This is a genomic window from Thioalkalivibrio sp. ALE11, assembly GCF_000381205.1.
GTDB lineage: Bacteria > Pseudomonadota > Gammaproteobacteria > Ectothiorhodospirales > Ectothiorhodospiraceae > Thioalkalivibrio.
This window is the reverse complement of the sequence record NZ_KB906170.1, coordinates 55,681-111,983: the sequence shown is the minus strand read 5'-3', so window position 1 is coordinate 111,983 and position 56,303 is coordinate 55,681. Positions and strand designations below refer to the sequence as shown.

Here is a 56,303-nt window from a genome sequence, read left to right as displayed (position 1 = left end):
TTCGCTGACCGGCTTTCCGCCGGGTGCGGAAGAAGCGGACGGGTCGGCCGGCGATTCGGCGGTGTCGGCGTCGCTTTTCCCGGCGGATTCCGTCGACCCATCGGGGGTCCCGTTGCCCTGGCCGTTGCCATTGCCATTGCCATCAAAGGCGTGTCCGGGGTGGCGGCGCCGGCGCAGGCGGTCTCGCAGGCGCTGCAGGCGAGTGCGCGGGCCTTCCACCGCGCGGCGCACGGTCTTTTCCATGCGTGCATAGCGGTCGTTCAGGCGTTTGACGTTGAGCTGGTCGGGCCGGCGCTCGCGGCTGCGGGCAATCAGCCCGACAAAGGCGCTCATCAGGATCAGCACCGCCATGACGGCGGTGACGACCTTGGCGAAGAACAGTCCGTAATCCTGCAGCAGTTCCATGCGATTCCTCGGGGTCGGCGGGTGGTCGACGCATCGTCTGTGCGTGCCATAATGCCACCATGATTGCTTCTGACGCTTGGGACCCGCGCGCTCCGGGTCGTTTTCATGGTTGCGAGGATGCCGGCGGGCCGGAACCCGAGCCGGTGGTCTACCGCGATGTGCCGGTGCTGACGCTGCGTCAGGTCGACGAATGGAACGGCCAGCCCAAGGGCACGGCGTTCCGCATGTTCCGGGCCCGCGAGAGTGAGCTGGAAGAGGGGCGTGACTTCTTCCTGATCCGGCGGGGCGAGGAGCCCGAGCTTGCCGAGCAATGGCGTGCGGCCGGCACCATCTATCCGTCGACCGTGCACGTGGTCCTGCTGGGGACGCGGGCGGTGGAGCGCATGCGTGCGGAATGGCATGCGCGCACGCACAGCCCGGACTGCGGATGTCCCGGGTAACCCTCGAGCAGTGGCGCATGCTCAAGGCGGTGGTGGATGCGGGCGGTTTCGCCCGCGCCGCCGAGCGGGTGCACAAGAGCGCCTCCAGCGTGAATCACGCGGTGCAGAAGCTGGAGGAACAGCTGGGGGTCGAGGTCTTCGAGCTGCAGGGCCGCAAGGCGGAACTGACGCCGGCGGGCCATGCGCTGCTGCGGCGAGCCGAACACCTGCTCGAGGAGGCCGCGGATATCGAGGCCCTGGCCGGCGCGCTGGCCACCGGTGTGGAATCGGAACTGCACCTGGCGGTGGAGCAGATCATCCCCGCCGCGCGGGTCATCCACGCCCTGGAGGCGTTTTCGCGCGAACAGCCGGCGACCCGCATCCAGCTGCACGAGGTGGTGCTGGAGGACGGTCCGCAGCGCCTGGAGCAGGGGCGCGTGGACATGCTGCTGGCGCCCCAGGTGCCCTCGGATTTCCTGGCGCAGGAAATCGGGGAACAGACCATGGTTTGTGTCGCTCATCCGGGGCACCCGCTGGCGACCTCCGGCGCTCCCCTGACGCGTCGCAATCTGCGCCCGCACCGGCAGGTGGTGCTGCGCGATTCGGGCGCCCGTGGCAACGGTGAAGGCGGCTGGCTGGACGCCGATCAGCGCTGGACCGTGGGGCATGTGTCCACGGTGGTGGAGGTGCTGCGTTCCGGGGTCGGGTTTGCCTGGGTCCCGCTGGACCGGGTCGCCGCGGATCTGGACGCCGGGCGCCTGACGGAGCTGCCGCTGGAGGCGGGCGGGCGTGTGCGCGTCCCGTTCTATCTGACGCTAGCCGATGGTGACGCGGCCGGCATCGCCGGGCGGGCGCTGGCTGACGCGCTGCGCACGGCCTTTCAAACTTCGCCAACCTCGACCGGGATGGATCCATAACCCATGTGCGGAATCGCCGGAGAATTCGTCTGGGGGGAACGGCGCGCGAACGCGGATGCGGTCGCGCGCATGCTGCCCTGTCTGGAACGCCGCGGCCCGGATGCCGATGGCCTGTGGGCCTCGGGCCGGGTGGCGCTGGGACACCGGCGGCTGTCCATCCTGGACCTGTCGCAGCGGGCGCATCAGCCGATGTTCGACCCCGAGACCGGACTTTCGCTGGTGTTCAACGGGGCGATCTACAACTTCCGCGCGCTGCGCAGCGAGCTCGAGGGGCGCGGTCACCGCTTCTTCTCCAGCGGTGATACGGAGGTGATCCTGCGCGGGTATGCCGAATGGGGCGAGGGCGTGGTGGCGCGGCTGCACGGCATGTTTGCCTTCGCGCTGTTCGATGGGGAACACCAGCGCCTGTTGCTGGCACGTGATCGCATGGGCATCAAGCCGCTGTATCTCGCGCGCACCGGTGACGGGGTCCGGTTCGCCTCCAATACCGCGGCCCTGCTGGCCGGCGGCGGCGTGGATACCGAGCTGGATCCCGAGGGCCTGCACATGCTGTTCTCGCTGCATGCGGTGGTGCCGGCGCCGCGCACCGTGTTGCGGGGCGTGCGCAAGCTGGAGCCCGGTCATTACATCACCATCGATGCGCGCGGCCAGGAGCGCCGCGAATGCTACTGGACACTGTCGGCGAGGCGCCCGGCGGAAGCGGTCAGCGATGCGGAATGGCAGGAGCGCATCGAACACGGCCTGCGCCGCGCGGTGCGCCGCCGACTGGAAGTCGCGGACGTCCCGGTGGGGGTGCTGCTGTCGGGCGGCCTGGATTCCTCGCTGCTGGTGGCGCTGGCCATGGAAGAGGGGGCGCGCGACCTGCGGACATTTACCGTCGGGTTCGAGGATCAGCCCGAGGAAAAGGGCTCCGAGTTCGAGTATTCCGATCCGGTGGCGGAGCGTTACGCCGCTGATCACCAGGCCACGCTGATCCCCAACGACCAGGTGCTGGCACGGCTGCCGGAGGCCGTGGAGGCCATGGCCGAACCGATGTTCGGGCAGGACGCGGTCGCGTTCTACCTGCTCTCCGAACAGGTCTCGCAGCACGTGAAGGTGGTGCAGTCGGGCCAGGGGGCGGACGAGGTGTTCGGCGGCTATTTCTGGTATCCGCAGATGGCGGAGGACCGTCACGGTGACTGGGTGGAACGCTTCCGCCGGCATTACTTCGACCGCGATCACCCGGAGATGGCCGAGATGCTGCGCCATCCGCCGGCGGACGACATCACCGGGGACTGGCTGCGCGAGCAGTTCCGCCAGCTCGAGACCGACCGTGCGGATTCGTTCATCGACGCGGTACTGGCGCTGGACGTGACCACGCTGATCGTGGACGACCCGGTCAAGCGCGTGGACAACATGACCATGGCCTTCGGTCTGGAGGCGCGGGTGCCGTTCCTGGACCACGAACTGGTGGAGACCGCCGCGGCGATGCCGCCGCACCTGAAGCTGGGCGACGGCGGCAAGGACGTGCTGCGGCGCATCGCCCGCGGTCGTCTGCCGGACGCGGTGCTGGACCGGCCCAAGGGCTATTTCCCGGTGCCGGCGCTGAAATACGTGCGCGGCGAGTTCCTCGAGTTCATGCGCGACATCCTCAACTCGCGTGCGGCGCGCGAGCGCGGGCTGTATCAGCCGGCCTACATCGACAAACTGCTGGACGCCCCGGACCAGTATTTCACCCGCATCCAGGGCTCCAAGCTGTGGCACGCGGCACTGCTGGAGTACTGGCTGCAGGTCCACGTGGATGGCTGAATGCCGTGCCGGAGCGGTCAGGGGATCGGTCAGGGGGCTGACCTCCTGCGGGTCTCAGCTCTCCTTCAGGCGCGGCATCAGCATGGTCAGGTTGCAGGGCATGGTGCGGTCGTCGAGCTGGGCGCGGATCAGCTGGTCCCAGGCCGTCCGGCAGGCCCCGGTGGAGCCCGGCAGCACGAACACGTAAGTGCCGTTGGCCACGCCTGACAGGGCCCGCGACTGCAGGCTGGAGGTGCCGATCTCTTCGTACGACAGCGCGCGGAACAGTTCGCCGAAGCCCTCAATGGTCTTGTCCAGCAGCACCGACACCGCCTCCGGGGTGCCGTCGCGGCCGGTGATACCCGTTCCACCGGTGGTGAGGATGGCGTCGATCCGCGGATCGGCGATCCAGCGCGAGACCACCGCGCGCAGGGCGTAGATGTCGTCCGGCTGCAGGTCGCGCTCGGCCAGTTGATGGCCGGCGGCTTCCAGGCGTTGGACCAGGGCATCGCCGGAGCGATCCTCGGCCGCCGAACGGCTGTCGGAGACCGTGAGGACGGCGATATTCAGCGGTGTGGTGACGGCGTCACCGGTTTCGGGCGCATTGGGGCTCATGGCGGGTTCCCGTTGGTGTATCGTGGGCGCCCATCATAAACAGTGGCAGGAGCCGATGCAGGAACGGGTACAGAAGGTCCTCGCGGCGCGCGGTCTGGGATCGCGGCGCGAGATCGAGGGCTGGATCGAACGCGGCGAGGTGCAGATCAACCAGAGCACCGCCGGACTGGGCGATCGCGTGGGGCCGGATGACGTGATCCGGGTGCGCGGCCGCGTGGTCACGCGACCGGAATATCCGCACCGCTGGATCGCCTATCACAAGCCGGTCGGCGAGATCTGTTCGCGCTCCGATCCCGAGGGACGGCGTCCGGTGTTTGCCAGCCTGCCGAAGCTCAAGGGCCAGCGCTGGGTGGCGGTGGGCCGCCTGGACCTCAACACCTCCGGGTTGCTGCTGTTCACCACCGACGGCGAACTGGCCAACGCCCTGATGCATCCGGCCGGTGCGATGGAACGTGAATATGCCGTGCGTGTGCTGGGGGAAGTCCCGGAAGAGACCCGGCGCATGTTGCTGGAGGGCGTTGAACTGGAGGACGGTCCGGCGCGCTTCGATGCGCTGGAGGCCGGTGGTGGCGACGGGGCGAACCAGTGGTATCACGTGATCGTGACCGAGGGCCGCAATCGGCTGGTGCGGCGGCTGTGGGATGCGGTCGGGGTGACGGTCAGCCGCCTGATCCGGGTGCGCTACGGGCCGGTGGTGCTGGGGCGCGGGCTGAAATCGGGCGCTGCGCGTGACCTCGAGGTGGGCGAAGTGGCCGCGCTGTATCGCGAGGCGGGGCTGAATGTGCCGGAGAACCTGCAGCCGCCGGAGAAACGTCGCGGCACACGGCCGAAAAAGAAAAAGGGCGGGGCAGCCGGTGGTCGCGACAAGGGCGAGGGCTGGAGTTCGTCACGTCCGGGTGCCGGGGCGAAGACCGCAAAATCCGCCAAATCCGGCAAGCCCGGCGCGCGCCGGGGCAGGGGGGCGCGCAGCGGACGCGGCCGGCCGGGGCGCTGAGCCATGACCGACGGGTCTGACACCGCGGTGCCGGACTGCCGCACGGTGCTGGAGCGGCTGCACGCGCATTACGGTCCGCTGCACTGGTGGCCGGCCGAGACCGCGTTCGAGGTCATGGTCGGGGCGGTGCTGACGCAGAACACGGCCTGGAGCAACGTGGAGCGCGCACTTGCGGCCCTGCGCGAGGCGGATGCGCTGACGCCGGCGGGGATGGCGGCCCTGGAGCCGGAGGAACTGATCGAGCGGATCCGCCCGTCGGGGTATTACAACGTCAAGGCCGGGCGCCTGCGGCACCTGCTGGCGTTCCTCGAGCGGATGGGCGGGATCGAGTCGCTGTCTGCACTGGACACCGGGTCCCTGCGCGAGGCCCTGCTGGGGGTGAAGGGCATCGGTCCGGAAACGGCCGATGACATCGTGCTGTACGCCTTCCACCGCCCGGTGTTCGTCGTGGATGCCTACACCCGGCGACTGTTCGAACGCCTCGGGCGACCGCATGCGCGGGACGGCTACGAGACGCTGCGGGCTTCCGTGGAGGCCGAGCTCGGTGCGGATACAGTGGCGTTCAACGAACTCCATGCGCTGATCGTGGAGCACGGCAAACAGCGCTGTCGGCCACGGCCGCTGTGCGACGGCTGTCCGCTGGGGGATCGCTGCTACGGGGTTGTCACGGGCTGATGCGCCACGCGGAGCGGCACCGGCGGGTATGGCTCAGAGGTCGTCATCCAGCCGCTGCAGGTGCCGGTACAGGCTGCGTTCGCTGAGCCCCAGACGCGCCGCCAGCGAGCGCCGGTCGCCCCGATGAACGGTGGCCGCGTAACGCAGGTATTCGCGTTCCACTTCCTCCAGCGGGCGGATCTCGCCACCGGCCAGCGCGCGCGGCGGCGGCAGATCGCGGTCATCGACGCCTTCGGTCACCTCGGTGCCCAGGTGTTCCGCACGGATCTCCTCGCCGTCGCTGAGCAGCGCGGCGCGTTCCAGGATATTGCGCAGCTCGCGGATGTTGCCGGGGAATGGATAGCGTTCCAGCACCTCGCGCGCGCCCTGACTGAGATACGGGCGGGCCGGCAGTTCGAGGCGCTCGAACAGGGCCTGGGACAGGATCGGGATGTCGGCCCTGCGTTCGCGCAGCGGCGGTACGCGGATGGGAAAGGTGCTCAGCCGGTAATAGAGGTCCTCGCGAAACTCCCCTTCGCGGACCAGCTGCCGGAGATCACGGTGCGAGGCACAGACCAGGCGGAAATCGGCGCGCCGCGGTTCGGTGCTGCCCACCCGCCGGAAGGTCCGGGTCTCCAGCAGGCGCAGCAGCTTGACCTGCAGCCCGTGGGGCACGTCGCCGATCTCGTCGAGGAACAGCGTGCCACCGGCGGCAGACTCCACCAGGCCGGCCTTGGCATGGGTGGCCCCGGTAAAGGCCCCGCGTTCATGGCCGAACAGCTCGCTTTCGAACAGCGTCTCGGTCAGGCCGGAGCATTCCACGGGCACGAACGGGCCTTCCGCGCGGCGGCTCTGGTCGTGCACGGCACGGGCCACCAGCTCCTTGCCGGTGCCCGACTCGCCCTGCAGCAGCACCGATGCCTCACTGGGTGCGACCCGGCTGACCAGCCCCAGCATCTCGTTGAAGGCGGCGGACTGTCCGACCAGCCCCTGTTCCCCGGCATGCGGCGACGAGACCGGAAGGTGGTGCAGGACCTCGATCAGGTAGCGCAGCTTGCCGTCGGAACCGTAGATCGGGAACATCTCCACGTCCACGTGTTCCTTGCCGCGGGCCGTATGGTGGACGTGCAGCGTGCGGTTGGGCTTGCCGGTGGCGAGGGTATCCCGCAGAGGGCAGGTCTCGCCCGCTTCATCACAGGGCCGGCGGAAGTCGTGCGAGGCTTCGTAGCAGCGTTGCCCGTTGCCCCCGGCATCCACATCGTACAGATGCCGATAGGCCTGATTGGCACCCAGGATGTCGTAATCCGGCGACAGCAGGATGGCGGGCTCCTGAAACACGTCGAGGATGCTGACCACCTCGTCGCGGTCCAGGCCGCGTGTCCATTGAGGCACGGCTTCTGTGGGCAACTTTTCGTTCACGATGCTGACGGCTCCGGTGTCCGGGAATGGGTCCCTGCGCGATGCAGTATCTCCCGTGTCTCTGGTTGGAGTCATGTTCCCGCATCGTGTTCCGGTGCTCCGCAAACAAAAAACGCCGCGAACCCGAAGGTTCGCGGCGCCTCGTGTCCGCCCCGCAGCGGGCGGTTGCCTGCGAGCCGGGTCCGGAGAGAGAGAGAAAGACCCGGTCGCAAACCCTGAACGGTCAGGCGACGGCGCTAGTGGTAACCCGCGTCCGCCGTGACCTTGCCGCGGAAGACCCAGTAGGTCCACGCGGTGTAGCCGAGGATGATCGGGATGATGAACAGCGCCCCGATCAGGATGAACAGCTGCGCATCCGGGGAAGATGCGGCGTCCCAGAAGGTGTAGTCCGGCGGGACCACGTACGGCCACTTGCTCACGATCAGCCCCAGGAAGGTGAAGATGAACAGGGCGATCGTGGACACGAAGGGCAGCCCCTCGTGGCGCCGGCGCACCGAGCGCAGGATCTGCCAGGCCGCCAGCAGCGCCAGGGCCGGAAGGACCCACAGGATCTCGAAGGTGCCCATCCAGCGTTCCATGACCTTGGCGTCGATGAACGGCGTGATCGCACTGACCAGCCCGAACACCACCAGCACGGCACCCAGCAGCCACGGGGTCACGCGGTAGGCGAATGCCTGGGTTTCACCCTCGGTCTTGAGGATCATCCAGGTCGCGCCCAGCAGGGCGTAGCCGGCCATCAGTCCCAGACCGGTGAGCACCGTGAACGGGGTCAGCCAGTCCAGCGCGGTGCCGGCGTAGTTCAGCCCGTCCATCTGGAAGCCCTGGATATAGGCCCCGACGACCGCCCCCTGGGCGAAGGCCGCGACCATCGAGCCGATCGCGAAGGAGGCGTTCCAGCCGCGCCGGGATTTCGCCGAACTCGCCTTGAAGCGGAACTCGAAGGCCACGCCGCGGAAGATCAGCCCGGCCAGCATCAGGAACACCCCGATGTACAGCGCCGGCAGGAACACCGAGTAGACCAGCGGGAAGGCCGCCAGCAGGCCGGCGCCCCCGAGGATCAGCCAGGTCTCGTTCCCGTCCCAGACCGGGGCGACCGTGTTCATCATGATGTCGCGCGACTGCTCGCCGGGGGCGAAGGGGAAGAGGATCCCCACGCCCAGGTCAAACCCGTCCATCAGGACGTAGCCGACCAGTCCGACGGCGATGATCACGACCCATACCAGTGTGATATCGACCATGGTTTCAGCTCCTTGCGTCAGCGGCAGGGTTGTCGTTGAACGGCGTATCGGCCGCCGACAGCGGGCGCTTGGCGTGCTGCGGCTCCTGTACCGGTTGGTCCGGCTCCGGACCCTTGCGCACGATGCGCACGATGTAATAGACCCCGGCGGTGAACACCACGGCATACACCGCGATGTAACCCAGCAGACTGAACAGCGCCATGCCACCGGTCAGCGACGGCGTGAGGCCGGTCGCGTGGTCCATGATTTCGTAGACCAGCCAGGGCGCACGGCCCGTTTCGGTTACGAACCAGCCCGCCAGCACCGCGACGAACGGCGTCGGGATCATCCAGGTCAGGCCCTTGAGGAAACGCTCGGACTGGTACAGGTCGCCACGGAAGCGCAGCCAGGCGCTCCACAGGGCGAAGCCGATCATCACGAAGCCGATGGCCAGCATGATGCGGAACGACCAGAAGGTGATTCCGACCGGAGGACGCTCTTCGGCGGGCACTTCGTTCAGTCCTGGCACCTCGCCGTCCAGCTCGTGGGTCAGCACCAGCGAGGCCATGTTGGGCAGGCCGATCTCGAAGTGGTTGGTCTCGTTGGCCGAGTCGGGGATGGCGAACAGCAGGAACGGGGCCCCGCGTTCGGTCTCCCAGACGCCTTCCATCGCCGCCACCTTGGTCGGCTGATGCTCGAAGGTGTTGAGGCCGTGGATGTCGCCCACCACCAGCTGCGCCGGGGCGGCGAACAGCAGGATCCACATGGTCACGCCCAGCGCCTTGCGGTTCATCTCGACGTGCTTGTTGCGCAGCAGGTAGTAGGCGGAGACACCCGCCACCACGAAGCCGGCGGTCAGCAGCGAGGCCAGACCCATGTGGAAGAACCGCGGCCAGAAGCTGTCGTTGAAGATGGCCTGACCCCAGGAGGTCACCTGGAATACGCCGTCAACCATTTCCACGCCGCCCGGGGTCTGCATCCAGCTGTTGGCCACCAGGATCCAGAACGAGGAGATGAAGGTGCCCAGTGCCACCATCATCGCCGCGAAAACGTGCACGCCCTGCGGCACACGGTCGCGACCGAACAGCAGTACGCCGAGGAAGGCCGCCTCCAGGAAGAACGCGGTGATGACCTCGTAGGACAGCACCGGCCCGAGGAAATTGGCCGTGGCATACGAGAACACGCTCCAGTTCGTGCCGAACTGGAAGGACATCACGATCCCGGAGACCACCCCCATGCCGAACACGACCGCGAAGATCTTGATCCAGAACTTCGAGATCCGGGTGTACAGGGCATCACCGGTCTGCCAGGCCCGGAACTCCAGGAAGGCGATGAACGAGGCGAGCCCGATGGTGAATACCGGGAACAGTGCGTGAAATGACACGACGAATGCGAACTGCAGTCGTGACAGGAGTAAGGGGTCAAGCTCCATGGCATTGCCTCCGTGAACGATTGAGAGAGGACGCGTGGTGCGTTCCGCCCGGATGACAATCAAGTTGCGTGCCAGTTCTCGCTCTGGCGTGCGTGTTCGCGCTGCGACGCGGTTTGCGGCATCGGTCCGGGACGAGCCTCGTGGTCCCGGGGTGTTGTACATGCCGCACATGACAGTCTGGAACATGGAAATGACAGTCACGGCAGACAAAGCGTCCGGAGTCGGGCGGCCGAGGCGCGCGGAAAGCGGTTTTTGCGGGTTTTGTGGCACTGGCACGAAAACTGTATGTCAGAAGGGTTGAAGCGCGGCGCCACCGGCGACCGCTCCGGAAAAAGACGCCCCGCGGGATGACGGGGTCGCGAGGAGGCATACACATGACAGATCGCAATAAGGCAGGTTCGTCGAAGGCACCGCTGGTATTGCGGGACGGACTTTCGCGGCGGGATTTCCTGAAACTGACCGGCGGGCTGACCGCGGCGGCGGCCGTGGGGTCCGCGCCCGCGGCGGCGCAGGCCGGAGTGCAGACCCGCGCGCGTGTCGTTGTGCTGGGCGGCGGCGCCGCCGGGCTGACCGTGGCGGCGCGGTTGCGCGACCTGCTGGACGGGGCGCGTATCACCGTGGTGGAGCCGAGCGAGACCCATCACTACCAGCCGGGCTGGACCCTGGTCGCGGCCGGGACCTATTCGGTCAGCGACGTGACCGCGCGCAACGAGCATTACATCCCGCGTGGCGTCGACTGGAAGAAGGATTCCGTGGCCGCGGTGGATCCGGAGAGCCAGGTGGTCGAGACCGCCGGCGGGGATCGTCTGGATTACGATTTCCTGGTCGTGGCCACCGGGATCCATCTGGATTACGAAGCGATCGAAGGCCTGGAGCGCGCGGACATCGGGCAGAACGGTCTGACCAGTATCTATGCCGGCCCCGACCAGGCGCGGCATGCCTACGAGCAGACGCAGCGCCTGGGCGAGCAGGGCGGGGTGGCCCGCTTCACCATTCCGAATACGCCGATCAAGTGCGCCGGGGCGCCGATCAAGGCGACCCTGATCGCCGAGGACCTGCTGCGCAAGGCGGGGCAGCGGGATCGCATGGAATTCCACTATCACGCTCCGGAAGGCGCGCTGTTCAGCGTCGAACGTTTTGACGGGATGGTGCGCGACATCTATCGCGAGCGCGGAGTCGGGATCGAATCCGGGTCCGTGCTGCAGGGCGTGGAGCCCGAGCTGCACCGTGCGACCTTCGTGGACGGCGACGGCAATCGCGAGACGGTGGACTACGACTACCTGCACGTGGTGCCGCCCATGCGCGCCCACGACTGGGTGCGCGAGGCCGGTCTGGCGGTGGAAGACGGCAGTCTGGCGGAGGGCGGCTGGCTGGCCGTGGACGACCAGACCCTGCAGCATGCCCGCTACCCGAACGTGTTCGGCGCCGGCGACGTGGTGGACACGGCGATTGGCAAGACGGCCTCCACGGTCCGGGCCCACGGGTCGGTGACCCCGGACAACCTGGTGTCGGTGCTGCAGGATCGCGAACCGCAACAGCGTTTCGACGGCTACACCTCCTGCCCGCTGATCACCGAGGTCGGCAAGGCGGCCCTGGTCGAGTTTGACTACACCCTGGAAGAGGTCCCGACCTTCGGCTTCATCGATCAGGGACAGCCAAGCTGGATGTGGTGGCGACTGAAGGTGCACATGATCAAGCCGCTGTACTACAACATGCTGCGGGGGCGTTACCTCCGCTGATCGCGGGCAGCGCGCGCCCGGGGGCGGGGATGCGTTAGGGTAGGCGCATTCGCGAACCCCCGGGAGCGGCGTGGCACCCGATATTCTGTTCTATGGCGATCCCCATGGCCTCTTCGATCCCCTGATCGAGGCGGTGGCCCGCCACCGTCCACGGGCGGTGGTTCTGCTGGGGGACATGGAGCTGCGCGAACAGTCGCTGGATGCCGTACTGGCGCCGTTGCGGGAAGCCGTGGCGGCGGGTGCCACAATGCCGGCGATCTACTGGATCCCCGGCAATCACGAGAGTGATACCGATGCGGCCTGGGCGCATGTGTTCGGCAGTTCCTATGTGGCGGGCAATCTGCACGCGCGCGTGGCGGAAGTGGCCGGCCGACCGGTAGCGGGTCTCGGCGGGGTGTTCCGTGGCCGCGTCTGGTACCCGCGGGGCCCGCGCTGCAAGGCGCCGGTCTTCTTCACCCGAAGCGAACATGTGGCGCAGCTCCCCGAACGGGATCGCTGGCAGGGCGCCGGGGATCGCGAGCCGGGTCTGCCCCGGCGCCATCGCACCTCCGTCTATCCCGAAGACATCGAACGCCTGCGCGGGCTGCGGGCCGACATCCTGATCACCCACGAGGCGCCGTCGCCGCATGCCAGCGGCTTCGACACCATCGACGGCCTGGCCGAGCTGCTGGGGGCCGGACTGATCGTTCACGGGCACCATCACCAGGACTACGAGACGCATACCCCGGACGGGGTGCGGGTGCGCGGTGTCGGGCGGGCCGGGGTGGTCGGCCTGTATCCGGACGGCCGGCTGGAGACCCTGACGCCGGGGATCGAGGATCCTTAGCGGGCAGGCCCCCGGGAATGGTCCGTTTCCGGCGAATCCTCCGTTTCGTCCGCCTCGCCGGGGACGATGAGCATGCTCCGGGCCTTGCCGAAGAGTTCGCGCGCGACATCGGGTTGTTCGCGCAAATGCCGGCTCCAGTGGGGAAACAGGTTCTGTTCCTCGCGTCCTTCGTGTTTGGCCAGACCGCCCGAGATCAGGGCGAAGAATGGCGCGATGGCCCAGGGTTCGTCCACGCCCTCGGTGAATTCGTGTTCCAGCATCGCGGTCTGGTCCAGCAGCTCCTCGTGTTCGCGCAGCATGATCGAGGTCGGGTCATCGCCGCGGGGATGGCGCGGCAGATCGAGCAGCGGGACGATCAGTTCGTTCTCCACGTGTACGTGGCGTCGCAGCCCGGCGACGTAGGCATGAAACGCCGGTGCTGCGCCCTCGGCGTCGCCGGCATTGACCCGGTGCAGGGCGCTGGCGAACAGGCGGTCGATACGCAGGTGGTCGCGGGTGAGGAGATCGACCAGGTCGACGGGTTCGGTGTCGTCGCGCCGGCGGACCCGCAGGGTCCACAGCGGCGGGCCGGCCTCGACGGTTTCCCAGTGGATGGCATGACGCAGTTGCTGTGCGAGCGCGGCCATCAGCAGTTCGGGCTCTTCCTCCACAAGCACGTCGAAGGTCTGACCGGCACCGAGTTCGCGCAGGGTGTAATAGGCGCGGGTATGGGCATGGTCGCCCAGCCCGCGCAGGTCGAGAGTGAAATCAGCCATGGGGTTCCGGTTCCAGGTCGCGCCGGCGGGCCATGGATTCGCCGATGGCGCGGCATTGATCGGCGTCCAGCAGGTGTTCGGCCAGCGGCAGCACGGCTTCTTCCTCGAGGGCCAGATGGCGGCGGTACTGGTCGATCCATTCCGCCGCGCCGTCCAGCGAGGCATCGCGTCCTTCGGCGATGTCGAGCAGGGCCGGCTCCAGCCGGGACCAGCCGTTTTCCAGGGTTTCGTGCTCCGCGGTAAGACGGTCCAGCCAGTCGGGCAGCTGGGGATGGCAGTCGGGATGATTGCCAAGGCCCTTGAGCCGCGGGAACAGATCTTCGTCCTCGTCGGCATGGTGGTGCGGTGCGGAGGCATGGAAATATTTCAGCAGCCGCTGGGCGGCGGCCTGGGCCTCGGCATCCGCGCCATGATCGGGGACATGGGCCTGCAGGCGGTCGAGCGTCTCCAGACAGCCCTTCAGGCGACGATGACAGGCACGCAGGACTTCGAGGGGGCGATCGAAGCCGGGCAACGGTTCGTTCATCTGGAGATTCATGCGGGCCTCGGGATGCACATCTGCCCCCTGTGTAGCAGTTCGGTGACCGTGTGGCCTTGATGCGGGTCACATCTTGAGGAGGGTTTGTCTTTTGTGTCATTCGCCCCCAGAATCGATGGGACAGAGGCACCGGCGTCCGCGTGCCCGGCTTTGTAGTGTCCGTCGTTGCCGCGGCGGCCTTTCCCTGCATGTTCGTCCGGTCACCCCGGAATCGGTGACCGGCCCTGAGAGGTGGAGTTGTGGACAAGCCCGAGATCGTTGTTTCGGCAACCGACATGGAACGGCTGGACAAGCTGCTGGAATCCGCTTCGGCGGAAGACTGGCCCGGCAAGTCCGGGCTGGAGGCCGAACTGGATCGTGCGCGGGTAGTGGACTCGCACGAGATGCCGGCGTCGGTGGTAACCATGAACTCCAGCGTGCGCTTCCGGGTGGTGGAATCCGGGGAGGAATTCACCATGACCCTGGTCTACCCGCGTGACATGGATGACAGCGGGCAGACGCTGTCGATCATGGCGCCGGTGGGCAGTGCCCTGCTCGGACTCTCGGAGGGCGAGGAGATCGAGTGGCCTCGTCCGGGCGGGGGCGTGATGCACGTGCGCATCGACAAGGTGCTGTTTCAGCCGGAGCGGGCGGGCGAACACCACCGGTAACCGCGGGGTCCTATCCCCAGTAGCCCTGGCGATACCATTGCCCGCTGCGCAGGCAGCGGAACACCCAGACCCCGCGACCGCGGGGGTCGCGCGCCAGAGCATAGTCGCGGCGCTGATCGTTTCCCCGGTCCCACCAGCCGTTTTCCATGCGTCCCAGGGGCTGCAGCCCCTGCAGATCCGTGGCCGCTGCCGGCACCGGCGCGTGCACCCACAGGGCTGTGCCGCAGGCCTGCTGCGCGGGACCGGGCGTGGATCGGCCCCGTTGCAGGGCGGAGCCGACGGGCTCCTGCGCGTCTTCCGGGGCCGGGGTTCCCCGGTTACTCAGGCCGCCGACCTTCTGTGCCCCCAGGCGTGCCCGCAGGCGGGCAAGCACGGCCGGCAGGTGCATGCCCGGGTTGTTCTCGCCGGCGGGATCTCCGGTCAGCAGGCCGTCATCGGTGGCGGGCGGGTCCAGCAGGTCGGCCGCGTGCAGGCGCAGGCCGATGACCGGGGCCTGCAGGGTTTCGCGCTCCAGTCGGGTCTGCCACAGGCTCAGCCAGTCCGCCGCGCGGATGCCCGGCTGGCCGCGTTCCAGGCTCAGGCGGGTGGTGGTCTCGCGATGCCGCAGTTCCAGCTGCATGCGCTGCAGGCTCAGGGCCCGCCCGCGCAGTTGCTGCTCGGCCTGCTGCAGCAGGCGGCGCAGGGGGAACACCAGCGCGGTGCTCGCGCGGATCTCGTGATCCAGGCGCAGGGCGAGTTCCAGGGTGGCCGGGGGGCAAAAGCGCGGCAGGGCCTCGCGGGCGTCACCCAGGAGGCGGTCGATCGTCTGCAGAAGTTCCGGTTCGTGGCGTCGTGCCAGTTCCGTGCGCGGCAGACGCAGCAGGTCACCGAACATCCGCAGGCCGGTGGCCTGCAGGGCCTCGCGGGTGCCCGCGGGTAACGGCAGGGTGTTCAGCGGGAAGCGTGCCAGGTTGCGGCGCAGGGCGTCGCGGTCCTCGGGGATCTCCGGGTGCCGGTGCGCGGCGAACAGCCGTGCAGCGGCCGGGCTGCGGGCCATGCCGGTGCGCGGCTGGAAACCCAGTTCGCGCAGCACCGCCTCTGCCCGTTCGCGCAGGGCCGGCAGCCCGCCGAACAGGCGCCGGCTGCGCCCGACCTCCAGCAGGATGCGCTGCTCTTCGGGTTCGGGATGCACGTGGTCGCTGAACTGCAGCAGGGCGGCGGCGAGTTGGTGAATCTCGCGCGCGCGGGCCGCCGGGTCGTCCTCGATCAGTTCCGGGGTGTCCAGAAGGGCCAGGGCATCGCCCAGGGGCATGCCCGGGCGGGCGCCGGCGCGGCGCGCGGCACGGTTGGCGGCATGCACCCGGGGTCGTTCCCCGCGTTCCACGATCAGCAGGGGATGCTGCGCGAGACGGGCGGCATCCGCGCGGCGGCGGGCCTGAAGATCCAGGGCCAGATGCGGAAGCTGCACGGCCAGCCAGCATTCCCGGGCCTCCGGCGCGGGGACGGGAGCGGGGTCAGGTTCCCGCGCCGGCTCCGGGAGCCCCGGGAGCAGTTGCAGGGTCGGGCCCGGGTGGGCCTGCTCCGTGTCGGGTGCCGGTCGTGCAGGACGTGTGTCCGGGATCACGGGGTGCCCTCCGCGGGAGGCGGGTGCGCCACGGAGAGATCCAGCGGCCGGCCGCGCCGGTACCGGGCGCCGCTGCCCTTGATGAAGTGCAGGCGCAGGCCCCGGCCATGGGGCTGCCATTGCAGGCGCTGATGTGCGGGTGAGGGCTGTTCCGCGGCCTGTGGTGGACGATGGAGCACGGCACAGGCGCGGCTTTCGCCGGCCGCCAGGCGCAGACGCCGCAGTCGTGCGGTCTCCGCGGGGCCATGGATCCAGATCAGCAACACGCCAAAGGCCGGGTCGCGCAGGCACTGTTCCGCACTCCACAGGCGTTCGCCGTCCTGGTCGGCCCGCACCAGCAGGACCCGCTCCGGGGGAATGCCCAGCTGTTGCCAGCCGGGGAGCCAGGGGGTGGCCGGCGGGCCGATCAGGGCGATCCACAGCCGTGCGCGCCCGCAGGCGGCGAGCATCGGGACCAGCAGGCGGGTCTCGCCGCTGCCGAAGGGCGCGCCCAGCAGTTCCACCAGCTGGCCGCGCGGCCAGCCGCCGCCCAGGGCCGTTTCCAGTTCGGGTGTCCCCGCTGGCCAGACCGCGTCGCCGCTGGCGGGGGCGCCCTGGCGGCCGCGCCACAGGGACGGGTGTTCCAGCAGTGAGTCCAGGGCGCGGCTCATTCCCTTTCCAGATCGCGCAGCACGCCCACGCCGATCCCCTCGATCGCGAGTTCGCGGCGCTCGGGGTCGATATCGATGGGGGCGAAATCGGGGTTTTCGGGCAGCAGGCGGATCCGCGAACCATCGTGGTGGAAGCGCTTGACCGTGACCTCGTCCTCGATGCGCGCGACCACGATCTGGCCATCCCGGGCCTCCGGCGTGCGGCGCACGGCGAGCAGGTCGCCGTCGAGGATGCCGGCATCACGCATGCTTTCGCCGTGTACCCGCAGCAGGTAGTCGGGGCGGGCGCGGAACAGGGCGTCGCCGAGTTGGTAGTGCCCCTCGATGTGTTCGGTGGCCAGCAGCGGCGAGCCGGCCGCGACCCGGCCGATCAGGGGAATGCCGTCCGCTTCCGGGGGCGTGCCGGGAGACGGGCGGGCCTCGGGGGACAGGCGGATCCCGCGGGCCGCCCCGCCCACCAGTTCGATCGCGCCCTTGCGCGCCAGGGCCTTGAGGTGGCATTCCGCCGCATGCGGCGAGCGGAAGCCGAAGGCCGCGGCGATCTCGTTGCGCGTGGGTGCGGTGCCCTGGGTGGTCATCACCTCGGTGATGTAGTCGAGGATGGCCTGCTGGCGCGGGGTGAGCGACGGGACGGACGACACGGGGCGGCTCCGGATACTGTTCATAATTACAGTAACCGGAGGGCGCCCGGGTCGGCAAGCGGTCAGTCGGGGTCCGCTGCGTGTCCGGTGTAGAAGCGCCGGGCGTCGTCGAACAGCTCGGCGTTGGTGTCGGCACGCATGTACAGCATGTGCCCGCCGGGATAGCGGCCGGTGACGATGCGCTCGTCGTCGCCCGGGTCCGCGGCATGCGCGATCTGCCCCAGCAGCCATTCGGTGGCGAAATAGGGGGTGATCAGGTCGGCCTCGCCGTGCACGCTGAAGATGCGAAAGCGGGGATCCAGTGCCAGGGCGGTGGCCAGGTCGTCCATCGCCGAGGCCGGGCCGGTCCGCTGCGAGCTGTCCCAGTCCCAGGCACCGAAGACCTCGCGGCTGAGCAGGCGATACTGATGCCCGTGTGACCAGTCCAGGGTGTTGCGCAGGTGGTCCAGCATGGCGGTGGACAGCGGGGCCACCAGACCGTCGAGGATGGCATCGGCCCGCGGTCGCGCGCGGGTCGGGACCGGATCGGGCGAATCGATCCCGCCATCGTACAGGCTGACCAGCCGGCCCTCGTCCCGCAGCAGGCCACGCTGCGCCATGTTCAGGGTGACGCGGCCGCCGGTCGCGCGCAGGTGGTCGCGGTCGATCCCGGTGAATCGGGCCACTTCATCGATCCAGTCCGCGTCGATCCGGTCCGGATGCAGCAGGCCTTCGAGATAGTCCCCCAGCGCGAATGCCTCCGCCTGCTCGAGGCTCGGCGGGTCATCGCCCAGGCGGTCATGCGCGCGTGCCGAGGCGGTCAGCGCCGGCAGCATCAGTGCGTGCGGGAGCGGGCGGCCGGTGCCGCCCTCGAGCATGCCGAAATCCAGCGCGGGGGAGACCAGCACCGTGCCCGAGACGCTGATGCCGGAGTTGCGCATCAGCCGCGCCGGCAGGGCACCGGCGCGATAGCCGCCATAGCTTTCCCCGCCGAGGTACACCGGGTCGCCGCGCCGTTCGTGGTCGTCCAGCCAGCGTTCCAGGGTTTCTTCCAGGGCGGCCAGGTCGCCCTCCGGCTCGAAGAAATCTTCGGGATCGCCGGCCTCCATCACCCGGCTGAAGCCGGTGCCCGGCGGATCGATGAAGACGAGGTCGGTAAACGCCAGCCAGGTCTTCGGGTTGTCCGTCAGCCGTGGTGGCGTGGCGGCCGACAGGCCCCGGTCGTCGGTGTCCAGGACCCGCGGTCCGAGTCCGCCGACGTTGAGATAGGCCGAGGCCGCCCCCGGTCCGCCGTTGAACAGGAAGGTCACCGGGCGGTCGGCTTCTTCGTCGTCCACCGTATAGGCCACGCTGAAGACCCGCGCCTCGGGGTGTTCGCGATCCTCGCCCAGCGGGGTGTAGCCGACCGTCGCGCGGTACTCCAGCCGTTCGCCGTCCACCGTTTCCAGCGAATGCGTGGTGGTCACCGGCTCGGGGAGCACTGCCGGCAGTTCCTCGTGTTCGTCCCCTTCGCCCGTGGCCGGGGCCGCGAGCAGCAGCAGGACCAGACCGAGGGCCCCGGGGCCGGCGTGTCGCCGCATCAGCAAACCGCCGTCTCCTCGGTATCGGGGCAGTCGTGGCGCACCACGCGGTCTTCTTCGAGCCAGTGCTTGATGCCGTCGGTGACGTTATGGACGTCCTCGTACCCCAGACCGTCGGCCAGCGCGCGGGCCAGTACGCCGGTGCGGCTGCCGGTGCGGCAGATCAGGACCACGGTGTCATCCGGGTCTACCGCATCGGTGAACGCCTGACCGAATTGCGGAATGAACTGGCCGCGTTCGTCGAAGGCGGTCATGCGCAGGCTGCCTTCGACCACCCCGGTCTCGGCCCATTCGTCGGGGCGGCGGATGTCGACCACGGTCACGTCGTCGCGTTCCAGCATCCCGGCCAGCTCGTTATTGTTCAGGCCGCCGAAGGGCGCCCGCTCCACTTCCAGGATCTCCACTTCGAAGCGCAGAGTGGCGTTCGGCGGGATCACGTCACCGGCGCCGCGTGACCCGTAGCCCAGTTCCGGCGGGATGATGATCTCGCGCTTCCCACCCTCGCGCATGCCCTCCAGGCCCTTCTCCCAGCCCGGAATGACCTCGCCGGCACCCAGGGTCAGGGTGAACGGCTGGCCGCGGTCACGACTGGAATCGAAGGGTTCGCCCTGGTCCTCGCCATCCTCGTACACCCAGCCGGTGTAATGTACGGTCACGGTGTCATGGCGCACGACCTCGTCGCCGTCGCCTTCCTCGATGTCACGGATTTCCACGTTCTGCGCCAGCGCGGCGGCCGGCAGGGCCAGAAGGATTGCAAACAGCCAGTTCTTCATCGATTCGTACCTGAAGGTGATGGAAAGGGTTCGTTTTAGAGGACAACGCGAATCATTGGAGCATTCCCGCTCTATTGCAACAGCCGGCGGCGGATGCGGTAGCTGGCCACGCTGATGGCCAGGACGCCGTAGCCAATGATGACCGCGAGATGGGGCAGCCACCGGACCGGCCAGTCGCCGGTCATCAATGGCCGCACCAGTTCGATTACGTGGGCCAGCGGCAGCATCCAGGCCAGGGTCTGCACCCAGCCGGGGAGCTGTTCCAGGGGGAAGAAAACCCCGGACAGCAGCAGCATGGGGGTGACCGCCAGGGTGAAGTAGTAGAGGAAGAAATCGTAGCTGCGCGCCAGCGAGGTGACGACCAGCGCCAGCGCGCCGAAGGTGAAGGCAGCGAGGAAGATCACCGGCAGCGCGAGCAGGGCGCGCGCATCGGCCACCAGCCCCAGCAGGCTGGCCACGATCAGTACGGTGATCGCGGAGATCAGGCCCTTGGTGGCCGCCCACACCGCCTCGCCGAACACGATGTCGTCCAGCGTGAGCGGGGTCGCGAGCATGCCGAGCCAGGTGTTCTGTTCCGCCATGCGCGTATAGGCCGAGTACATGCCCTCGAAGCTGGCGGTCATCATCGCGCTGGAGGCGACGATGCCGGAGGCGATGAACACCATGTAGCGCATGCCGTCGACCTCGCCCACCATGGCGCCGAAGCCGACCCCGAACGCCAGCAGGTAGAGGATCGGTTCGCCGAAGTTGCCGACCACCGCGGGCAGCAGCAGCTTGCGCCACACCCGCAGGTTGCGGCGCCATACGGCGAACAGGCGCATGCCGGGACGCGGCAGCAGAGGATGGGTGCGCTGGCGCATGGGTATTCAGTCCCGCAGGTCGTGGCCGGTGAGCTTGAGGAAGACGTCCTCGAGATTGGCCTCGCGCAGGCCCATGCGTTCCCCGCGCGCCTCCAGCCGGCCGCGCAGGCCTTCCGGGTCGGGGGTGTAGATCAGCCAGGTGTCGGCGACCTGGTGGGCGCGGTCGCGCGGCCCCAGTTCGTTTTCGATGGACGCGGCGGCGCCGTGGCCGGCGACCGTGGCCACCCAGGGTTCGACGTGCTCGCGGATCAGCCCGGCGGGCGTGTCACAGGCGATGATGCGGCCATGGTCGATGATCGCGATGCGGTCGCACAGCTCTTCGGCCTCCTCCATGTAGTGCGTGGTCAGCACCAGGGTGACGCCCGAGGCACGCAGCTCGCGCAGCTGTCGCCAGAGGTGGTGACGGGCCTGGGGATCGAGTCCGGTCGTGGGTTCGTCGAGGATCACCGCGGCCGGGTCGTTGATCAGCGCGCGGGCGAGCGTCAGGCGCCGTTTCATGCCCCCGGACAGCGACTGGATGCGCGCGTCGCGCTTGTCGCTCAGGTTGACCCGCTCCAGCAGGGCATCGACCCGCGCCTGCAGCGCCGGGCCGGACAGGCCGAAGTAGGACGCGTAGGTGAACATGTTCTCGCTCACCGTGAAATCCGGGTCGAGGGTATCGAACTGAGGGACCACCCCGAGGCGGTGACGGATCCGGCGCTCGCCTTCGGGCATCGTCTCGCCGAGCACCTCGATGTGACCGGCATCGACGGGGCTGAGACCCAGTAACATTCGCAGGGTGGTGGTCTTGCCCGCGCCGTTGGGGCCCAGCAGGCCGAAGAACTCGCCTTCCGGGATCTCCAGGTTCACGCCGTCCACCACCGGCGTGCCGTCGTACCACTTGCGCAGGTCCTGGATGCGGATGGCGGTCACTGGGGGTCCTTTTCGCGAAACGAGTAGCCGGGATCGCGCACAGTGTAAGGTGTTCCCGCCGGGTGCCGCGAAGGGGGCAGGACCGCGCGGGGATTTCCGGTGCCCATGGTCGTCGCCCGGGCAATGCGCTACCCTTCGCCGCGTTCGCGCGCAAGCGCGCTCCCACAAGGGCAGGTGGCCCCCTGCGAAGCTGCAGCGCTGATCGAGTCCGTGCTGCCCCGGGTGCGGCTGACTGTTCCGGCCAACGCGAGGTGATCCATGCAGTTGTTCTGGCAGCCCCGGACGGATCTGGGCAAGGCGATCGGGCCGGGCATCCTGATGGCCGGCGCCGCGATCGGCGGTTCCCATCTGGTGTCCTCGACCCAGGCCGGTGCACTTTACGGCTGGTCCCTGCTGGGATTGTTGCTGCTGGCCAACCTGTTCAAGTACCCGTTCTTCCTGTACGCGGTGAAGTACCGCGCGGCCACGGGTGACACGATCCTGCATGGCTACCGGCGCATGGGGAAGGGCTTCCTCGCGGCCTTCTTTGGCCTGAATCTGGTCAATGCCTTCCTCAATACCGCGGGGGTCGCGTTCATCTCCGCCAGTCTGTTTCTGGCGTTCCCGTTCGTGGATGCCGCCGATTACGTGACCGGGATCGCCATCGGCATCCTGTTGCTGTGTGCCGCCATCATCATCGCCGGGCATTATCAGCTGCTGGACAAGATCGCCAAGGTGGTGGTGTTCCTGCTGGCGGTGTCCACCCTGACCGCGGTGATCGTGGCGATCTGGCAGAGCGCGGAGATCCCCGAGGGGTTCGTCGGGCGCGACCCGTGGGACCTTGCCTCCATCGGCTTCATCATCATGTTCATGGGCTGGATGCCGGCGCCCATTGACATCGCGGCGTGGCCGTCGCTGTGGCGGACCTCGCGCGAGATCGAGACCGGGCACCGTGCCACGGTGGGCGAGTCGACCACCGATTTCCACATCGGCTACATCGTGACCGTGGTGCTGGCGGTGTTCTTCCTCGCCCTGGGTGCGCTGGTGATGTATCGCGCGGGCGCGGGGATCGAGCTGGCCGACATGACGGCCGGCGAGTTCTCCGCTCGCTTCATCGAGATGTACACCTCGACCATCGGTGACTGGGCGCACTGGCTGATCGTGCTGGCGGCGTTTTCCGCGATGTTCAGTACCACCCTGACCTGCATGGACGGCTGGCCGCGCTCGCTGGCGATGAGCACCCTGCTGCTGTTCGACCGCCCGGAGGCGGGGTTGCGGCGCGCGCTGGTCGCATGGCTGCTGTTCACGGTAGTGGCCTGCATCGTGATCATTCAGTTCCTGCTGACCGATCTGCTGGCGATGCTGCAGTTCGCGATGGTGGTGTCGTTCCTGACCTCGCCGGTGTTCGCCTGGCTCAACTATCGCGCCATCCAGCGCCCCGAGGTGGCGGAGAAGGACCGCCCGGGACCGGTGCTGCACGTGCTCTCGTGGGCGGGCATGGCGTTCTTCGTGGTGTTCACGCTGCTGTTCGTGGTGTGGTTCTTCGGGTTGCAGGATGCGGCCGAGGAGGAACGCGAGCGGATCCAGGAGGAGGAACAGGCCCTGGTCGTCCCGTTCGAGCCGACGGCCCGGGTGTGACAGGGACCGCCTCAGCCCGAGGCGCGCGTTCGGGTGAGCCGACGGATGATCAGTGTCAGCAGGATGGCCACGCCGATCGCCCCGATCGCGAACGCCGGGCTGGAGAGCAGGTCCGGGCGCAGCAGCAGTAGCAGGCCCAGCGCCAGCATCATCATCCCGGACAGCAGTTTGAGCAGACGCCCCTCGTGTTCCTGCAGCTTGCGGTTGCCCAGGGTGAAGGCGAACAGCGCGACGATCGCCAGCATCGGCAGTACGTAGATCAGGTTGTACGCGAGCAGATAGCCGTAATAGCCCACGGCCCCGGGGTCGTGGGTGGTCAGGATGCGGGTGTAGATCATCGGGAAGCCCAGGGTGCACAGGATCTCGTAGAGGTTGACCACCACCGCCAGCACCACGGTGGCGCCCAGCACCCAGGGCAGGCTGTCGGCCTGGGTCAGCTCGCGCATGCGGCGGAACAGTCCGGGCCGGGCCGAGTCCGGGATGCTCAGCGATACTCCGCGCTTGAACAGGAAGTAGTCCTTGATATTGATCAACGCCATCGCCAGCGCCACGGCCCCGGCGATGCGCGTGATCAGAGGCATCTCGCCGAGTACCAGGAAGGCGTTCAGCCAGGCGGTCATGAAGGTGAAGTAGATGACCCCGGAGATGGCCACGAAGACCCCTCCGATCAGCAGGATGCGGCCCCGACTGCGGCTGTGCACCACCACGCTCAGCAGGAACAGCAGGACGAAGAAGGCACAGGGATTGAACGCGTCGAAGCCCGCGAGAATCAGCGTCAGCGCCGGCAGGGACAGCCGGTCGGGGTGCAGCTCGCCGAACAGGGGCAGGCGCAGCGGCTCGGCCTCGGTCCACAGCGCGCGTTCCAGCTCGGGCGGTTCGCCGGCCTGAACCCGCCGGTGACAGGTCTCCAGCAGTTCGCGCAGCCGGGCCTCCTGACGGCCGCGCGTGTCGAACCCCTCCAGCATCGCGCCGCAGAACAGGAAACCGGGTACCGCCCGGGCCTGCTCGTCGCGTTCGGCGGCCATCTGGCGGTAGATCGAGCCCAGTTGCGGGTGTGCGGTCAGGTCGTAGCTGCGCACGTCCAGCCAGGGGTAGTCCTGCGCCAGCTGATGGACCACGGGCAGTGCGTCGAGGCAGCGCGGACACTCGCGGGTCCAGAAGAAATGCAGGGTGATGGTGGGGGCGGCCCCGTCGGCGTCGTCGGGGTTGCCACCCGGGGTCTGGGCCTGGGCGGTGCCGCCGGCGAGCGACAGCAGCAGGAAGCCCATCAGTATCCAGGCCAGTACCGCGAACATCCATGCCGGATGTCCGTGGTTCTTCGCGGGTGGATCGTGCCTTCCCGGCATGGGGCTCCCCGTACTGTTCCCTGTCGCCGAGTATAACCGGCTTTCAGCGTGCCTCGTCGCGCCAGCTGGCCAGCGCGTGCAGGGCCAGGGTCACCAGAACGGCCGTCCCCGCGACGAGCGTCATCAGCGGCGGCGCCTCGGCCAGGAACAGCCAGACCCACAGGGTACCGAATACCGCTTCCAGGACCAGGAACAGGGCGACTTCCCCGGCCGGGAGGTGGCGGGTGGCCAGGGCGATCATCACCAGCGCCAGTGGCAGCTGGACCGCGCCCATCAGCAGCAGCGTGGCCAGGCTGGTGGCCGACACCGCCAGCGGCGCGGCAAAGAAGAGCGCAATCGCCGCGCCCAGAAGGCCGCCGGTGGCGATCACCGCGAGCCGGTCGATCTGCGGCGAACGGCGCAGCAGGGTCAGCTTGAGGCCGACCACCATGGCCGCGCCCAGCGCGAACAGGTCCCCCAGCCAGCCGCCGGTTTCCAGCGAGCCGGCGAACACGCCGACGATGCCGGCCAGGCTGAGCAGGATCGCGACCCAGGTCCGCAGCGGGATCCATTCGTGCAGGATCAGGCCCGAAAACAGGGCCGCGAACAGCGGCGAGGCGGCGAGGATGACCACGGCATTCGCGACGGTAGTATGCAAAACCGCGAGGACGAACAGATAGTTGGTGGCAGCGAATCCGGTCGCGGTCCACCACGCGTCCATGCCGCCGCGCCGCATGCAGGCCCAGCTCCAGCGCCCGTTCATCAGCCGCAGCACGACGGTGAGGGTGATCGCCATGAACAGGCCGCGCCAGAACAGGATGTCCGGCGCGCTGGCATCGGCGAGGCGCACCAGCAGGCCGTCGAAGCTGATCGCCATGACTCCGATGAACGCGCACAGGGCACCGGTGGCGTGCGGACTGAGGTTGCGAATCAATGCGGGCTCCTTTTCTGCTACGTTGGCCGGATTTCCAGTCCGAGGAGTTTTCCATGTCGTCAGCGACGATCCCCGCCGCGTTGCAGCCGGTCGGCTGCGTGGGCCTGGGCATCATGGGCGGGCCCATGACCCGCAACCTGCTTGCTGCGGGGGCCGAGGTGCATGTCTGGGCCCGACGTCCGGAACAGGCGCGGGCCCTCGAACCGGAGGGTGCCCGGGTGCACGGGGATCTGGCCGGGCTGCTCGCGCAGGTCTGCGTCCTGGTGCTCAACGTTTCGGACACGCCCGACGTCGCGGCCCTGATGGAGGGGCCCGGCGGGGTGCTCGAACACGGTCGTCCGGGCCTGATCATCATCGACCACAGTACCATCGAGCCGGTACGTTCCCGCGAGCTCGCACGCGCCGCGGCGGAGCGTGACATGGTGTTCATCGACGCCCCGGTTTCGGGGGGCGAGCCCGGTGCCCGCGCCGGTACCCTGAGCCTGATGATCGGCGGGCCCGCGGACGCGGTCGAGCAGATCCGGCCCCTGCTGGAGGCCGTGGGCTCCACGCTCACCCATGTCGGTGACAGCGGTGCCGGGCAGATCGCCAAGGCCTGCAACCAGCTGGTGGTCGGCGAAACCCTGGCGGCGATCGGCGAGGCCTTTGCGCTGGCCGAGGGGCAGGGCGTGGATCCCGCACGCATTCGCGAGGCGCTGCTGGGCGGTTTTGCCGGATCGCGGATCCTCGAGGTGCACGGCCAGCGGCTGCTGGACGGCGACTTCGAGCCCGGCTTCCAGCTGGGACTCTACCAGAAGGACGCCGGGATCGTGGCCGAGCTGGCCCGGCGCACGGGTCTGGAACTGGACGGAGTCCGGCGGATCGGCGCTGCCGTGGATGCCGCCTGCGCGGACGGGCGCGGTGACGCCGACGTGTCCCTGCTGGCACGCTACTGTGCCGGATCGCCGGGAGGGCGTGCCGAATAACCCGGCTACAGTGCCAGCGGGGTGTCGCGATAGCCGTTGGCGGAGGGCTGCACGCGATCACCGGGTTCGGGAAAGCGCTGCATCAGCTTGTCGTAGTAACTGCGGATATTGCGGGTGTAGCTGACCGGCTCCCAGCCGCGGGCGTAGCCGTGCCGGGTCTGTTCGTACCAGCGGGATTCGGCCAGTCGCGGCAGCCATTCCTTCACGTCGACCCAGCGGTCCGGGTCGTCGCCGTTGTTGGCGGCCAGCGCACGTGCGTCGTTCACATGCCCCAGGCCCACGTTGTAGGCGGCCAGGGTCATCCAGGTCCGGTCCGGTTCGGGGATGCTTTCCGGCAGGCGTTCGCGCATCTGCAGCAGGTAGCGCGTGCCCCCGTCCACCGAGGCCTGTGGATCGGTGCGGTCGGGGATCCCCAGATCCTGCGCGGTGGCCCGGGTGAGCATCATCAGGCCCCGCACCCCGGTGGGCGAGACCGCGTCGGGGTTCCAGTGCGATTCCTGATAGGCCACGGCGGCAATGAAGCGCCAGTCGAGGTTGTATTTCTCGCCGGCGGCCTCGAACAGATCGCGAAAACGTTCCAGACGGTCATGGACGCGTCGCTCGAAGGTCAGGGTGTCCACCAGGTCGTGGGTCTCCAGGTGGCCGAGGTAACGATCCAGTAGCCGTTCCAGTTCACCGGTGTCCCGCAGGGACTGCAGGAAGCGTCCGGCTTCACGTTCCAGGCTGGTGTCGCCACGGTCGGGAAACAGCCAGACCAGCGGGGTGGTGCCGGCCAGTTCGTAGCCGGCGCGCAGTTCGGGATGCAGCCGCTGCAGGCGCCGGTATTCCAGCGATGTCATCAGGGCAAAGTCGATCTCGCCGCGCTCCAGGGCGTCGCGCATCCGCTCCGGCCCGGGCAGGGGCAGGACTTCATGCGGGGCCGTGGTGGCGACATCATCCTGGCCATTCTCCCGGTGCGGGCGATGCAGCATGGGCGGCAGCGATGCCCCGGCGGGGACGCCGATCCGGCTGCCTGCGGGGATGTCCATGGGCGACAGCAGGGGGCCGCCGTTCTCGGACCCCTGCCAGTAGGCCAGGATACGCTGAACCTCGAGAATCTCGGGGCCCCGTCGCAGTCCGGCATCGTTGCCCGGCGGTACCAGAAGACCGGCTCCAAGATCGACATGACCGGCCCGGAGCAGGGCGTGGACATCCGCGGGGCGTTCCACGCGCCGGACCTCCAGGGAAACGCCCAGACGCTCGGCGAGGCGGTCGAGGAGCTCCAGTTCCAGTTGTTCGCGCCCCCCGTAGTCCGCCAGGTCGGAGCGGCCCAGGGCATGTTCCACGAAGGCCACCCGCAGTTCCTCGCGGAACTGGATCTGCTCGGTGACCGGCGCGGGCTGCAGCCATACCCGCAGTGCTATGGCGACCAGCACCACGACGAACACGCCCAGTTCGATCTGGTGGCGCGTGGAGAGTGCGGGGCGGAGGCGGCGGGTCGGGCGCATGGGCCGAAGGGTAGCGCATCGTGCCGCTCGGGATCCGTGATCCGGATCAGCGGCCGGTTCGGGTCAGCGCCAGTGCAGCACCAGGCCCTGTTCGCGCAGGAGCTGCAGGGCGGGATCCACGCAGTCGTCGATGAACGCGGCGCGCTGCGGGTTGTTGCGGGCGACACGGCAGTAGTCGGGGCCCTCGGGCAGCCCGGCCAGCTGATAGATGTCCTGCGTGGGGTAATAGAACGCGTGCACGAACTGGCGGAACACCCGGCGCATCAGCGGCCGGTACAGCATCTTCTGCCAGTTCGGCAGGGTTTCCATGTGCTGTTCCAGCGTATCCCGGGCGTGGGCCATGTGCCGCGCCTCGTCGATCATGTGCGTGGTGACCACGTCGTGCACCGTGGGGCTGATGGTCTCGCGGTGGCGGCGGATCAGCCGGTTCATGCGGTCGGGGACCTCTTCGCCGATCATCACCGCAATCCAGAACACCGCCGATTCGAACGGGGCGAAGCGTCCGACCAGCGTGGCCATGCGCGGCTTGGGGAACCGCCGGAGCGGCAGTTCCAGGCCGCTGCGCCGCATGAACTCGATGAACATCAGGCTGTGACCGGCTTCTTCGCGCAGTTCGTGCAGACGGTAATTGAGCCGGTCGAGGCGGTCGGCGGAGTGCATCGAGATGCGCGCGATGCGCTCCATGAACAGCCCCTCCAGCCACAGGGCCCCGCTGATGAAGTAGATGAATTCGTATTGCGACAGGCGCCGTTTGAGCGCATCGGACAGGCGGTCGTATTCCGGCGTGCCGTACAGCGAGATGGCCGGCTCCGGGATCCAGAAATCGTCCAGGGACAACGCCTCCCATTCCACTCGCAGGAGCGGATCCTCGTAGGGCGCGCTGTTGCGGCTCAGATGGTCGAGCAGCTCCTGCGACGAATTCATCAGGGGATCACCGGGCAATGGCTGCAGTCAGTCGCGCGAATCATACCCGCAAACCGCTGCCGGACCAATGTCCCGGATTCAGGTACGCGGGGGAACGCTCACGCCCGCCGCGCGCAGCAGGGCGGCCAGCCGGATCAGGGGCAGGCCGACCAGTGCGGTGGGGTCCTCGGTGTCAATGCGTTCGAACAGGCTGATGCCAAGACCCTCCGAACGGAAACTGCCGGCGCAGTCCAGCGGCTGGTCCTGGCGTACGTACGCGGCGATCTCGGCGGCGTCCAGATCGCGGAAGGTCACCCGGCAGGGGATCTCTTCCACTTGTGCCTCGCCGGTTGCGGTGTCCAGCAGACAAAGCCCGGTGTGGAAGGTGACCGTGCCCCCCGAAAGCATTGCCAGTTGCTCGCGGGCGCTTGTTTCGTCTCCGGGTTTGCCCAGGATGCGCCCGGCATGGGCGGCGTTCTGGTCGGAACCGATGATCAGGGCGTCGCCGTGGCGCCCGCTGACCGCGCGTGCCTTGGCTTCGGCCAGGCGGCGGACCAGATCCGCCGGTGCTTCGCCGGGGTACGGCTGTTCGTCCACGGTGGGGGCATCGGTGCCGAACGGCAGCGCCAGACGCTGCAGCAGCTGTGCGCGATAGGGCGAGGTCGAGGCAAGGATGACGCTGCGTTCCGGTGATGGCATGGCTCAGTCTCCCGTGGCGACGGCGGTTTCGACCGTCACCAGCACGCACCCGGCGGTCACCGCGGCGCCGCGCTCCACATGGACTGCGGTCACGGTGCCTGCGGCGGGGGCGACGAGTTCGGATTCCATCTTCATGGCCTCGACCACCACCACCGCCTGCCCGGCCTCCACCGGGTCGCCCGGGGCCACCAGGATGTCCACCACGGTACCGGGCAGGGTAGTAGTGACATCCCCGGGGCCGGCCGCCGGCCCCGCGGCGCCGCCGGCGGATGGCGCCGCCGACTCCGCTGCGGACGTCCCGGAGGGGCCGGTGACCTGGGTATCCAGGGTGTGCACGCCAACCTCTTCGGGCAGGCCGTCCACGCTGAGGAACAGGGTCCGGTGGCCATCGGCGCGGGGTCCGCTGCCGCGGATCTCGATCTCGTGGTCTTCGCCGTCGAGCTGCAGGATGAAACGCCGCGGCGCGGGGCAGCCGGGGCGGTCATCGCCGGGCAGGTCCAGGGGTTCCGGGGCGAGGGTCCCGGCACGCCGGTCCTCGAGGAAGCGTCGGCCGATCTCGGGGAACAGCGCGCAGGTGAGGACGTCCTCCGGCGATTCGGCCAGATCCCCGGCCTCGGCGGTGAGACGCTCCATCTCGGGTTCCAGGTGATCGGCGGGCCGTTCTTCCAGCACCGGCTCGTCGCCGATCGCCCGGCGCCGCACTTCGGCATTCACCGGTCCCGGGGCCCGGCCATAGTGCCCGCCGAGATAGCGCTTCACTTCGTTGCTGACATGGGCGTAGCGCTCTCCGCCGAGCACGTTCATCACCGCCTGGGTGCCCACGATCTGAGAAGTCGGGGTGACCAGCGGCGGGTATCCGAGATCCTCGCGGACCCGCGGCACTTCCTCCAGCACCGCGTCGAAATGATCCAGGGCACCCTGTTCGCGCAGCTGGCTGGCGAGATTCGAGACCATGCCACCGGGCACCTGGTTGACCTGAACCCGGGTGTCCACCCCGGTGAAGCGACTCTCGAAGCGGTGGTACTTCGGCCGCACGTCGTGGAAATGGCGGGCGACGGTCTGCAGCGCTTCCAGGTCAAGGCCGGTGTCGTGTTCCGTGCCGGCCAGTGCGGCCACCATGCTCTCGGTCGGCGGGTGGCTGGTACCGCCGGCGAATGGCGTCAGCGCGGTTTCGATGTGCCGGCAGCCGGCACGGATCGCCTCCCAGTGGCACAGCTCGGACAGGCCCGAGGTTGCGTGGGCATGCAGATGCACGGGTACGTCCAGGGCGTCGACCAGTTCGGTGACCAGTTCGCGCGTGGCCGAAGGTGTCAGCAGTCCGGCCATGTCCTTGATCGCGATGCTCTGCGCCCCCATGGCCGTGAGTTCGCGCGCCAGCGCCACGAACTGGCCGCTGTCATGCACTGGCCCGGTGGTGTAGCAGAGCGTGCCCTGGGCGTGGGCCCCGGCCTCGCGGGTCGCCTCGATCGCCACCCGCAGGTTTCGCGCATCGTTCATCGCGTCGAAGATGCGGATGATGTCGATCCCGCCTGCCACCGCGCGCTCCACGAAGGCGCGCACCACGTCGTCGGCATAATGGCGATAGCCCAGCAGATTCTGGCCACGCAGCAGCATCTGCAGCGGGGTGCGGGGCAGGGCGGCCTTCAGGCGATGCAGCCGTTCCCACGGGTCCTCGCCCAGGTAGCGCAGGCAGGCGTCGAAGGTGGCGCCGCCCCAGACCTCCAGTGAGTGGAAGCCGATGGCATCCAGCTGCGCACAGGCCGGCAGCATGTCCTCGGTCCTCAGGCGGGTCGCGATCAGGCACTGGTGCCCGTCGCGCAGGGTCACGTCGGTCAGGCGAACGCGGTCCATGGGCGGTCCATTGGCAGAAGGGAAAGGGATGGTCGGCTCATCATGCCCATGTCTGCAGGCCGTGATGGGCGGCGATCGCGGCCGCCACCAGTGCCGCCCGGCGGCGCGGATCGGGCCGCGGCCGGAGGTGTGCCAGCCCGGGTCGGGCTTCGATGAATCCGGTGTCGAAGTGGCCGCTGCGGAAATCCGGATCGTCCAGAATGGCCAGGTGGTAAGGCACGGTGCTGTGTACGCCGCGCAGTTCGAGGTCGTTCAGCGCACGCTGGCAACGGGCCAGCAGGGCGGGCCAGGTATCGGCGTGAACGATCAGCTTGGCGCACATCGAGTCGAAATTCGGCGGGATCACGTAACCGTCGTACAGCGCGCTGTCGGTGCGCACCCCCGGGCCCCCGGGCGGCACGAAACGCGTGATCCGGCCCGTGTCGGGGCGGAAGTCGTTCGCCGGGTCTTCGGCATTGATGCGGAATTCGATCGCCATCCCGCGCGGGTGGATATCGGCCTGGGTGAATCCCGGCGGTTCACCGGCCACCACGCGCAGCTGCGCCTGAACCAGATCGATGCCGGTGATCATTTCGGTGACCGGATGTTCCACCTGAAGACGCGTATTCATCTCCATGAAATGAAAGGACCCTTCATGGTCCAGGAGGAACTCGACCGTCCCCGCGTTGCGGTAGCCCGCCGCCTCGGCGGCGCGCACCGCCAGGGCGCCGAGGTGTTCCCGCTGGTCGCTCGTCAGGGCCGGCGACGGGGCGATCTCCAGGAGTTTCTGGTGACGCCGCTGGATGGAACAGTCGCGCTCGTACAGGTGGACGGCGCGGCCGGAGGCATCGGCGAGGATCTGGACTTCGATGTGGCGTGGATTGAGCACCGCCTTCTCGAGGAAGATCTCGGTGCGGCCGAAGGCCCGCGTGGCCTCCGAGCGTACGCGTTCGAACTGCCGCTCCACCGCGGCGGCGTCCTCGCACAGGCGAATCCCGCGTCCGCCGCCCCCGCTGGTCGCCTTGAGCATCACCGGGTAGCCGATGCGGTCGGCCACCGCGCGGGCTTCCTCGGCATCGGCGAGGTTGCCGTCGGATCCGGGCGTGACCGGGACACCGGCCGCCTGCATGGTTGCCCGCGCGGCGACCTTGTCGCCCATGCGCCGGATGACCTCGGCCGGCGGACCTACCCAGATCAGGCCGGCCTGCGTGACGGCCTCGGCAAAATCGGCGTTTTCCGACAGGAAGCCGTAGCCCGGATGCACGGCGTCGCAGCCCCGCGCCCGGGCGGCTTCCACCAGGCGGGCGGTGTCGAGGTAACCGGACTCGGTGTCGGGGCCGAGGTCGACCGCTTCCGCCGCGCGATGGACATGCAGGGCGTGGCGGTCGGCGTCCGTATGTACGGCCACCGGCGTGACGCCCAGCTCGCGGCAGGCGCGGATGATCCGGACGGCGATCTCGCCGCGGTTGGCGATCAGGAGTTTGCGGATCAACATCGCTCTCCGGGCGACCCTGGAAACCGCAGTATCGACACGCCCGGGGGGTGCTCGCAAGTTTCTGTTTCGGTTTGACGCCCTGTTCGCGCGCGCGCATAATCCGCGCCCTTGTACACGGTCCCGTTTGCATGAGCCGCGTCCCCGCCTCACTTGATCCGCAGCAGCCCCGCGTCCAGCAGCGCGAGTTCGTCATGGACGCGCTCGTGGCCGGCGATCTGCCGCGTCTGCGTGCCGAGTCGCTGGAGGGCCATCCGCTGCATGTGGCGGCGCGCTTCGAGATCCGGCGGGGGGCGCTGGGCGAGCTGCGGCTCTCCGGGACCATCGAGGGCGAGCTGTGGCACGAGTGTCAGCGCTGTCTGCAGCCGATGGCCTGGCGTTTTCGCCTGACGCCGGACGCGGTGCTGGTGCCGCTGGAGGGCTCCATCGAGGGCCTCGACGCCGGTGACGACTTCATCGAGCTGGATGCCGAGGGCCTGCTGCGCCCGCGCGACTGGGTGGAGGAGGAGGTCCTGCTGGCCTGGCCGCTGGTGCCGCGCCACGAGGACTGCAACACCGGTCGGACGGACGAATTCGCCGAGGGTGAGGGACGCGAGAATCCGTTTGCGGTGCTGGCCGGGCTGAAGGACGACCTTGCCGGCCGCGGGGACGATTCCTGACCCGACCGCGGGGACCGGGGCGGGCATTCGCCGCGGTGAAACGCTATACTGCCGCCCGTTTCACGGGCTATCCGTACCAACTGGCTTCAATCTGGAGATTCATCATGGCCGTTCAGCAACGCCGCAAGACCCGTTCCAAGCGCGACATGCGCCGTTCCCACGACGGGCTCAAGGGCGCGACCCTGTCCACCGATCCGACCACGGGCGAGATCCATCGCCGGCATCACGTGACGCCGGATGGTTTCTATCGCGGCCGTCAGGTCGTGCAGCAGCCGGTCGAAGTCGACGACGACGAAGACTGAATTGCAGGACATGCGGGGGCCACGGGGTGACGGGCCTCGTGGCCCCGTTGTTTCCGGGGAGCCCCGGTTCCGGCAGCCACAACGGTACTCGGCATGAGCAGCAGCTACACCATCGCCCTGGACGTGATGGGCGGCGATCACGGCGTGTCCGTGGTGCTTCCGGCAGCGCGACGGGCCCTCAAGGGGCAGGGCGATTTCCGGCTTCAGCTGGTCGGTGACCGGGAGGTCATCGAGCCGGAACTGGAGGACTGGAACGCGTCCGAGCGCGATCGGGTGGAGATCGTCCATGCGTCCCAGGTGGTCGGCATGGAAGAACTGCCGGCCGTCGCCCTGCGGACGAAGCGTGATTCTTCCATGCGGGTCGCCATCGACCAGGTGCGCAAGGGCGAGGCCCAGGCCTGCGTGAGCGCCGGCAACACCGGTGGACTGATGGCCACCGCGCGTTACGTGCTCAAGACCCTGCCCGGGATTGACCGGCCGGCGATCGCCACCGCCCTGCCGTCGATGAACGCCCATACCCACATGCTGGATCTGGGCGCCAACGTCGATGTCGAGGCCGAGCACCTGTATCAGTTCGCGGTGATGGGCTCGGTGCTGGCGAAGGCCGTGGACGGCCTGGACAGCCCGCGGGTCGGTCTGCTGAACATCGGCTCGGAGGCGATCAAGGGCAACGACCGCGTGCGCGAAGCCGGGCGCATGCTCGAGGAATCCTCACTGAACTACGTCGGTTTTGTCGAGGGCAATGATGTCTACTGCGGTGACGTCGACGTGGTGGTCTGCGACGGCTTCGTCGGCAACGTCGCGCTTAAGACCAGCGAAGGCGTGGCGAAAATGATCACCAGCAACATGAAGGCCGAGTTCCGCAGCTCGCTGTACTCGCGTCTGGCCGGGTTGATGGCACTGCCGGTGCTGCGCCGACTGCGCCAGCGGTTCGATCACCGGCGCTATAACGGCGCCTCGCTGCTGGGGCTGCAGGGCATCGTCATCAAGAGTCATGGGAGCGCGGATTCGCTGGCCTTCGCCAATGCCATCCGCATTGCGCGGATCGAGGCCGAGGCCAATATCGCGACCCGCATCGACAAGCAGCTGGAGCGGCTGCTGCGGCAGGAGACGCCGGAGTGAACCACGCCCGTATTGCCGGAACCGGGAGCTACCTCCCCGAGCGCATCCTCACCAACGAGGAACTGGAATCCATGGTCGAGACCTCCGACGCCTGGATCCGCGAGCGCACGGGCATCCGCGAGCGGCACATCGCCGCGGAAGAGGAGCTGACCTCGGATCTGGCGCTGCAGGCGTCGCAGCGTGCTCTGGATGCCGCCGGCCTGAAGGCCTCCGACCTGGACCTGATCCTGGTGGCGACCACGACGCCCGACCAGATCTTCCCCAGCACCGCCTGTATCCTGCAGGCCAAGCTGGGGGTCGGCGGCTGCCCGGCGTTCGACATCCAGGCGGTGTGCAGCGGCTTCGTGTACGCCCTGGCGACCGCCGACCGTTTCATGCGCAACGGCGGGCCGCGGCACGTACTGGTGGTGGGGGCCGAGACGCTGTCGCGCATCACCGATTACACCGACCGCTCGAACTGCATCCTGTGGGGCGATGGTGCCGGCGCGGTGGTGCTCTCGCGGTCCACGGATCCCGGCATCATCTCCACCCACCTGCATGCCGACGGCCAGCACCGCTCCCTGCTGGAAGTCCCGGGGGGGATTTCGCAGCCGGGTGACAACCCCGATCTGGACTTTATCCGCATGGAAGGCCGGGCGGTGTTCCGCGTGGCGGTCAATACCCTGGACCAGATCGTCGACGAAACCCTGGAGCACAACGGGATCGACAAGTCGGAACTGGACTGGCTGGTCCCGCATCAGGCCAACATCCGCATCATCCAGGCCACCGCGAAGAAGCTGAACATGTCCATGGATGACGTGGTGGTCACCGTGGATCGACACGGAAACACCTCGGCGGCCTCGGTGCCACTGGCGCTGGACACGGCGGTACGCGACGGACGCATCAAGCGCGGGGACCTGATCCTGACCGAGGCCTTCGGCGGCGGCTTCACCTGGGGCTCGGCCCTGATCCGCATGTAGGGGAAACACCGACATGGGACGCGAAATCGAACGCAAGTTCCTGCTGGCAGGGGACGGCTGGCGCGAGCAGGCGCACCGTTCCTGTTACATGCGCCAGGGCTACCTGTGCGGCAACGACCGGGCGTCCATCCGCGTTCGGGTGGAGTCGGGGGCCGCCAACCTCAACATCAAGAGCGCGACCCTGGGTGTGGAGCGCGACGAATACCAGTACCCGGTTCCGGAAGCCGAAGCACACACAATGCTGGATACCCTTGCCGGAGCGCAGGTGGAGAAGACCCGCCACTGGGTCGATCACCACGGCTGGGTGTTCGAGGTGGACGAATTCCACGGCGCGAATGCGGGGCTGATCGTCGCCGAGCTGGAACTCGACGATGCGGACGCCGAATTTCCGCGTCCGGATTGGCTCGGCGACGAGGTCTCGCACGATCCGCGCTATTACAACACCGAACTGGCGCGCCACCCCTACAGCGAGTGGGAGCGGGGTGAGTAACCCGGCGGAGGGGGCGCCATCCCCGGAACCGCCCGGGGGGTTCGTCCCCGACTGTCGACGCTGTTCCCGCCTGGCACAGTTCCTCGACGAGGTGCGTGCGGAGCACCCCGGCTACCATGCGGCTCCGGTGCCGTCGTTCGGACCGGCCGATGCAAGCCTGCTGATCGTCGGCCTCGCCCCCGGAATGCACGGCGCCAACGCGACGGGGCGGCCGTTCACCGGCGATTATGCCGGCATCCTGCTGTACGCCACCCTGCACGAATACGGTTTTGCCAGCGCGCCCGAGAGCGAACGGGCCGATGACGGCCTGATGCTGCTCGACTGCCGCATCACCAATGCGGTGAAATGCCTGCCACCGCAGAACCGTCCGACCACCGCCGAGATCCGCGAATGCAACGGCTACCTGGCGGCGGAGATCGCCGGGGTTCGTCCGCGCGTGATCCTGGCGCTGGGCAAGGTCGCCCACGATGCGGTGCTGCGCACGCGCGGGCTGGCACTTGCCCGGCACCCGTTTGCCCACGCCGCGGAGCACCGGCTGGATGACGACATCGTGCTGGTGGACTCCTATCACTGCTCGCGCTACAACACCCAGACCGGGCGCCTGACCCCGGCGATGTTCCGGACGCTGTTCGCCCGCATCCGTGAACAGGTATCCTGACAGCGCCATGAGCGCGCCAGAGACCGGATTCGACCCCGAACCCTTCCTCGAGAACCTGACCCGTTCGCCCGGCGTGTACCAGATGCTGGACGTGGACGGGAAGGTGCTCTATGTGGGCAAGGCCCGCAACCTCCGCAGCCGCGTCACCAGCTATTTCCGCGGCGGGGATGACCGCGGTCCGCGCATCCGTTCGATGGTGCGGCAGATCGCGGACATCCGCATCGCGGTCACGCACACCGAATCCGAGGCGCTGCTGCTGGAGGCCAATCTCATCAAGCAGCACCGGCCGCGCTACAACGTGCTGCTGCGCGATGACAAGAGCTATCCCTATATCTTTGTTTCCGGCCACGAGTATCCGCGTCTGGGGTTTCATCGCGGGGCGAAGAAAAAGGGCGTGCGCTATTTCGGGCCCTATCCATCGGCCGGGGCGGTGCGCGAAAGTCTCGCACTGCTGCAGAAGCTGTTTCAGGTGCGCCAGTGCGAGGACAGCGTGTTCGCGCATCGCAGTCGGCCGTGCCTGCAGTACCAGATCGGTCGCTGTACCGCCCCCTGCGTGGACTATATTTCACCGGAGGAGTATGCCCGCGACGTCGAGGCCAGCGTGCGTTTCCTGGAGGGTGACAGCGAGGCGGTGATCGGTGATCTGATGGAACGCATGGAGTCCGCCTCGGCCGCACTCGAGTTCGAGAAGGCGGCGCGCCTGCGCGATCAGATCGGCCGGCTGCGCGAGATCTCGCAGCAGCAGTTTGTCGCCGGCGGCGAGGGCAATGCCGACGTGATCGCCCTGGCGCAGTCGGGCGGGAGTTTCGCGGTGGAGGTGTTCTTCGTACGCAATGGCCAGAACCTGGGCAACAGCGAGCTGTTCCCGGACGTGCCGGAGGCGGCCGGCCACGACGAGATCATGGCGGCCGTGCTGGCGCAGTACTATGCCGAACGCGAGCCCCCGCCGCAGGTGCTGCTGTCGCATGAACCCGAGGGGGCCGAGGCCCTCGAAACCCTGCTTGGCGAGCGCCGCGGGGCACGCGTGCGGCTGGCGTGGTCGCTGCGGGGCGAACGCGCACGCTGGGTCGACATGGCGCAGCGCAATGCCGAGCAGGCCCTGAAGACCCGGTTGGCCAGTCAGGCCGGGCAGACCGCGCGCCTGGATGCGCTCACCGCAGAGCTCGAACTGGAGGCGCCGCCGCGGCGCATGGAATGCTTCGACATCTCGCACACCCGCGGCGAGGGCACCGTGGCGTCCTGCGTGGTGTTCGGGCCGGAAGGGCCGATCAAGTCCGATTACCGGCGCTTCAACATTGAAGGGATCGAGCCGGGCGATGACTATGCCGCGATGCACCAGGCGCTCAGTCGCCGTTTCGCGCGCCTGAAAAAGGGCGAGGGCTGGGAACCGGACATCCTGTTCATCGACGGGGGCAAGGGGCAGGTCACCCAGGCCCTGAACGTGCTGGCCGATCTGGGGCTGGATCACATCCGGGTGGTCGGGGTGGCCAAGGGCGAAGAACGCCGGCCCGGCATGGAAACCCTGGTGTTGAGCGGGGTGGAGGCGCCTTCTATACTGCCGCCCCATTCGAGTGCACTGCACCTGATTCAGCAGATCCGTGACGAGGCCCATCGTTTCGCGATCAGCGGTCATCGGGCGCGGCGGGCGAAGGCGCGCAAGGAGTCCACCCTCGAGTCGATTCGCGGGCTGGGGCCTAAGCGTCGCACTGCGTTGCTCAAGCACTTTGGCGGGCTGCGCGGGGTCTCCCGCGCGGGGGTCGACGAGCTGGCCAAGGTGCCCGGCATCAATCGTCGCCTGGCGCAGGCGATCTACGACCAGTTCCACGAGGCCTGATCCGACATGTTTCCACGACTCCCCACCTGGCTGACCTGGTCGCGTATCGTGATGATCCCACTGATGATCGGGGCCTTCTATGCGCTGCCGATGCCGGCGGCGGGGATCGTGGCGGCCATCATCTTTGCGCTGGCTGCGGTGACCGACTGGCTGGACGGTTATCTGGCCCGGCGCTGGTCGGTGACCAGCCGCTTCGGCGCCTTTCTCGATCCGGTGGCGGACAAGCTGATCGTCGCTGCCGCGCTGGTGCTGGTGGTGGACTACAACCCCGGTGTGGGGCTGGCGCTGGCCGCGATCGTGATCATCGGTCGCGAGATCGCGATCTCGGCACTGCGGGAATGGATGGCCGAAGTCGGGACCAGCGCGAAGGTGGCGGTTTCCTGGATCGGCAAGTTCAAGACCAGTGCCCAGATGGTGGCCATCTTTCTGCTGCTGTGGGCCGAGCCGGTGGCGGGACTGTCGCTGTTCCTGATCGGGGAATGGCTGCTGTATCTGGCGGCGGTGCTGACGCTGGTGTCCATGGTGCAGTACATGCTGGCCGCGGCCCGGGACGCCTGAACGAATTTTTCGGATCCGGTGTTGACGAAGCCGGCGCTGTCTGTAGAATACGCATTTGTCGACGGGCGGGAATAGCTCAGCTGGTAGAGCACAACCTTGCCAAGGTTGGGGTCGCGAGTTCGAATCTCGTTTCCCGCTCCAAACGATTTCCCGAAGCCCCGGCACCGCCGGGGCTTTCTGTTTCGGCGGCATCCAAGACCGTCGAACAAGCCTTGCCCCGGCTGGGTGGCAGAGTGGTGATGCAGCGGACTGCAAATCCGCGTACCTCGGTTCGATTCCGGGCCCAGCCTCCATCTTCGATTGCAGGCCCGCCGGCCTTTATGCTGGCGGGCCTTTTCGTTTGTGGGGTGCCTGCCGGGGGGTTCGGCGCTCCCTTCGGGCATTCAAGGTTGGGGCCGAACGGCCGAAAACCCGGATGGAGGCGCCGGTGAGTCCGGGCGCCCGCAATCCATGACCTCGGGGTACCGCATGCTGCGTCGCCTGTACGATCTTCCCATCTGGCTGAGGCTGCTCGGCGTCATCTGGCTGATCCTGGTCTTCGTCTGGTCCGGCATGATCGGATGGGCGGTGCTGGAGCAGCGTGACACCGCACAGGAGCAGGCCGGGCATTTTGCCGGCAGCCTGCACGAGATGACCTGGGCCGGACTGACGACCCTGATGATCACCGGCACCATGGACCAGCGTCACGAGTTCATGGAACAGATCCAGGAAATGGGCAATGTGCGGGATCTCCGTGCCGTGCGCGGCGACGGCGTGATCGAGCAGTGGGGTGAGGGGACGGAAGAAAGCGCCCCCCGTGATGAAATCGAGCGCGAGGTCCTCGCCGGTGGCGAATCGTTCGTCAGCGTGGACCGCGAGACGGACGAGCTCCGCGTGGTCATGCCGATCCGCAATGAGCGCGACTACCTGGGGCGCAACTGCATGACCTGTCACGGGGTCGCGGAGGAAGGCGAGGTTCTCGGGGCCACTTCCATGCGTCTCGACATGACCGAGGTGCACGAGGGGGCGACGAATTTCGGGATCCAGCTGTTCGGCTTCGCGATCCTGGTCAGCCTGCCGCTGCTGGGTGCGATCTTTCTGTTCATCCGGCGTTTCGTCACGCGGCCCCTGGCCGAGATGACGGAAGGGTTGCGTGACATCGCCGGGGGCGGGGGCGATCTGACCCGGCGGCTGGACGTGCACGGCGATGACGAGGTCGGGCGTGCGGCCCGGGCGTTCAACGACGTGATGGAACAGTTCCGCTCCCTGATCGGCGCAGTGGTCGGTTCCAGCGGGCAGCTGACTTCGGCGGCCGAAGAGGTCTCGAACGTGTCCGACCGCACGCGCGAAGGCGGGGATCGTCAGCGTCGGGAGATCGAGCAGGTGGCCACCTCGATGAACGAGATGAGCGCCACGGCCCAGGACGTGGCCCGCAACTCGCAATCGGCGACCGAGGCGGCGCACCGCTCGCTGGAATCCACGCGCAGTGGCCAGGAGGTGGTGCAGCGGACCGTAACCGGGATCGAGCAGCTGGCCTCCGAGGTGCATCGCGCCGCGGAGGCAATCCAGCGGGTCGAGCAGGATTCGGAGAGCATCGGCAAGGTACTGCAGGTGATCCAGGAGATCGCCGAACAGACCAATCTGCTGGCGCTGAACGCCGCGATCGAGGCCGCGCGTGCCGGAGAGGCGGGACGTGGGTTCGCGGTGGTGGCCGACGAAGTACGGGCCCTCGCGTCGCGTACGCATGAATCCACGGAGGAGATCCGGCGCACGGTCGAGACCCTGCAGGGGGGCACGCGCAATGCCGTGGAGGTGATGCAGGCCGGCGAGGAACGGGCACGCGCGACCGTGGATCAGGCCGGCGAGGCCGGTTCGGCGCTGGAGGACATCCGCGAGGCGGTGCAGTCGATCACCGAGATGATTGACCAGATCGCCAGCGCGGCCGAGCAGCAGAGCCAGGTCGCCGAGACCATCAACCGCAATGTCACCACGGTGACCGAGGAGGCCGAGCAGAACGCCGAGGGGGCGAGCCAGGCCAGCGATTCGGCAGCGGAACTGATGCGCCTGGCGCGCGAGCTGCAGGAGATGACCCGGCGCTTCCGCGTATGAGGTTTGTCACCCGTCCGGTGGTGGAGGGTGATGCGGGCGGCCCGCCGCGGCAGGGCGGGCGCGATCAGCTGGGCCGGGAGGTCAGACCTGGATGTCCAGAGTGGAACCCGCGGTGTTGATGCCGCGGTTGTCCATGGTTCCGTCGGGCATCAGGGTGGCGGCCAGGTTGTTCTCGGCCGCCTGCTCCTCTTCGCGGGCAGCGAGTTCGGCGGATCGGGCGTCACCGTTGTCGGAAGCACCGTCGACGCTGCTTGCCTCGTCGGTGGCGCTGACGGCGTTACCGCCCTCGGGCCCGTTGATGGCACCGGCGGCCGTGGCCCCGCCCGCGGCGTTCGTTTCCTGGGTGCCGCTGACCTGAGCGATGCCACGCGCGGCCGAGGGGTTGTCGGCGGCCTGAACCGACGGGCCGGCTCCGCCCTGGTTGGCGCCGATCGCCGCGGCCTGCCCCGGCTGGGCCTGTTGTGCCCCGGGCGTGGCCTGGTTCGCCTGGGCCGAGCCCGGTTGCTGGGCCCCCGGGGCGCGGTTCTGGTCCGTGTTCTGGCTGGCATTCACGGCCGCCGCCTGGCTGGCCATCGCGGCCGGATTGGGTCCGATCCCGTTGATCATGGGTCGCTCCTGTCGAGGTTGGCCGTCGGCCGGTCCATGCGGGGAGGCCGGGCCCGGGTCGGTGCCCGGTCGGGCGCATGGCTACAGCCGGGCGCCTGCTACGTGCTCCTTTTCCAGTATAGAACAATCAAGGGGCAGCGTGCCGCCGGTCACCCGCGCGCGGCTCCGGTAGAATGCCGCCCCATGAATGAAACGACGGAAATCTTCGATGTCGCGGTGATCGGGGCCGGGGCCGCGGGCATGATGTGCGCGGCGGTAGCGGGAGCCCGCGGGCGCCGCGTGGTCCTTCTGGATCACGCGGACCGGGCCGGCAAGAAGATCCTGATGTCCGGGGGCGGCCGCTGCAACTTCACGAACATGGATTGCGGGCCGGAGAACTTCCTGTCCGCGAATCCGCATTTCGTGAAATCGGCCCTGGCGCGCTACACGCCCTGGGATTTCGTGGCCCTGGTGGCGGCGCACGGGATCCCGTATCACGAAAAGAAGCTCGGTCAGCTGTTCTGCGACCATTCGTCGAAGGACATCGTGCGCATGCTGCTGGACGAATGCGCCACGGCCGGGGTGACCCTGCGGACGTCCACGCCCGTGGAGGTTGCCACCGATCAAGCGCCGTGGCGCCTGCGCACGCCGTCCGCGGTCATCGAGGCCGAATCCCTGGTGATCGCGACCGGCGGCTACCCGATCCCGCGGATGGGCGCGACGGGCTTCGGCCTGGATCTGGCGCAACGCCTGGATATCCCGCTGGAGCCGACGCGGCCCGCGCTGGTTCCGCTGACCCTGGACGGTGACGCACGTACGGCGGTGGAGGGGCTGTCCGGCATTGCGCTGGACGCGGTGGCCGAGGCGGGCGATGCGGGCTTTCGCGAGAATGTGCTGTTCACCCACCGGGGCGTGAGCGGTCCGGCGATCCTGCAGGTCTCCTCGTACTGGCAGCCGGGGCAATCGGTGACGGTGGATTTCTTCCCCGGCGAGTCCCTGGAACAGGGGCTTCGCGCAGCGCGCGAAGACATGCCGAAGCGCCAGCTGCTCCGGGTGCTGGGCGAATGGCTCACCCGGCGGGTCGCCCGGCACTGGCTGGATCCGGAGGTGGCGGAGCGGCCGCTGGAGCGATTCTCCGACGCCGAGCTGGCCGCGCTGGCCGGTCGTCTCCAGCCCTGGGTGTTCACGCCGTCGGGGACCGAGGGCTATGCCCGTGCGGAGGTCATGGCCGGGGGCGTGGACACCCGCGCCCTGTCGTCGCGCACCTGCGAGGCAAAGGGATACCCGGGGCTTTATTTCATCGGCGAGGTGGTGGATGTCACCGGGCATCTCGGGGGCCACAATTTCCAGTGGGCCTGGGCCTCCGGTCACGCCGCCGGCGAGGTCGCCTGATCCGGGTCTCAGGAGTCGGCGGGGGTTTCGAGCACGATGGATACGCGGCGGTTCTCCGCACGCCCTTCCGGGGTGTCGTTGTCGGCCACCGGTCGGGTGTCCGCGTGGCCGACCGCCTGCAGGATGCCGGGGTCGATGCCGCGGTCGACGAGATAGCGCACTACACCGCTGGCGCGCGTCGAGGAGAGTTCCCAGTTCGACGGGAAGCGCGGGGTCGCGATGGGCACGTTGTCCGTATGGCCCTCGATGGTCACGCGACCCTCGTGTTCTTCCAGCAGCGGAAGGAGGTCGTCCAGCAACGCCTGCCCGTCGGCGGCCAGATCGGCCTGCGCGGTGGCGAACAGTATGTCGTCCTGGATCCGCAGCTCGATGCTGCCGGGCTGTTCGATGACCTCGACGCCCTCCGGCGCGCGGTCGCGCATGTCGCGCACTGCCTCGGGATCGGCCTCCGGCGGCGGGTCGTCGGCCGGGGTCGCCACGGGCGAGGGCGGATCGGCGCCCAGCGGCGGATCTTCGACCGGCCCGGGGGGCACTTCCGGGGCCTCGGGTGACAGCCGGAACAGGCGCGGATCGACCAGATTGGAGAGGTCGCGATAGACCAGCTCCACCGGGTCGTCATCGGCGGCGCGGATGCTTTCGTCCCGCGGTTCGGCGAAGGTCAGCATGATCACGAAGACCACGATCACCAGGGTCAGTACGTCGAGGTAGGTCAGGATCCAGGCGTGTTCGTCCTCGCGCAGGCTTTCCCCGCTGCGTCCGGTCTCCACTGCGAGCGTCTCGCGCGGGAGGACGTGGTCTCCCTCGCGAGTGGATCCCCGGTCAGACGGGGTCGATTGCGGCTCGCCGTGGGTGGCCATGGTTCAGCGTCCGCCGCTCTCCGCTTCGTCTTCGGCGACGGACGGTGCCTGACGGATTTCATCGTGGTGGTTCTCGGCGAACGAACGCAGGGTCTCGCGGATGTAGCCGGGGGTGCGGCCCTTGCGCATCAGCATGATGCCCTCCAGCACCATGGTCATGACCACCACCCGTTCCTCGGTGCGCCGTTCCAGCTTGATGGCGATCGGCCGGAACACCAGGTTGGCCAGCAGAATGCCGTAGAAGGTGGTGATCAGGGCAATGCCGAGGTTCACCGCGATCACCGCGAAGTCGTCGGTGTCGGTGGTCAGCAGCAGGTTGATCAGGCCCAGGAGGGTCCCCAGCATGCCGAAGGCCGGGGCGTAGGTGGCCATGGTGCGATAGACCTGGGCCTCGGCGAGTTCGCGGGCACGCAGGCGGGCCAGGCGCCAGTGCAGCAGGTCGGACACGTCTTCCATCGGGGTGTCGTCGATCACCAGCTGCACCCCGGTCTTCAGGAAGGGGTTGCGCAGGGTCTCCAGGCGTTCCTGCACCCGGGCCAGGTTCTGCGCGAACCACAGGCGCGAGACCTCGACGATCTCCTCCATGTCCTGGGTGACGTCGTAGCGTTCGTCACGGATGACCGTGGCCGCGAGACGGAACACCCGTACCAGCTCGTGCAGGGGGTAGCTGAGCAGGGTGGCTGCCAGGGTACCTCCGAGCACGATGCCGAGGCCGGGAAGGTTGAGGAACACCAGCAGATCCTGGCTGGTGAAGGCGATGATGCTGACGAACAGCACGACGCCGCCGATCATGCCCAGCAGGGACGAAAGATTCATGGGAGCCGCCGCCGGAGTGGGTGTATGCCATCAAGGATAAACGTCCCGCGTCCGCGCGTCGCGCTCGCGAGCGGACGGCGTAACGCGTACACTGCCAAGACCTCGTTACACGCATGGGAGAAGCGACATGGAATGGGTCCTGCTCGGGATCGTGATCCTCCTGGTGATCTGGGGGGTGTGGACGTACAACCGCCTGGTGACGTCGCGCAATCGCTATCAGAACGCGTTCGCGCAGATCGATGTGCAGCTCAACCGCCGGTATGACCTGATCCCCAATCTGGTGAAGGTCGCGGATCGCTACATGGCGCACGAGAAAGATACGCTGGAGGCGGTCATCGAGGCCCGGAACCAGGCTCAGAGCAGCTTGCAGAAGGCGGCGGCCGATCCTTCCAACCCCGAGGCCCTGCGTGAGCTGTCGCAGTCCGAACAGGGGCTGTCCGGCGCGCTCGGGCGTCTGTTCGCGCTGTCCGAGGCCTATCCTGACCTCAAGGCGAACGAAAACATGATGCAGCTCTCCGAAGAGCTGAGCAGCACCGAGAACCGCATCGCCTACGCGCGGCAGGCATTCAACGACGCGGTGATGAGTTACAACATCCTGCGCGAAATGTTCCCCAACAGCCTGATCGCGAACAACTTCGGTTTCCGTCGCGCCGAGCTGCTGGAAATCGAGGATCCGCAGCGCCGGGAGGCAGTCGAGGTCAACTTCCAGTAAGCGAGCCCGACCATGAACTTTTTCGAACACCAGGACCGGGCGCATCGCCGCACCCGGGTCCTGCTGGTCCTGTTTTCCCTCGCCGTCCTGGCCATCGTGGTGGCGATGAACGCGATCGCCCTGCTGTTTCTGGGCCACGATCCATCGGCACAGCCGGGCGAGCCGCTGCAGCTGGACGAACGGGTCCGGAACAATCTCGATCTCCTGTTCTGGGTGACCCTGTTCACGATCGTCCTGATCGGTGGCGCGAGCCTTTACCGGGCGTCGTCACTGCGGGGCGGGGGTGGCCAGGTCGCCCGGGAGCTGGGTGGCACGCGGGTCGAGCCGGACACCCGGGATCCGCTGCGCCGACGCCTGGTCAACGTGGTCGAAGAAATCGCGATCGCCTCCGGGGTGCCGGTACCGGAGATCTACGTGCTGGAGGAAGAAAGCGGCATCAATGCCTTTGCCGCGGGGCATGCGCCGGGTGACGCGGCCATCGCGGTGACCCGGGGAGCCCTGGAAACCCTCAACCGCAACGAGCTCCAGGGCGTCGTGGCCCATGAATTCGGACACATCCTCAATGGCGACATGCGCCTGAACATTCGTCTGATTGGAATCCTGTACGGGATCCTGGTGCTCGCGCTGGTGGGGCAGCGCGTGCTGATCGCCATGCGTTTCTCGCGTGACAGCCGCAATGCCGCCGGCCTGATGGCCGCGGGGCTGGCACTGCTGGTGGTGGGCTATATCGGCCTGTTCTTCGGCCGCTGGATCCGGGCCTCGGTTTCACGCCAGCGCGAGTATCTGGCGGACGCCTCGGCCGTGCAGTTCACCCGGCAGCCGGACGGCATCGCCGGGGCCCTGAAGAAGATCGGCGCACGTCATGCCCGCCTGGATGCGGACTCCGAAGAAGTGGGGCACATGCTCTTCGCCAGCGGGGGGCTCGGGCGCATGTTCGCGACGCACCCGCCGCTGGAGGAGCGGATCCGGGCGATCGAACCGGGTTTCGATCCGTCCGAGCTGGAGGAGGTCGCCCGGCGCATGCGTGAAGAAGCCGAGGCCGAGCAGGCCGCGGCCGAGGCAGCCGCCGAGCAGCAGGAAAAGGAAGACCAGCGGGGCCCCGGGGGGCTGCCCCTGGATGCCGACCGCCTGGTGGACGGCATTGCCGATCCGGGACTGGCGCAGATACTGGGTGCCGGGATTCTGATGGCCTCGATGCCGGGGCCGCTGGAACAGGCCGCCCACAGCGATGGCTGGGCGGCCGAGGTGATCCTGTATCTCCTGATGAATGCCGACCCCGAAGTGCGTGAGCAACAGCGCCTGATGGTCGCGGAGAAACGCGGCGGCGACAGCGAGCGCAGGGTCGGCCAGCTGCTCGAGATGGTGCCGCAACTGCGCGACGACCTGCGGATTCCGCTGCTGGAGATGGCCTTCCCGGTGTTGCGCCGGCACCCGCGCGAGGAACGCGAGCAGCTGCAGGAACTGGTGGAACGCCTGATCCATGCGGATGGCCGGGTTTCGGCATTCGAATATGCCCTGGGGCGTCTGCTCAATCGGCACCTGATGGATGCCGGAAAGCCCGGTGAGGACGGTGCCGGCGGACATGGGCGACTGGACCGGCACCACGAAGAGGCCCGGTTCCTGCTTGCCGTGCTTGCGCGTCATGGCCATCCCGGGGACCCGGACGCCGGACGCGCCGCACTGGCGGCGGGGATCGAGCGCATCGAGGGAGCGGCGCCTGCCGCGGTGGATTTCCCCGAAGCCTGGACCGAATCCGAAGGGAGCCGGGCGTGGGCCGGCGTCCTCGACCGGGTACTGGATACCCTCGATGCGCTGCGCATGGCGGACAAGGAGCGGCTGGTGCGGGCCATGCTGACGACGGTGACGCACGGGGGGCAGGTACGGACCGCGGAAGTGGAACTGCTGCGGGCCATGGCGGCGTCGATACACGTCCCGCTGCCGCTGGCGGAATTCGCCGCCGGTGAGGAAGGAATGCCCTCCGCCGATTGACGCGGTATCATCCGCCGCGTCTGCGGGGGCGTGGCGAAACAGGTAGACGCAGCAGACTTAAAATCTGCCGGCCGCAAGGCCGTGCCGGTTCGAGTCCGGCCGTCCCCACCATTGTCGTCTTTTCCGCCTGTCGCGGACGAGCTTTCTCAGCCTCCCATGACCATTTTCATCCTCCGGGGATTACGCGCCCCCGGGTGAATGGGCATAGTGGGGGTGTGGGGTTCGGATCGAAGGGGGCGGACATGCGCGGGATACCGGGCGACAGCGCCGCAGGAGAGGCCCCGACCGCCGGGACGGACGGGACAGCACAAGGTCGGACGGGCGGTTTTGCCGCCACGTCGGTGGTGTCGGGGCTGCTCGCGATGCTGATCTTCGCCGGGATGTTTCTGCTGGCCGACCGTGCCTGGGAGCATCAGCTGGCCGAGCGGCATCAGGCGAACCTGGCGAGCGAGGTGGCCAGCAAGCGTACGCGCCTGGAAAGCGTGATCAACAGCCTGGTGCACGCCACCGTTGGTCTCTCCGCCTATGTCGAGGCACGCCCGCACCTGGATGGCGACGAGTTCGAGCGCATGGCCGACCGGCTGTACCGTCGGGACCCGGAAGTCATTCGCTCGCTCACGTTACTGGCGGGATCCCGCATCGATTTTGTCTACCCGCGCGAGGGCAATGTGGATGCCCTGGGTCTCGACGTGGCCAGCCATCCGGAGCAGGCGGCGTCCTTCCGTCGGGTCATGGAAACCGGAGAGACCGTCGTCGCCGGACCCTAGGAGCTGGCACAGGGCGGGACCGGCCTCCTGGTCCGCAGTCCGGTCGGTCCGGAAGAAACGGGCGACCCGCTGGACGAGGCCCGGCAAACGGATCCCGGATTTACCATGGCCAGTGTGGCGGTGGATTTCGAACGGGTACTGGCGCGCGCGGGGTTCGGCCGCACTCCCGGCGCGCTCAAGTTTGCACTGCAGGGGCGAGACGGGACCGGGCACCGCGGCGAGGTGTTCCATGATCCGGACGGGATTGCCGAAGGGCCGGCGGAGTGGCGCAAGACGGTCAGCTTTGCCGGTGGCGAATGGGTCCTGCTGGCGCGCCCGGTGCCCGAGGCCATGCCGACCTCCAGGCCGCCGGCCTGGTGGGCCTTCGGGATCCTTGGCACCCTTGCACTGGGCGGACTGACCTGGCGCGTGAGCGGGCATGTGCGCGATCGCGCGCGCCTGCTGAGCCAGTACCATACGCTGGTCGCCAACCTGGAGGACGCCACTCTGGTGGTCCGGGATACCCGGGTCCTCTGGACCAACCCCGCGTTTCGCCGCACGACCGGACAATCCCCGGTCGACGGCACCCCCGTGAAAGACCTCGAACTGTTCCATCCGGACGATATCCCGTTGCTGCCCAACGGGCTGGTATTTTCCAGGGAAGATCCGGATCCGGCCGGGCGCCAGGTGCGCGTGCGCATGGCGGACGGCCACTGGCGCTTTCATCTGCTGCGCTGGGTGCCGATCCCGTGGGAGCAGGATCGGGCCATGCTGCTGATCCTGGTGGACGTGCACGACAACCGGATGCTGTTCGAGGCGCTCGCCCAGGCCCGCGACCTTCAGGAGGCGCTGTTCGAAGCCATGCCCGGTCATGCTCTGGTGCTGGGGGAGGACGGGATGATCTACCGGGCCTTTGGGGATAGTCGGGGGGCGAAGGAGGCGGACGCGTCGGGGCGGAGGGGGGCGGGGTCGATCGTGGGGCACGGCATCCAGGAGTTCCTGCCCGAGGCGGTGGCCCGGCAGTTCCTGGCAGTCGTGCGGCGGGCGCTGGACGAGGGGGGCCTGCAGGAGACCGAATACCTCCTCGAGCCCGGCGTGCTGCATCCGGCGCGACGGTCGGAGCCGGAACTCGCCGGGGATGGCTGCGAAAACGGGCAGCGCTGGTTCGAGGCCCGCGTGCGCCCCATTGCCGCGCATTTCGAGGGACGTGCCGCGGTCGTCTGGCATGCGCTGGACGTGACCGCGCGGCGCAAGCTCGAGGAGCGTCTGCACACCCTGGCCTGGCAGGACCCTTTGACGGCGGCTGCGAACCGCGCGGCGATGGAACGGGCGTTTCCCCGCATGACATCCCGAGCCCGCCGCGACGGGGGGCAGCTGGCCATGGTGTTCATCGACCTGGATCGCTTCAAGCCGGTGAACGACGAACACGGCCATGCCGTCGGTGATCAGCTGCTGCGCCGCATGTCCGCGGATCTGGCGGCGCACCTGCGTGCCGAGGATCTGCTGGTCCGGCTGGGCGGTGACGAATTCCTGGTGCTGACCGGGACGCTGATTTCTCGCGACGAGGTGCATCCGCTGATCGAGCGGATCCGCAGCGTCTTCGATACCCATTGGGAGCTGACCCTGGACGACGGGGAGCGTATTTCGGTGGTGGTGACCGCGAGTATCGGCGTGGCGTTCTATCCGGAACACGGGGAGACCCTGGCCGACCTGATCGCGGCGGCCGACCAGGCGATGTACCGCGTCAAGGGACAGGGCCGCAATGCGGTGGCCTGGGCGGACTAGGCGACGCGTTGCGGCGACAGGCGTCGGGCCACGTTCTGCTCCAGCGGTTCCGGCAGGTCCAGCAGGCGGTCGGCTACCAGCTCCCCGCTGATCGGTGCATAGAGCAGGCCTCGTGAACCGTGCCCGAGGGTGAGCATGACCCGGCCCCGGCGGTCCATGCACGAAGCGCCCGCCAGCGGAAGGCGGTCGCGAAAGACGGCGCGCATGCCGGTCCAGCGCTGCGTGATCCGCGCATCCTCGGGGGCGGGCATGCCCGGAACCCAGGCCAGATGCTCCAGGTTGTGGCGGTCGTCTTCGGCGGTCGGTTCGGGGGGCGCTGCCGGATCCGCCGGGAGCCCGTCGTGGCGGTAGGTGGCGCCGATCCAGTGATCATCCGTGTCCCGTCGAATCCAGTAGCCCTGACCGGTGCGCACGCGGAAATCGGGGCCGGGGAGGGGGTGCTGCACCCGGGTCATCTGGCCTCCCACGGTCCCGAGGCGCGCCTGTTCCGGGCACAGGGGCGCGCCGGCAGTGGCGATCACGACCGCGTCGAAGCCCCGCGCGGGGTGGTCGCCGTCGAACGTCACCCGGACTTCGGTGGCGTGCGGCTCGATCGCGCTGACCCCGGTGCGCTCCACCGCGGGCAGTGCGGCGGCCAGTCCGCGGCACAGGGCCCCCATGTCCACCGCCCGCCCGCCGGGGTATTCCAGCATCGGCCCGGGAGTGCCGGCGGGGGCGGTGGCGGCCGGGTCGAAAAGGTAGCCGCTCTCCGCCGGATCGCGCGCGCGAAGTCGCTGTACGCGCTTGCGTGCGTGCGCGGAGATGCCGTGGAAGGCGACGCTGTCACCCAGCAGGAGCGTCGATCGGCCCTCTTCCAGGCCCTCGGCGGCGCGTTCGATCAGGGCATGGGTGTGGCGCATGCCGGTGAGCGCCAGGGCATTGAGCCCCGGGTCATCGGGGAGCAGGTGAGGCAGCAGCACCGCCGCCGGGTTGCCGGACGCCCCCCCGCCCGGGCCCGCGGGATCGAACAGGGTGAGGTGGCAGCCGCGGTCCTGCAGGGCCAGGGCGGCCGACAGTCCGGCAATGCCCGCCCCGATGACTGCTACGCGTCGCGGACGTTCGCGAGTCTCGGGCAGGGCGGGGGGAGCCGGGTCATGGAAATGGCCGCACAGGCGTTCACGCTTGCGTCCGTGCCCGGGTTTGCGCCGGACCACGAAGCCGGCCGCCTCCAGGTCGCGGCGCACCTGACCGGCCGCGGCGTAGGTTCCGAAGGTGGTGCCGGGCCGGGAGATACGGGCCATCTGCCGGAAGACACCGATATTCCACAGGCCCGGATTGCGGCGGGGTGCGAATCCGTCCAGATACCAGGCATCCACCGCGGCATTCAGCTGCGGGAGGGTGATCGCCGCGTCGCCGAAGACCAGGGTCAGCACCGCGCGTGCCCGAGGGAAATGGATCCGGTGAAGGCCGCTGACCGGTGGGGGATACCCGTCGCGCAGGCGTTCGGCGTCCGGGCCGTCAAGGCCCAGCTGCTGATGGGCGCGGGCGAGGTCGTCGGGATGCAGCGGCCGCGATTCGAAGCCGATCAGCGACAGGAAGCCGTCGTCCGGGGCCCGGGCGCGCCACTCGCGAAGCGTCAGGAGGGTGTTGAGTCCGGTGCCGAAGCCGGTCTCGGCGATGGTCATCCGGGTACCGGGGCGGGCGAAGCGCCGGGGCAGGTCGTTGGCCTCAAGAAAGACTTCGTGAGCTTCCTCGAGCGGGGCGTCCGAGCCGAAATAACCGTCGCCGAACTCGGGAGAGACGGGCTGTCCATCCCTCCATTCGAGACGCGCAAAGGCCAGTGCTTCGGGCAACGGCGGGGCGGCGGGCCGGTTCCTACTGCGCGGCGAGTTCGCTGAACGGCCGCAGAGCGACCTGTTCGCCGCGCTGCCCGTTCTCCAGCTGCGCGAACAGGACTTTGCCAATCTCGCGGAACTGCTCGAGGTCTTCGCCTTCCAGCGAGTCGCTTTCGGGCAACGCTACCCGCATCGGATCCTTCGGCCGCCCCTTCACGTGCACCTCGTAGTGCAGGTGCGGACCGGTACTGCGTCCCGTGTTGCCCGACAGGGCGATGCGATCGCCCCGCTCGACATCATCCCCCGGGCTGACCAGGGCACGGTCCAGATGGAGATAGCGCGTGGAGTAGCCCTGTCCGTGTTCGATCACGATAAAGCGACCGGCATACCGGTCGTGCTCGACGCGCGTGACCCGACCATCCGCCGGTGCCTGAATGGGGGTCCCCACCGGCATGGCGAAGTCCGTCCCGTGGTGCGGCGCGACCCGCCCGGTGACCGGATGCCGTCGCTGCGGATCGAAGCCCGAGCTGATGCGGTAGTTGCCGGAGAAGGGGCGGCGGTCGAACGGCGGCAGCAGGCTTTCGCCGTCCGGGCGATAGAAGCGTCCGTTGACGTTGCGCGCGGCTTCCTCCTGTATCCGCTCGCCGTTGTATTCGAACGCCAGCAGTCGCAGATTCTGCGGCGTGTCCTCGCCGACGACGGTCTCCTGCTCCACCAGCAGGGTGAATTCATCGCCGGCGCGCGCGTTCAGGCGCACCGGCAAGTGGCGATCCATCAGCACGGCGATCGCCGCGGCGGCCCGCGAGGACAGTGCAGTCTGGCGGGACAGGGCCGCGGAAATCGAGCCGTCGATCTCGGCGCTGATGATCAGGTGCGAGGTCTCGCGGGCATTCTCGACCTCATGGCGGTCAAAATCCCAGCCGTCCTCTTCGCGTACCCATTCGTAGCCCGAGGCGCTGTCGGTCCACAGCCGCATGCGGGTCAGGTAGCCTTCGTCGTCTACCTGCCACTCGATCTCCTGGCCCGGCCGGACGCGGTTCAGGATGTCGGCATTTTCGTCGTCGTCCAGCAGGCGATAAAGCGTGGCCAGCGGCAGATCCCACTCCTGTTCCCACAGCCCGGAGAGGCGCTCGTTGCGATCCAGGGTGTGCGAATTCCAGTCGGAGTGGCCGAGTTCGGCCGTTGCGGAGGGCTCGTCGTCGTCCAGGTCAAAGGTTTCGTAGGACGTGGCCCCGGTCGTCGGCTCGCTGGCCGTCGGCGGCTCTCCGACATCCTGGTCGGGATCGAATGCGAATGCCACCGTGTGAGTGTCGCCCGGCGGGACCGAGCCGCCCACCGCGGGCACCGGTTCGGCCACCGAGGCCCGGCTCCAGTCAGCACGGATCTCCGTGCCGCGGGCGCCGGAGCCGTTGTCCGCCGATTCGGGATCCGCGCTGGAGAGGGGCGCGATCTGCAGGGGCTGTTCCGTTTCCTGTGGCTTGGAGGCGAGGACCAGGCCGGAACCCACAGCGAGGGCGAGGCCGGCGGTTCCCACGATGACCGAAGACGTGATCCTGCGCTGACCGTTCATGAACATGGTTCCGTTGGGCGATGCTGTTTTATACCACGTTTGGCCGCGATGTGAACCACCCCCGCGGATGCGCCGATTCTCGCCGTGCCGTCGCTTGAAGGTCTTCATGAGCGGATGCCCGTTCCTCGATTCAGAAGCCACAGTGCCAGACCATAGAGCACAATGATGAACAACGCGATGATGGCAAAGGATGCGATCACTGGAAAGTCACTGGTTCCAAGGCTCCCGTAACGAAAGGCATCCACCATGTAAAAGATCGGGTTCAACATGGACGCGCCCTGCCAGAAATCGGGCAGCAGGCTGATGGAATAGAAAACGCCTCCGAGGTAAGTCAGCGGGGTAAGAACGAACGTGGGAATCAGTGCGATATCGTCGAAAGTTCGTGCGAATACTCCATTGATCAGTCCGGCCAGTGCGAACAGGATGGAAGTCAAAAGGACGACCAGCAGCATCACGATCGGGTTGTGCACGCTCAGGGGCGAAAAGAACAGCGAGACGATCAGAACGGCCACGCCCACGGTGAGCCCGCGTGCGACCCCGCCGAATATGAACCCCAGGATGATGACGCTGTTGGGGATCGGCGAGACCAGTAGTTCCTCGATATGACGCTGAAACTTTGAACCGAAGAATGATGATACGACGTTGGAATAGCTGTTGGTGATTACCGCCAGCATGATCAGCCCGGGAACGATGAAGTCCATGTAGCGAAAGCCTTCCATTTCGCCGATGCGGTCGCCGATCAGGCCGCCAAAGATGATGAAGTACAGCGCGGTGGTGACGACCGGGGGCAGGACGGTCTGCACCCAGATTCTGGCAAAGCGCAGTATTTCCTTGATTGCGATGGTGCGCAGGGCGGTGCCCCACAACCGGAGATCCGCGCGGGTCATGCCTGGCCCTCCTGCTGCTCGGTGGCTCCGTCGCCGCCGGGTGTCAGCGGGCTGCGGGTGGTCTCGTTCTGGGTCATGCGGACAAAGAGCTCTTCCAGTCGATTCGCCTTGTTCCGCATGCTCTGGACCCGGATCCCCTGATTATCAAGAATCTGGAAGAGATCATTCAGGTTCTGGTTGGAGTGTATGTCGGCCTCCAGGGTCAGCTCGTCGATGCGTCGCAGCGGGATCGGGCCGCCCTCCGGTACCGCCAGCGGGGGTTCCACCAGGTCCAGGACCATGGTCTCGGTCTCGAGCTTGGCCAGGAGCTGCTTCATCGTGGTGTTCTCGATGATGCGGCCGTCATCGATGATCGCGATGTTGCGGCAGAGCGATTCGGCTTCCTCGAGATAGTGGGTGGTCAGGATGATGCTCCGGCCGTCATCGTTGATCTTCTGCAGGAAGTCCCACATGGAGCGCCGCAACTCGATGTCGACCCCGGCGGTGGGTTCGTCGAGGATCAGCAGCCGCGGTTCGTGCACCAGGGCGCGGGCGATCATCAGGCGGCGTTTCATGCCGCCGGAGAGCATGCGGGCCATGTTCTCGCGCTTGTCCCACAGGCCCAGTTCGTTGAGATAGTGGCCGGCGCGGTCCCAGGCCTCGCGGCGGGGAATGCCGTAGTAGCCGGCCTGGTTGACGACGATCTCGCCCACCGGTTCGAACTGGTTGAAATTGAACTCCTGCGGGACCAGGCCGATCGAGCGCTTGACGCCCCGGGGATCCCGGTCGAGGTCGTGGCCGAACACCCGGACTTCCCCGGCCGTCTTGTTCACCAGCGAGGTGATGATGCCGATGGTGGTCGACTTGCCGGCGCCATTGGGCCCGAGCAGGGCGAAAAAGCTGCCGGGGGAGACCTCGAGGTCGATTCCCTTGAGGGCTTCGAAGCCGTTGTTGTAGGTCTTGCGCAGCCCGCGGATTTCCAGTGCTGGCGTCATGGCACGTTCCCTGTCGGTCGGTGGGGGCCGGGCGTCCCGGCCGCAGGTGGCGTTATTATGGGGGCTTTGCCGTGCAGATGAGGAAGCCCCCAGTGGAATCCGTTTTTGTTGATGAGTCGTCCGCCGCCGTTGAACTGATACCCGTGACGCCGGAGTCGCTGCATGCCGCGCTGGAGGGGCGGCCCGCACGCTATGCGCGCTGGGCGCAAGCGACCGGCTTTACCGGCGAGGCCGGGGGTATCCTGCAGATCGCCGGGGACCAGGGCGAGCTGGAAGCGGCCCTGGTCGGCTACGACGTGGGCCAGCCCCTGTGGATGCTGGCTGCGGCGGCGGAGTCCCTGCCGGGGGGAGATTATCGGCTGCAGGAGGCGGGCCTGACAGCGGAGGCAATCGAACGGGCGGCGGTCGGCTGGGGGCTGGGAAGGTATCGCTTTCGCCGGTATCGCAGCGAGCCACCGACCGACGACACGCCGGTGCGGCTGATCTGGCCGGACGGGGTGGATCGGGAGCGTGTCACGTCCATGGTGGCGGCGGTCGGCCACACCCGGGATCTGATCAATACGGCCCCGGCCGATCTGATGCCGGACGAACTGGCGGCGGAGGCCGAGGGTCTGGCCGAACGTCACGGCGGAACCGCCAGGGTGGTGGCGGATCCCGACGAGGTGGCCCGGGACTGGCCGTGCATCCATGCCGTGGGGCGCGCCAGTGAACACCACCCGCGGGTGATCGAGCTGACCTGGGGGCCGGAGGATGCCCCGCCGGTGGTACTGGTGGGCAAGGGAGTCTGTTTCGATTCGGGCGGTCTGAACATCAAGCCCGACAGTGCCATGCGGCAGATGAAGAAGGACATGGGCGGTGCGGCCACGGCGCTGGGGCTGGCCGGCCTGATCATGCGGGCCGGGCTTGCAG

Annotated in this window: 51 protein-coding genes, 3 tRNA genes and 1 pseudogene (2 of these 55 only partly in view); 27 read left to right on the top strand and 28 right to left on the bottom strand. The window is 68.1% G+C overall.

What is annotated here, in order from left to right; all coding sequences use genetic code 11:
- On the bottom strand, positions 1-405 hold the beginning of the coding sequence (gene sohB, locus F620_RS0109335) for a protease SohB (protein ID WP_019570357.1). The gene continues 810 nt to the left of window position 1, outside the view; the window shows 405 of its 1,215 coding nt (coding positions 1-405); the start codon lies at positions 403-405; its stop codon lies off the left edge, out of view.
- A gap of 59 nt (positions 406-464) precedes the next feature.
- Here sohB and F620_RS0109330 point away from each other — a divergent pair, with 59 nt between their 5' ends.
- Genes F620_RS0109330 through F620_RS0109320 form a run of 3 tightly spaced genes read left to right on the top strand, consistent with a single transcriptional unit; the run spans position 465 to position 3,529 of the window.
- On the top strand, positions 465-845 hold the full coding sequence (locus F620_RS0109330) for a hypothetical protein (protein ID WP_231373885.1): 381 nt from the start codon (positions 465-467) through the stop codon (positions 843-845).
- The gene (locus tag F620_RS0109325) at positions 833-1,741 is read left to right on the top strand and encodes a LysR family transcriptional regulator (protein ID WP_019570355.1); all 909 of its coding nucleotides are present in this window, start codon (positions 833-835) and stop codon (positions 1,739-1,741) included. Before F620_RS0109330 ends, F620_RS0109325 begins: the two co-directional genes overlap by 13 nt.
- A 3-nt stretch (positions 1,742-1,744) precedes the next feature.
- Positions 1,745-3,529, top strand: coding sequence for an N-acetylglutaminylglutamine amidotransferase (locus F620_RS0109320; protein WP_019570354.1), 1,785 nt, complete (start codon positions 1,745-1,747; stop codon positions 3,527-3,529).
- Positions 3,530-3,583: 54 nt separating this feature from the next.
- Here F620_RS0109320 and moaB read toward each other — a convergent pair whose 3' ends face one another.
- Positions 3,584-4,123 carry a molybdenum cofactor biosynthesis protein B gene (gene moaB, locus F620_RS0109315; protein WP_019570353.1) on the bottom strand — a complete coding sequence of 180 codons (540 nt, stop codon included), beginning with the start codon at positions 4,121-4,123 and terminating at the stop codon, positions 3,584-3,586.
- 55 nt (positions 4,124-4,178) lie between these two features.
- Here moaB and rluB point away from each other — a divergent pair, with 55 nt between their 5' ends.
- Positions 4,179-5,117, top strand: coding sequence for a 23S rRNA pseudouridine(2605) synthase RluB (gene rluB / locus F620_RS0109310; RefSeq protein ID WP_019570352.1), 939 nt, complete (start codon positions 4,179-4,181; stop codon positions 5,115-5,117).
- A 3-nt stretch (positions 5,118-5,120) separates the two neighbouring features.
- On the top strand, positions 5,121-5,792 hold the full coding sequence (locus F620_RS0109305) for an endonuclease III domain-containing protein (RefSeq protein ID WP_019570351.1): 672 nt from the start codon (positions 5,121-5,123) through the stop codon (positions 5,790-5,792).
- A gap of 33 nt (positions 5,793-5,825) precedes the next feature.
- On the opposite strand, the gene F620_RS0109300 is transcribed toward F620_RS0109305, so the two are convergent.
- The 3 genes from F620_RS0109300 to F620_RS0109290 all read right to left on the bottom strand — a co-directional run bounded on the left by F620_RS0109300 (position 5,826) and on the right by F620_RS0109290 (position 9,839).
- Positions 5,826-7,190, bottom strand: coding sequence for a sigma-54-dependent Fis family transcriptional regulator (locus F620_RS0109300; RefSeq protein WP_026331393.1), 1,365 nt, complete (start codon positions 7,188-7,190; stop codon positions 5,826-5,828).
- A 236-nt stretch (positions 7,191-7,426) separates the two neighbouring features.
- Positions 7,427-8,428, bottom strand: coding sequence for a cytochrome d ubiquinol oxidase subunit II (cydB, locus tag F620_RS0109295; RefSeq protein ID WP_018946079.1), 1,002 nt, complete (start codon positions 8,426-8,428; stop codon positions 7,427-7,429).
- 4 nt (positions 8,429-8,432) lie between these two features.
- Entirely contained in the window at positions 8,433-9,839 is a 1,407-nt protein-coding gene (locus F620_RS0109290; protein ID WP_019570349.1) for a cytochrome ubiquinol oxidase subunit I, read from the bottom strand.
- Between the two features lie 374 nt (positions 9,840-10,213).
- Between F620_RS0109290 and F620_RS0109285 the strand changes: the two genes are divergently transcribed.
- Positions 10,214-11,578, top strand: a complete 1,365-nt coding sequence (locus F620_RS0109285) for an NAD(P)/FAD-dependent oxidoreductase (protein ID WP_019570348.1) — start codon at positions 10,214-10,216, stop codon at positions 11,576-11,578.
- A 70-nt stretch (positions 11,579-11,648) separates the two neighbouring features.
- Positions 11,649-12,404 carry a metallophosphoesterase gene (locus F620_RS0109280; protein ID WP_019570347.1) on the top strand — a complete coding sequence of 252 codons (756 nt, stop codon included), beginning with the start codon at positions 11,649-11,651 and terminating at the stop codon, positions 12,402-12,404.
- Here F620_RS0109280 and F620_RS0109275 read toward each other — a convergent pair.
- Positions 12,401-13,159, bottom strand: coding sequence for a hemerythrin domain-containing protein (locus F620_RS0109275; RefSeq protein WP_019570346.1), 759 nt, complete (start codon positions 13,157-13,159; stop codon positions 12,401-12,403). The two genes, F620_RS0109280 and F620_RS0109275, sit on opposite strands and share 4 nt — an antisense overlap.
- The gene (locus F620_RS0109270; RefSeq protein WP_019570345.1) at positions 13,152-13,697 is read right to left on the bottom strand and encodes a hemerythrin domain-containing protein; all 546 of its coding nucleotides are present in this window, start codon (positions 13,695-13,697) and stop codon (positions 13,152-13,154) included. The genes F620_RS0109275 and F620_RS0109270 overlap by 8 nt, the downstream gene beginning before the upstream one ends.
- Before the next feature lie 239 nt (positions 13,698-13,936).
- On the opposite strand from F620_RS0109270, the gene rnk reads away from it, so the two are divergent.
- Positions 13,937-14,347, top strand: a complete 411-nt coding sequence (rnk, locus tag F620_RS0109265) for a nucleoside diphosphate kinase regulator (protein ID WP_018869340.1) — start codon at positions 13,937-13,939, stop codon at positions 14,345-14,347.
- Between the two features lie 10 nt (positions 14,348-14,357).
- On the opposite strand, the gene F620_RS0109260 is transcribed toward rnk, so the two are convergent.
- The 7 genes from F620_RS0109260 to F620_RS0109230 all read right to left on the bottom strand — a co-directional run bounded on the left by F620_RS0109260 (position 14,358) and on the right by F620_RS0109230 (position 21,345).
- A complete protein-coding gene (locus F620_RS0109260) occupies positions 14,358-15,800 on the bottom strand; it encodes a DNA polymerase Y family protein (protein ID WP_026331392.1) in 1,443 nt (480 codons plus the stop codon).
- Between the two features lie 146 nt (positions 15,801-15,946).
- Positions 15,947-16,600 (bottom strand): translesion DNA synthesis-associated protein ImuA, encoded by a 654-nt coding sequence (gene imuA / locus F620_RS0109255; RefSeq protein WP_018869342.1) that lies wholly within the window; start codon positions 16,598-16,600, stop codon positions 15,947-15,949.
- A complete protein-coding gene (gene lexA, locus F620_RS0109250) occupies positions 16,597-17,265 on the bottom strand; it encodes a transcriptional repressor LexA (protein ID WP_081621758.1) in 669 nt (222 codons plus the stop codon). The genes imuA and lexA overlap by 4 nt, the downstream gene beginning before the upstream one ends.
- 38 nt (positions 17,266-17,303) lie before the next feature.
- Complete coding sequence (locus F620_RS0109245) at positions 17,304-18,800, bottom strand: S10 family peptidase (RefSeq protein ID WP_038030841.1); 1,497 nt, start codon at positions 18,798-18,800, stop codon at positions 17,304-17,306.
- Positions 18,800-19,573, bottom strand: coding sequence for an FKBP-type peptidyl-prolyl cis-trans isomerase (locus tag F620_RS0109240; protein ID WP_019570342.1), 774 nt, complete (start codon positions 19,571-19,573; stop codon positions 18,800-18,802). Before F620_RS0109240 ends, F620_RS0109245 begins: the two co-directional genes overlap by 1 nt.
- A 71-nt stretch (positions 19,574-19,644) precedes the next feature.
- Positions 19,645-20,433 (bottom strand): ABC transporter permease, encoded by a 789-nt coding sequence (locus F620_RS0109235; RefSeq protein WP_019570341.1) that lies wholly within the window; start codon positions 20,431-20,433, stop codon positions 19,645-19,647.
- Positions 20,434-20,439: 6 nt separating this feature from the next.
- Positions 20,440-21,345 (bottom strand): ABC transporter ATP-binding protein, encoded by a 906-nt coding sequence (locus F620_RS0109230; protein WP_019570340.1) that lies wholly within the window; start codon positions 21,343-21,345, stop codon positions 20,440-20,442.
- A 258-nt stretch (positions 21,346-21,603) separates the two neighbouring features.
- Between F620_RS0109230 and F620_RS0109225 the strand changes: the two genes are divergently transcribed.
- Positions 21,604-22,962 (top strand): NRAMP family divalent metal transporter, encoded by a 1,359-nt coding sequence (locus tag F620_RS0109225; protein ID WP_019570339.1) that lies wholly within the window; start codon positions 21,604-21,606, stop codon positions 22,960-22,962.
- 11 nt (positions 22,963-22,973) lie between these two features.
- On the opposite strand, the gene F620_RS0109220 is transcribed toward F620_RS0109225, so the two are convergent.
- Together F620_RS0109220 and F620_RS0109215 are read right to left on the bottom strand one after the other, a co-directional pair.
- Positions 22,974-24,257: a hypothetical protein gene (locus tag F620_RS0109220; RefSeq protein WP_019570338.1), complete on the bottom strand. Its 1,284-nt coding sequence runs from the start codon at positions 24,255-24,257 to the stop codon at positions 22,974-22,976.
- Positions 24,258-24,351: 94 nt separating this feature from the next.
- Positions 24,352-25,221: a DMT family transporter gene (locus F620_RS0109215; protein WP_019570337.1), complete on the bottom strand. Its 870-nt coding sequence runs from the start codon at positions 25,219-25,221 to the stop codon at positions 24,352-24,354.
- A gap of 53 nt (positions 25,222-25,274) precedes the next feature.
- On the opposite strand from F620_RS0109215, the gene F620_RS0109210 reads away from it, so the two are divergent.
- Positions 25,275-26,186, top strand: a complete 912-nt coding sequence (locus F620_RS0109210; protein ID WP_026331391.1) for an NAD(P)-dependent oxidoreductase — start codon at positions 25,275-25,277, stop codon at positions 26,184-26,186.
- Positions 26,187-26,191: 5 nt separating this feature from the next.
- Here F620_RS0109210 and mltF read toward each other — a convergent pair whose 3' ends face one another.
- From mltF to F620_RS0109185, 5 genes are all read right to left on the bottom strand, one after another.
- The gene (gene mltF / locus F620_RS0109205) at positions 26,192-27,673 is read right to left on the bottom strand and encodes a membrane-bound lytic murein transglycosylase MltF (RefSeq protein WP_019570335.1); all 1,482 of its coding nucleotides are present in this window, start codon (positions 27,671-27,673) and stop codon (positions 26,192-26,194) included.
- A 63-nt stretch (positions 27,674-27,736) separates the two neighbouring features.
- Positions 27,737-28,597 carry a diiron oxygenase gene (locus F620_RS0109200; RefSeq protein ID WP_018869353.1) on the bottom strand — a complete coding sequence of 287 codons (861 nt, stop codon included), beginning with the start codon at positions 28,595-28,597 and terminating at the stop codon, positions 27,737-27,739.
- Positions 28,598-28,675: 78 nt separating this feature from the next.
- Positions 28,676-29,275, bottom strand: coding sequence for a nucleoside triphosphate pyrophosphatase (locus F620_RS0109195; protein ID WP_019570334.1), 600 nt, complete (start codon positions 29,273-29,275; stop codon positions 28,676-28,678).
- A gap of 3 nt (positions 29,276-29,278) precedes the next feature.
- Positions 29,279-31,126 (bottom strand): sodium-extruding oxaloacetate decarboxylase subunit alpha, encoded by a 1,848-nt coding sequence (gene oadA / locus F620_RS0109190; protein ID WP_019570333.1) that lies wholly within the window; start codon positions 31,124-31,126, stop codon positions 29,279-29,281.
- Between the two features lie 40 nt (positions 31,127-31,166).
- Complete coding sequence (locus tag F620_RS0109185) at positions 31,167-32,597, bottom strand: acetyl/propionyl/methylcrotonyl-CoA carboxylase subunit alpha (protein WP_026331390.1); 1,431 nt, start codon at positions 32,595-32,597, stop codon at positions 31,167-31,169.
- 131 nt (positions 32,598-32,728) lie between these two features.
- On the opposite strand from F620_RS0109185, the gene F620_RS0109180 reads away from it, so the two are divergent.
- The 11 genes from F620_RS0109180 to F620_RS0109130 all read left to right on the top strand — a co-directional run bounded on the left by F620_RS0109180 (position 32,729) and on the right by F620_RS0109130 (position 41,267).
- Positions 32,729-33,256 (top strand): DUF177 domain-containing protein, encoded by a 528-nt coding sequence (locus tag F620_RS0109180; protein ID WP_026300845.1) that lies wholly within the window; start codon positions 32,729-32,731, stop codon positions 33,254-33,256.
- A gap of 104 nt (positions 33,257-33,360) precedes the next feature.
- Complete coding sequence (rpmF, locus tag F620_RS0109175) at positions 33,361-33,558, top strand: 50S ribosomal protein L32 (protein WP_018869358.1); 198 nt, start codon at positions 33,361-33,363, stop codon at positions 33,556-33,558.
- Between the two features lie 93 nt (positions 33,559-33,651).
- Positions 33,652-34,680, top strand: a complete 1,029-nt coding sequence (gene plsX / locus F620_RS0109170) for a phosphate acyltransferase PlsX (protein ID WP_018869359.1) — start codon at positions 33,652-33,654, stop codon at positions 34,678-34,680.
- Positions 34,677-35,639 carry a beta-ketoacyl-ACP synthase III gene (locus tag F620_RS0109165; RefSeq protein ID WP_019570331.1) on the top strand — a complete coding sequence of 321 codons (963 nt, stop codon included), beginning with the start codon at positions 34,677-34,679 and terminating at the stop codon, positions 35,637-35,639. Before plsX ends, F620_RS0109165 begins: the two co-directional genes overlap by 4 nt.
- 13 nt (positions 35,640-35,652) lie before the next feature.
- The gene (locus F620_RS0109160) at positions 35,653-36,129 is read left to right on the top strand and encodes a CYTH domain-containing protein (protein WP_019022017.1); all 477 of its coding nucleotides are present in this window, start codon (positions 35,653-35,655) and stop codon (positions 36,127-36,129) included.
- Complete coding sequence (locus tag F620_RS0109155; RefSeq protein ID WP_026331389.1) at positions 36,122-36,787, top strand: uracil-DNA glycosylase; 666 nt, start codon at positions 36,122-36,124, stop codon at positions 36,785-36,787. Before F620_RS0109160 ends, F620_RS0109155 begins: the two co-directional genes overlap by 8 nt.
- A gap of 7 nt (positions 36,788-36,794) precedes the next feature.
- Complete coding sequence (uvrC, locus tag F620_RS0109150) at positions 36,795-38,621, top strand: excinuclease ABC subunit UvrC (protein ID WP_019570329.1); 1,827 nt, start codon at positions 36,795-36,797, stop codon at positions 38,619-38,621.
- Between the two features lie 6 nt (positions 38,622-38,627).
- Entirely contained in the window at positions 38,628-39,179 is a 552-nt protein-coding gene (pgsA, locus tag F620_RS0109145) for a CDP-diacylglycerol--glycerol-3-phosphate 3-phosphatidyltransferase (protein WP_019570328.1), read from the top strand.
- 65 nt (positions 39,180-39,244) lie between these two features.
- Positions 39,245-39,320: transfer RNA gene (locus F620_RS0109140), tRNA-Gly, on the top strand.
- A 78-nt stretch (positions 39,321-39,398) separates the two neighbouring features.
- Positions 39,399-39,472, top strand: a tRNA-Cys gene (locus tag F620_RS0109135).
- A gap of 175 nt (positions 39,473-39,647) precedes the next feature.
- Positions 39,648-41,267 (top strand): methyl-accepting chemotaxis protein, encoded by a 1,620-nt coding sequence (locus F620_RS0109130; protein ID WP_026331388.1) that lies wholly within the window; start codon positions 39,648-39,650, stop codon positions 41,265-41,267.
- Between the two features lie 81 nt (positions 41,268-41,348).
- Here F620_RS0109130 and F620_RS0109125 read toward each other — a convergent pair whose 3' ends face one another.
- On the bottom strand, positions 41,349-41,873 hold the full coding sequence (locus F620_RS0109125; protein ID WP_019570326.1) for a hypothetical protein: 525 nt from the start codon (positions 41,871-41,873) through the stop codon (positions 41,349-41,351).
- A gap of 183 nt (positions 41,874-42,056) precedes the next feature.
- Here F620_RS0109125 and F620_RS0109120 point away from each other — a divergent pair, with 183 nt between their 5' ends.
- Positions 42,057-43,244 carry an NAD(P)/FAD-dependent oxidoreductase gene (locus F620_RS0109120; protein WP_019570325.1) on the top strand — a complete coding sequence of 396 codons (1,188 nt, stop codon included), beginning with the start codon at positions 42,057-42,059 and terminating at the stop codon, positions 43,242-43,244.
- Between the two features lie 8 nt (positions 43,245-43,252).
- On the opposite strand, the gene F620_RS0109115 is transcribed toward F620_RS0109120, so the two are convergent.
- On the bottom strand, positions 43,253-44,011 hold the full coding sequence (locus F620_RS0109115; protein ID WP_019570324.1) for an OmpA family protein: 759 nt from the start codon (positions 44,009-44,011) through the stop codon (positions 43,253-43,255).
- Between the two features lie 93 nt (positions 44,012-44,104).
- Positions 44,105-44,917, bottom strand: coding sequence for a motility protein A (locus tag F620_RS0109110; protein WP_018869369.1), 813 nt, complete (start codon positions 44,915-44,917; stop codon positions 44,105-44,107).
- A 127-nt stretch (positions 44,918-45,044) separates the two neighbouring features.
- On the opposite strand from F620_RS0109110, the gene F620_RS0109105 reads away from it, so the two are divergent.
- The 4 genes and pseudogenes from F620_RS0109105 to F620_RS14325 all read left to right on the top strand — a co-directional run bounded on the left by F620_RS0109105 (position 45,045) and on the right by F620_RS14325 (position 50,149).
- A complete protein-coding gene (locus F620_RS0109105; protein WP_019570323.1) occupies positions 45,045-45,629 on the top strand; it encodes a LemA family protein in 585 nt (194 codons plus the stop codon).
- Positions 45,630-45,641: 12 nt separating this feature from the next.
- On the top strand, positions 45,642-47,618 hold the full coding sequence (locus tag F620_RS0109100) for a M48 family metallopeptidase (RefSeq protein WP_019570322.1): 1,977 nt from the start codon (positions 45,642-45,644) through the stop codon (positions 47,616-47,618).
- Positions 47,619-47,642: 24 nt separating this feature from the next.
- Positions 47,643-47,729, top strand: a tRNA-Leu gene (locus tag F620_RS0109095).
- Positions 47,730-47,959: 230 nt separating this feature from the next.
- Positions 47,960-50,149, top strand: a pseudogene (locus F620_RS14325) (diguanylate cyclase).
- Here the strand turns inward: F620_RS14325 and mnmD are convergent.
- From mnmD to F620_RS0109070, 4 genes are all read right to left on the bottom strand, one after another.
- The gene (gene mnmD, locus F620_RS0109085) at positions 50,146-51,981 is read right to left on the bottom strand and encodes a tRNA (5-methylaminomethyl-2-thiouridine)(34)-methyltransferase MnmD (protein ID WP_019570319.1); all 1,836 of its coding nucleotides are present in this window, start codon (positions 51,979-51,981) and stop codon (positions 50,146-50,148) included. The pseudogene F620_RS14325 and the gene mnmD sit on opposite strands and share 4 nt — an antisense overlap.
- 22 nt (positions 51,982-52,003) lie before the next feature.
- On the bottom strand, positions 52,004-53,533 hold the full coding sequence (locus F620_RS0109080; protein WP_019570318.1) for a peptidoglycan DD-metalloendopeptidase family protein: 1,530 nt from the start codon (positions 53,531-53,533) through the stop codon (positions 52,004-52,006).
- A gap of 104 nt (positions 53,534-53,637) precedes the next feature.
- Entirely contained in the window at positions 53,638-54,420 is a 783-nt protein-coding gene (locus tag F620_RS0109075; protein ID WP_018869375.1) for an ABC transporter permease, read from the bottom strand.
- On the bottom strand, positions 54,417-55,394 hold the full coding sequence (locus tag F620_RS0109070; protein WP_018869376.1) for an ABC transporter ATP-binding protein: 978 nt from the start codon (positions 55,392-55,394) through the stop codon (positions 54,417-54,419). Before F620_RS0109070 ends, F620_RS0109075 begins: the two co-directional genes overlap by 4 nt.
- Before the next feature lie 92 nt (positions 55,395-55,486).
- Between F620_RS0109070 and F620_RS0109065 the strand changes: the two genes are divergently transcribed.
- A protein-coding gene (locus F620_RS0109065; RefSeq protein ID WP_019570317.1) for a M17 family metallopeptidase crosses the window boundary here: on the top strand, positions 55,487-56,303 show its 5' portion. The gene runs 578 nt beyond the window's last position; 817 of the gene's 1,395 nt are visible here — the first part of the coding sequence; it begins with the start codon at positions 55,487-55,489; its stop codon lies beyond the right edge, outside the window.

What these genes read in the sequence shown, in the direction of transcription:
- F620_RS0109330 (WP_231373885.1), top strand. Translation starts at nt 465, where the DNA reads ATGATTGCTTCTGACGCTTGGGACCCGCGCGCTCCGGGTCGTTTTCAT.
- F620_RS0109325 (WP_019570355.1), top strand. Translation starts at nt 833, where the DNA reads ATGTCCCGGGTAACCCTCGAGCAGTGGCGCATGCTCAAGGCGGTGGTG.
- F620_RS0109320 (WP_019570354.1), top strand. Translation starts at nt 1,745, where the DNA reads ATGTGCGGAATCGCCGGAGAATTCGTCTGGGGGGAACGGCGCGCGAAC.
- moaB (WP_019570353.1), bottom strand. Translation starts at nt 4,123, where the DNA reads ATGAGCCCCAATGCGCCCGAAACCGGTGACGCCGTCACCACACCGCTG.
- rluB (WP_019570352.1), top strand. Translation starts at nt 4,179, where the DNA reads ATGCAGGAACGGGTACAGAAGGTCCTCGCGGCGCGCGGTCTGGGATCG.
- F620_RS0109305 (WP_019570351.1), top strand. Translation starts at nt 5,121, where the DNA reads ATGACCGACGGGTCTGACACCGCGGTGCCGGACTGCCGCACGGTGCTG.
- cydB (WP_018946079.1), bottom strand. Translation starts at nt 8,428, where the DNA reads ATGGTCGATATCACACTGGTATGGGTCGTGATCATCGCCGTCGGACTG.
- F620_RS0109290 (WP_019570349.1), bottom strand. Translation starts at nt 9,839, where the DNA reads ATGGAGCTTGACCCCTTACTCCTGTCACGACTGCAGTTCGCATTCGTC.
- F620_RS0109285 (WP_019570348.1), top strand. Translation starts at nt 10,214, where the DNA reads ATGACAGATCGCAATAAGGCAGGTTCGTCGAAGGCACCGCTGGTATTG.
- F620_RS0109275 (WP_019570346.1), bottom strand. Translation starts at nt 13,159, where the DNA reads ATGGCTGATTTCACTCTCGACCTGCGCGGGCTGGGCGACCATGCCCAT.
- F620_RS0109270 (WP_019570345.1), bottom strand. Translation starts at nt 13,697, where the DNA reads ATGAATCTCCAGATGAACGAACCGTTGCCCGGCTTCGATCGCCCCCTC.
- imuA (WP_018869342.1), bottom strand. Translation starts at nt 16,600, where the DNA reads ATGAGCCGCGCCCTGGACTCACTGCTGGAACACCCGTCCCTGTGGCGC.
- lexA (WP_081621758.1), bottom strand. Translation starts at nt 17,265, where the DNA reads ATGAACAGTATCCGGAGCCGCCCCGTGTCGTCCGTCCCGTCGCTCACC.
- F620_RS0109245 (WP_038030841.1), bottom strand. Translation starts at nt 18,800, where the DNA reads ATGCGGCGACACGCCGGCCCCGGGGCCCTCGGTCTGGTCCTGCTGCTG.
- F620_RS0109240 (WP_019570342.1), bottom strand. Translation starts at nt 19,573, where the DNA reads ATGAAGAACTGGCTGTTTGCAATCCTTCTGGCCCTGCCGGCCGCCGCG.
- F620_RS0109235 (WP_019570341.1), bottom strand. Translation starts at nt 20,433, where the DNA reads ATGCGCCAGCGCACCCATCCTCTGCTGCCGCGTCCCGGCATGCGCCTG.
- F620_RS0109225 (WP_019570339.1), top strand. Translation starts at nt 21,604, where the DNA reads ATGCAGTTGTTCTGGCAGCCCCGGACGGATCTGGGCAAGGCGATCGGG.
- F620_RS0109220 (WP_019570338.1), bottom strand. Translation starts at nt 24,257, where the DNA reads ATGTTCGCGGTACTGGCCTGGATACTGATGGGCTTCCTGCTGCTGTCG.
- F620_RS0109210 (WP_026331391.1), top strand. Translation starts at nt 25,275, where the DNA reads ATGTCGTCAGCGACGATCCCCGCCGCGTTGCAGCCGGTCGGCTGCGTG.
- mltF (WP_019570335.1), bottom strand. Translation starts at nt 27,673, where the DNA reads ATGCGCCCGACCCGCCGCCTCCGCCCCGCACTCTCCACGCGCCACCAG.
- F620_RS0109200 (WP_018869353.1), bottom strand. Translation starts at nt 28,597, where the DNA reads ATGAATTCGTCGCAGGAGCTGCTCGACCATCTGAGCCGCAACAGCGCG.
- F620_RS0109195 (WP_019570334.1), bottom strand. Translation starts at nt 29,275, where the DNA reads ATGCCATCACCGGAACGCAGCGTCATCCTTGCCTCGACCTCGCCCTAT.
- oadA (WP_019570333.1), bottom strand. Translation starts at nt 31,126, where the DNA reads ATGGACCGCGTTCGCCTGACCGACGTGACCCTGCGCGACGGGCACCAG.
- F620_RS0109180 (WP_026300845.1), top strand. Translation starts at nt 32,729, where the DNA reads ATGAGCCGCGTCCCCGCCTCACTTGATCCGCAGCAGCCCCGCGTCCAG.
- rpmF (WP_018869358.1), top strand. Translation starts at nt 33,361, where the DNA reads ATGGCCGTTCAGCAACGCCGCAAGACCCGTTCCAAGCGCGACATGCGC.
- plsX (WP_018869359.1), top strand. Translation starts at nt 33,652, where the DNA reads ATGAGCAGCAGCTACACCATCGCCCTGGACGTGATGGGCGGCGATCAC.
- F620_RS0109160 (WP_019022017.1), top strand. Translation starts at nt 35,653, where the DNA reads ATGGGACGCGAAATCGAACGCAAGTTCCTGCTGGCAGGGGACGGCTGG.
- uvrC (WP_019570329.1), top strand. Translation starts at nt 36,795, where the DNA reads ATGAGCGCGCCAGAGACCGGATTCGACCCCGAACCCTTCCTCGAGAAC.
- pgsA (WP_019570328.1), top strand. Translation starts at nt 38,628, where the DNA reads ATGTTTCCACGACTCCCCACCTGGCTGACCTGGTCGCGTATCGTGATG.
- F620_RS0109130 (WP_026331388.1), top strand. Translation starts at nt 39,648, where the DNA reads ATGCTGCGTCGCCTGTACGATCTTCCCATCTGGCTGAGGCTGCTCGGC.
- F620_RS0109125 (WP_019570326.1), bottom strand. Translation starts at nt 41,873, where the DNA reads ATGATCAACGGGATCGGACCCAATCCGGCCGCGATGGCCAGCCAGGCG.
- F620_RS0109120 (WP_019570325.1), top strand. Translation starts at nt 42,057, where the DNA reads ATGAATGAAACGACGGAAATCTTCGATGTCGCGGTGATCGGGGCCGGG.
- F620_RS0109110 (WP_018869369.1), bottom strand. Translation starts at nt 44,917, where the DNA reads ATGAATCTTTCGTCCCTGCTGGGCATGATCGGCGGCGTCGTGCTGTTC.
- F620_RS0109105 (WP_019570323.1), top strand. Translation starts at nt 45,045, where the DNA reads ATGGAATGGGTCCTGCTCGGGATCGTGATCCTCCTGGTGATCTGGGGG.
- F620_RS0109100 (WP_019570322.1), top strand. Translation starts at nt 45,642, where the DNA reads ATGAACTTTTTCGAACACCAGGACCGGGCGCATCGCCGCACCCGGGTC.
- F620_RS0109080 (WP_019570318.1), bottom strand. Translation starts at nt 53,533, where the DNA reads ATGAACGGTCAGCGCAGGATCACGTCTTCGGTCATCGTGGGAACCGCC.
- F620_RS0109075 (WP_018869375.1), bottom strand. Translation starts at nt 54,420, where the DNA reads ATGACCCGCGCGGATCTCCGGTTGTGGGGCACCGCCCTGCGCACCATC.
- F620_RS0109070 (WP_018869376.1), bottom strand. Translation starts at nt 55,394, where the DNA reads ATGACGCCAGCACTGGAAATCCGCGGGCTGCGCAAGACCTACAACAAC.